This window comes from Pseudomonas sp. TE9122 (assembly GCF_056278925.1).
Window position 1 is genome coordinate 1,258,266 of the sequence record NZ_JBWBQI010000001.1, and the last position, 56,350, is coordinate 1,314,615.

Below are 56,350 nucleotides of genomic sequence, written 5' to 3' on the forward strand. Positions count from 1 at the left end.
GAGCGCGATCGCGCCACGCAGGCAGCGCTCGATACCCTGGTGCTGCGCCTGACCGGCGACCCGAAAGCCGCGCAGAACCCGGGGCTGGCGCCGATCCGCAAGGACCCGCAGCGGATCATCAGCCAGTTCGGTTTCGATGCCGGGCCACCGGAAGTGCTGAAAGTCGATTTCGATCCGGCAACCACCGAGCAGGCCTTGCGCCGGGCCGGGTTGCCGGTGTGGGGCACCAGTCGGCCGTCGATCCTCGGCTGGTGGCTGAACGATTCAACTGAAGGTGCGAGCCTGGTCGGTGACGGTCAGGCCGCAGCCTCAGCGTTGCGCACGGCCGCACAACATCGCGGTTTGCCACTGCGCTTGCCGCTGGCTGATCTCAGCGAGCAACTGGTCGCCACCGCACCTGCGCTGGAAAGCGCTGACCCCGCGCCCTTGCGCAGTGCTTCGGAGCGCTACAACGCCGACGCCTTGCTGGCGGTGCATGCCCGCGAAGAGGGCGGACAGTGGCAGGCAAAATGGCGCTTGTGGCTCGGTGATCAGAAAGAGGCCGGCAGCGTGCAGGGCGCCGATCAGGCAGCTGTCGCCGATGCGGTGATGCTGGCGGTGGCCGAGCGTCTGGCGCCGCGATTTGTCGCCAAGCCCGGCGCGTCGGGTCAGCAGACGCTGGAAGTGCAGGGCATGAATCTGGAACATTACGCGGCGCTGCTGCGGTTACTCGAACCGTTCGGCGTGCGTCTGCAAAGCGTGCAGGGCGATCGGATCGTCTATCGGGTCAATGGCAGCGCCGATCAGTTGCGCGCGCAATTGTCGCTGGCGAAGTTGCAGGAGCTGCCGGCCGAAGCGCCGGCCCCGGTGGCGCCTGCCCAGCCAGCGGCGGATGGTACGCCTGCGGTTGCAGCGCCACCCCCGGTAGCGGCGGCGCCGTCGTTGCGGTTTCGCTGGTAAGTCTTTCCTTATATAGAAGCATCAGGAGTGGTAAATGGCCGATACGCGGCGTTGGTTCTGGCTCGGTGGGGTAGTCCTGCTTTGCGCGTTTGTATGGTTGCTGCATCCGATCCTCACGCCGTTTCTGGTCGCGTTGTTGCTGGCTTATCTGTTCGATCCGCTGGTGGATCGTCTGGAGCGGCTCGGGCTGTCGCGAACTTGGGGCGTGATCGCCGTGTTTGCCTTGTTCACGCTGATCGTCACTGCGTTGCTGCTGGTGCTGGTACCAATGCTCGCCAAGCAGTTGCTGCGTCTGTACGAGCTGGCGCCGCAGATGCTCGACTGGTTGCAGCACACCGCTGTGCCGTGGGCGCAAGCGAAACTGGGGCTGTCGGACGGCTTCTGGAAGTTCGATAAAGTCAAAGCCGCGATCAGCGAGCACATGGGCCAGACCACCGACATCGTGGGCGTGGTGCTGAGTCAGGCGACGGCGTCGAGCCTGGCGCTGATCGGCTGGTTGGCGAATCTGGTGCTGATTCCGGTGGTGAGCTTCTATCTGTTGCGCGACTGGGACGTGATGATGGGCAAGATCCGCAGCCTGTTGCCCCGTGATCGCGAAGAGCGCGTGGTTGCGCTGGCGGGCGAGTGCCACGAAGTGCTCGGCGCGTTCGTGCGCGGGCAGTTGCTGGTGATGGTTGCGTTGGGGGTGATCTACGCCGCCGGCCTGATGATCGTCGGTCTGGAGCTGGGGCTGTTGATCGGCCTGATTGCCGGTCTCGCGGCGATCGTGCCGTACATGGGTTTTGTCATCGGCATCGGTGCGGCATTGATCGCCGGATTGTTCCAGTTCGGGGGCGATCTGTACCCGATGGTCGGGATCGTTGCAGTGTTCATGGTCGGTCAGGCACTGGAAGGCATGGTGCTGACGCCGCTGCTGGTCGGGGACCGCATCGGCTTGCATCCGGTGGCGGTGATCTTCGCGATCCTCGCTGGCGGCGAGCTGTTCGGTTTCACCGGCGTGCTGCTGGCGTTGCCGGTGGCGGCGGTGATCATGGTGCTGGTGCGTCATGTCCACGACTTGTATAAGGATTCCGGGATCTACAGCGGCGTTGACGAACCTGAGCTGTGATGGCGCGGGCCGCCCGGCGCTTGGCCGGGCTGGCCGGTTTCGTTCGAGCGAGGGCGCCAGAGAATCTGTCATCAAACCGCTGCGTCAACGCAAACCTTTGATTTTGCTTGGGGTCTGTCGCATTGTGCGCTCAGCCTCACGGGTATAAACTTCGCCAACTTTACACAGAGGCCACTAACGGTTCCTTTGAGAACTGTTCAGTCAGCATGAAACCGATTCAGCTGCCCCTAGGTGTGCGTCTGCGTGACGACGCCACCTTCATCAACTACTACCCAGGCGCCAATGCCGCTGCACTCGGCTATGTCGAGCGTCTCTGCGAAGCCGACGCCGGGTGGACGGAGAGCCTGATCTACCTGTGGGGCAAGCACGGCGTCGGGCGCACGCATCTGTTGCAGGCCGCGTGCCTGCGCTTCGAGCAGATGGGCGAACCGGCGGTGTATCTGCCGCTGGCCGAGTTGATGGACCGCGGCGTGGAAATCCTCGACAACCTTGAGCAGTACGAACTGGTCTGTCTGGATGACTTGCAGGTGATTGCCGGCAAGGCGGACTGGGAGGAGGCGATGTTTCATCTGTTCAACCGTCTGCGTGACAGCGGCCGGCGCCTGCTGATCGCCGCGTCCACTTCGCCGCGCGAATTGCCAGTGAAGCTGGCCGACCTGAAATCGCGCCTGACCCTGGCGCTGATCTTCCAGATGCGCCCACTCTCCGATGAAGACAAATTGCGTGCGCTGCAATTGCGCGCATCCCGTCGCGGTCTGCACCTGACCGATGAAGTCGGGCACTTCATTCTCACTCGCGGCACGCGCAGCATGAGCGCGCTGTTCGATCTTCTCGAGCAGCTTGATCAGGCGTCCCTGCAAGCGCAACGCAAGCTGACCATTCCCTTCCTCAAGGAAACTCTTGGCTGGTAGTAGTGGGCTTTTGCCAGCTTTCAGGCGCCACAAAACCCGCGTCCCTGCGCCGATTCACCGGCCAGACGAGTTACGCGCTTAGATGTAAACGCGAAACCGGGAAGTCACATAAAGTTCGATTGAATTTGCAAATGAGGACGATAGCGGGCATAGTCTCGGCTTCTTTACAACTATCAGCCACGGTCGTGCCCATGCTAAAGCGCTTCGCACCCCTCGTGCCTCTCGCACTCGTTACCCTGTTATTCGGTTGTGCTGCTCATTCTCCGGTTCAAGAGCCGCCGCAACAGGTCAAGAATTCTGCTACCGCCCAGTCCTCCGTTATTTATCAGGAAGAGCTGGACACCGAAAAAGAACTCAACCAGTTCAACGGCAGCAAGCCTTATCAGCTTCCTGTACTGGCTGACAGCATCCTCGAACGCGGCATGTCCCTGATCGGTACTCGTTACCGTTTCGGCGGTACCTCTGAAGCCGGTTTCGATTGCAGCGGTTTCATCGGTTACCTGTTCCGCGAAGAGGCGGGCATGAACCTGCCGCGCTCCACTCGCGAAATGATCAACGTTGATGCGCCGCTGGTTTCGCGCAGCAACCTTGAGCCGGGTGATCTGCTGTTCTTCGCCACCAATGGTCGTCGCGGTCGTGTCAGTCACGCCGGCATCTACCTGGGTGACAACCAGTTCATTCACTCCAGCAGTCGTCGCAGCGGCGGTGTTCGCATCGACAGCCTGGGTGACAGCTACTGGAGCAAGACCTTCATCGAAGCCAAGCGTGCACTCGCCATGGCGCCGACCGTGGTCACCGCTCGCAAGTAACCTGCATGTCGCTGCGTTCGCGGCGACAAAACGGCACGGCAACGGAGTAGACCTAAACTTTACAAGGTGAAGTTAAAGTCTTACTTGAAGTTTGCCGCGTAGCCGCTAGAATCCTGAATCTATATTGATGGCAAACCGCCTGCGTGATGACGCAGGCGGTTTTGTTTCTGTCCATTCGGCAGAGAAAGCCGCAGCCAGATCAGGATGTTCTGCTTATGACGATGTCGGCCCGCCTCACCTTGATCCTTTGCGCCGCGCTGCTCAGCGCCTGCGCCAGCCGCACACCGCCGCCAGCCCCCGTGGTTCGCGCGCCGATCGTGTTCGCTCCCTCCCAGGCTTTTTCCCCCGTTGCTGAAGACGTGTTGTTCCGTGCCCTCGGCCTGGTCGGTACGCCGTATCGCTGGGGCGGCAACACCCCGGATTCCGGTTTCGATTGCAGTGGTCTGATCGGTTTCGTATACCGCGACGCGGCGGGCATTTCGCTGCCACGCTCGACCCGCGAAATGATCGTCATGCAGGCGCCGAATGTCGGCAAGGAAGGCTTGCAAACCGGCGACCTGATTTTCTTCGCCACCAATGGCGGCTCGCAGGTCAGTCATGCGGGGATTTACGTCGGCGAGGGTCGCTTCGTGCATGCACCGGCCACTGGCGGCACGGTCAAGCTCGACAGTCTGTCGAAAGCGTATTGGCAGAAGGCGTATCTGAGCGCCAAGCGGGTGTTGCAGCCGGGGCAGCTGGCGCATAACCCCTAGTGCGTATGCATAACTAAATGTGGGAGCGAGCCTGCTCGCGAAGGCGGAGTGTCAGTCGACAATGATCTGACTGATAAACCGCTTTCGCGAGCAGGCTCGCTCCCACATTTTTTGCGTCGCGCTTAACTTACTTGCTGGCAGAAACGCGCCACACCTTGTTGCCCACATCATCCGCCACCAGCAAGCTACCTTGCTGATCGATCACCACGCCTACCGGGCGGCCCAGCGCATTCTCGTCCTTGTCGAGGAAACCGGTCAGCACATCCACCGGCTGCCCGGTCGGCTTGCCGCCAGTAAACGGCACGAAAATCACCTTGTAGCCACTGTGCGGTTTGCGGTTCCACGAGCCGTGCTGGCCAATGAATGCGCCTTCCTTGAATTGCGCCGGCAAGCGGTTGCCATCGGCGAAGGTCAGGCCCAGCGAAGCGGTGTGCGGACCGACCGCGTAATCCGGAGCGATGGCCTTGGCCACCAGATCCGGATTCTGCGGTTTGACCCGCACATCGACGTGCTGGCCGTAGTAGCTGAACGGCCAGCCATAGAAGCCGCCGTCCTTGACCGAGGTGATGTAGTCCGGCACCAGATCGCTGCCGATTTCGTCACGCTCGTTGACCGCTGTCCACAAGGCGCCGCTGGTGGGTTCCCAAGCCAGGCCGTTGGGGTTGCGGATACCCGAGGCGAAGATCCGGTGATTGCCGGTCGCACGATCGACTTCCCAGATCGCCGCGCGGCCTTCTTCCTGATCCAGACCGTTTTCGCCAACGTTACTGTTCGAGCCGACGGTGACGTAGAGCTTGTTGCCGTCCTTGCTGGCGATGACGTTTTTGGTCCAGTGGTGATTCAGCGTGCCGCCGGGCAAGTCGACGACTTTGATCGGTTGGGTCTTGATCTCGGTGGCGCCCGGCTCGTAGTTGAAGCGCAGCAGGCGGTCGGTGTCGGCTACGTACAAATCGTTGCCAACCAGCGTCATGCCAAATGGCGAGTTGAGGTTCTGCAGGAACACCGTGCGGGTTTCCGCGACGCCATCGTGGTCGGCATCACGCAGCAGGGTGATGCGGTTCGGGCTGGGCACGCCGGCGCCGGCCTTGCCCATGACTTTCTTCATCACCCAGCCACGAATGCCTTTGCTGTCATCGGGCTTGGGCGGCGCATTGGTTTCCGCCACCAGCACATCGCCGTTGGGCAGCACGTAGAGCCAGCGCGGGTGATCGAGGCCTTCGGCAAACGCGGCGACCTGGGTGCCGGCCGCTGCGGTCGGTTTCGCGCCGTCCGGCCAGCCCACCGCCGGGGCGATGTTGACTGTCGGGATCAGCGTCTTGTTCGGTTCGGGCAGTTTCGGTGACGGGCCGGTGCCGTCGGAGACTTGCAGGCTGGAGGTTTCACCGCAGGCGGCGAGCCCGCCAGCGACGGCGATGATAAGAGCGAGTTGGGCCTTGCGCATTGCTGATCTTCCCTATGAATGCATTCCTAAACATAGAGGAGGGCGCAGGCCCGATGGTTCAACTGCTCAACCGCGGGCTTCCTTGAACAGCACGGCGATGCCCGGATGATAGTTGCCCGCGTCGCTGTGCAATTTGCGATAGGCGTAGGGGAAATACCAGGCCACGGCGCAGGTGTGTTCCTTTTGCAGGTCGTCGACCATGTCCTGCAATTCTTCGGGGCTGGCGCTGTGCTGAGGTTTTTGCGGAGCAACAAAGAGGCAGCCGAGCTTGAGATCGCTGGCGTAGCTGATGCGCTTGGCATCAACGGTGATGTCGAGCAGGGCCTGGGTCAGGTTGAGATTGTTGACCCGTGGCCAACGTTGCGTGGCCTGAATGAACGCGCGGTCTTCGGCGCCGGCAATCAGCAGGTCGGCGCGAGCATTGCGTTCGCCTTCTTCGTTCTGTTTGCGCGTGGCCGTGTCGTTCAGCGTGACCATTTCAGCCATCCACGCCGCTGCCGCGAGCAGGCCGAGATTGGCTTTCTCGTCGTGCCAGTACGGCGTGTCGTTGTCGCCGCGTACAGTGTTGTAGCGATCGATACAGTCAAACCAGCGTTCCAGCACCGGGCGCAGAAATTCCAGGCGCGGGTTGCTGATGATCATGCCTTGCATCGTCGTCATCCTTATTGTTGTAATGGGCTTTTCGGGAAAAGCATGGCTCTTTGATATCACTTGTCGCAGTCTGGCACAAGATTGCCGCTGCACAATGGATCAGCGGCAGTTATTCGCGCGCAAAGCGCCTCTTCAATTGACGCTCCACCCCCAACCCTCTAACCTTCGCCGCTTGTTTCAGGTGCTCTGTGGCCCAGCGTCGACAGAGTGAAACAGGGAAGCCGGTGAGGGTGGTCTTCGAGCGAAGCCACGACGATCCCGGCGCTGCCCCCGCAACGGTAAATGAGTGAAAACTGCGCCTTGAGCCACTGCCTCGAAAGAAGCGGGAAGGCGCGCAGTCCGGCGAAACGCCGCTCATGAGCCCGGAGACCGGCCTGATCCATCTCAGCGGCATCACGGTGGGCGATGCCAGGCTTTTTGCCGTCTATTCTTTTGCCTGCCCGCCGTTATCCAGCCTCAACGGAGAGCTCCCCCATGACTGATTCCCCCGAGCGTGACGAACGCCATCTGGCGCGCATGCAGCGCAAGAAGGCCGTGATCGACGAACGCATTGCCAACTCGCCCGACGAATGTGGCCTGGTGCTGGTGCTGACCGGCAACGGCAAAGGCAAGAGCAGCTCGGCATTCGGCATGCTCGCCCGCGCGATGGGCCACGGCATGCAGTGCGGCGTGGTGCAGTTCATCAAGGGCCGCAACAGCACTGGCGAAGAATTGTTTTTCCGCCGCTTCCCCGAGCAGGTGCGTTTCCACGTCATGGGCGAAGGCTTCACCTGGGAAACCCAGGATCGTCAGCGCGACATCGCCGCTGCGACCGCCGCTTGGGAAGTCTCGCGCGAATTGTTGCGCGACCCTTCGATCGGTCTGGTGGTGCTCGATGAATTGAACATCGCCCTCAAGCACGGCTACCTCGATCTCGATCAGGTGCTCAGCGATCTGCAAGCGCGCCCGCCGATGCAGCACGTGGTTGTCACCGGGCGCGGCGCCAAGCCGGAAATGATCGAGATGGGCGACACGGTCACCGAGATGGGCATGCTCAAGCACGCCTTTCAGGCCGGGATCAAAGCGCAGAAAGGCGTCGAACTTTGAAGCAACCACGTCACTGCCCGGCGGTGTTGATCGCCGCGCCGGCCTCCGGTCAGGGCAAGACCACCGTCACCGCCGCACTCGCCCGTTTGCATCGCAACCAAGGGCGCAAGGTGCGCGTGTTCAAATGCGGTCCGGACTTTCTCGACCCGATGATCCTCGAGCGCGCGAGCGGTGCGCCGGTGTATCAACTGGACATGTGGATGGTCGGCGAGCAGGAAAGTCGCCGGCTGTTGTGGGAAGCCGCCGCCGAGGCTGACCTGATTCTGATCGAGGGCGTGATGGGCCTTTTCGACGGCACGCCATCCAGCGCTGATCTGGCGCGCCACTTCGGTGTGCCGGTGCTCGGCGTGATCGATGGCACCGCCATGGCGCAGACCTTTGGCGCCTTGGCGCTGGGCCTGGCCAAGTATCAGCCGGACTTGCCGTTCGCTGGCGTGCTGGCCAACCGCGTCGGCACCTTGCGCCATGCGCAATTACTCGAAGGCAGCCTCACCGAAGGTCTGCGCTGGTACGGTGCGCTGTCCCGCGAAACCGGTATCGAATTGCCGAGCCGCCACCTCGGCCTGGTTCAGGCCAGCGAATTGAATGATCTGGATCTGCGCCTCGACGCGGCCGCCGATGCGCTGGCCAGCAGTTGCGAGGTCGCGCTGCCACCGGCCGTTGAATTCGCCGGGCCTGACGTCATCGCCGCCGAGCCTCTATTAAAAGGTGTGCGCATCGCCGTTGCCCGCGATGAAGCCTTTGCCTTCACCTATGGCGCCAGTCTCGATCTGCTGCGGGCGATGGGCGCCGAATTGCGCTTCTTCTCGCCGATTCGCGACACCCGATTGCCCGAGGCGGACAGCCTGTATCTGCCGGGCGGCTATCCAGAGCTGCATCACGTCGCGCTGGCGCAAAACGCCTCAATGCTGGCGGCGATCCGCGCGCACCATGCGGCGGGCAAGCCGTTGCTCGCCGAGTGTGGCGGCATGCTTTATCTGCTTGATTCGCTGACCGACGTGGAAGGCACCCGTGCTGAGCTGGTCGGTTTGCTCAAGGGCGAGGCGGTGATGCAGAAGCGTCTGGCGGCGCTGGCGTTGCAGGCGGTTGAGCTGCCGGAAGGTTCCTTGCGTGGGCATACCTATCATCATTCCCTGACCACCACAGAGCTGACGCCGATTGCCCGGGGGGTGAGTCCTAATGGCGGGCGTGGGGCCGAGGCGGTTTATCGCGAGGGGCGGATGACGGCTTCTTATGTGCATTTTTATTTCCCGTCGAATCCGACTGCGATTGCCGCATTGTTTGCGCCAGATCGTGAGGCCGGCTTCGCGAGCAAGCTCGCTCCCACAGTGAATGGTGAGCTTCCTGAAGAAATGCGATCTCCTGTGGGAGCTGGCTTGCCAGCGATGGGGCCATGACCGACAACACCTTCTCCGAAGCCGAGCGCGCAGCGGTCTACAAGGCAATCGCCGAGCGCCGCGACATGCGCCACTTCACCGGCGGCAGCGTCGAGCCGCAGTTGCTGCGTCGTCTGCTTGAAGCCGCTCATCAAGCGCCGAGCGTCGGTCTGATGCAGCCCTGGCGCTTCATCCGCATCAGCGATCGTGCTCTGCGCGGGCAGATCCGCGATCTGGTGGAAGAAGAGCGCATCCGCACTGCCGAAGCCCTTGGCGAGCGCAGCGATGAGTTCATGCAGCTCAAGGTCGAAGGCATCAACGATTGCGCCGAAGTGCTGGTCGCAGCGCTGATGGACGATCGCGAAAAACACATCTTCGGTCGGCGCACGTTGCCGGAAATGGACATGGCCTCGCTGTCCTGCGCGATCCAGAATCTGTGGCTGGCCTCCCGCGCCGAAGGCCTGGGCATGGGCTGGGTTTCGTTGTTCGAACCGCAAGCCTTGGCGGATTTGCTCAAATTGCCGGCCGGTGCGAAACCGCTGGCGGTGTTGTGTCTCGGCCCGGTCAGGGAGTTCTATTCGGCGCCGATGTTGGTGCTCGAAGGCTGGGCGCAGGCGCGGCCGCTCAACGAGTTGCTGTACGAAAATTATTGGGGAGTGAATCAATGAGTGTGGCGTTGCTGAGTGTCGCTGCGGTAGCGCTGGATGCGCTGCTCGGTGAACCGAAACGCTGGCATCCGCTGGTGGCGTTCGGCAATTTTGCCGGGCGCATCGAGCAACGCTTCAACGCCGGCGGTCGTGGCTGGCGCAGCCATGGCGTGACCGCGTGGGTGCTCGCGGTGCTGCCGCTGACTCTGCTCGCCACCGCATTTTCCTGGGCGCCCTATGTCGGCTGGATTGTCGAGATTCTCGCGCTGTATTGCGCACTCGGCATGCGCAGCCTCGGCGAACATGTCGCGCCGGTCGCGGCTGCGTTGCGCGCCGATGATCTGGACGAGGCGCGCAAGCGTGTCGGTTATCTGGTCAGCCGCCAGACCGATGAACTCGACAGCACTGCCGTGGCCCGTGCCGCGACTGAGTCGGTGCTGGAGAACGGCAGCGATGCGGTGTTCGCTGCGCTGTTCTGGTTTGTCGTCGCCGGCGCCCCGGGCGTGGTTCTGTATCGCTTGAGCAATACCCTCGATGCGATGTGGGGTTATCGCAACGAACGCTTCGAACGTTTCGGCTGGGCGGCGGCGAAAATCGACGACGTGTTGAACTACATTCCTGCGCGTCTGGTGGCATTGACCTACGCGCTGCTCGGCAAGACCCGCCTCGCGCTGAAGTGCTGGCGCACCCAAGCGCCGCAGTGGGACAGCCCTAACGCCGGCCCGGTGATGGCGGCCGGTGCCGGTGCGCTGGGCGTCGAGTTGGGTGGCCCGGCGATCTATCACGGCGAACTGCATGAGCGCCCACAACTGGGCGAAGGTGCGCCGGCGGATGCCGATTCCATTGACCGTGGCTGGCAATTGGTCCAGCGCGGCGTATGGTTATGGCTGCTGATGCTTTGCCTGGGGGCGGAATTTTATGCTTGAGCACGGTGGCCGGTTGCGCAAGGCTGCACTCGATTACGGGATTGCCGAAGCCGACTGGCTCGACCTGTCCAGCGGCCTCGCGCCGTGGCAGTTCCCGATCCCGGAGATCCCGCTGCGCGCCTGGGCGCGCTTGCCGGAAACCGACGACGGTCTGGAACAGGCCGCCTGCGATTACTACGGCGCCGCGCAGGTGTTGCCGGTGGCCGGCTCGCAAATGGCCATCCAGTTGCTGCCGCGTCTGCGCCGGGCCGGCAAGGTCGGCGTGTTGTCGCCGTGCTATGCCGAGCATGCCGAAGCCTGGCGGCGCAGCGGTTACATCGTCCGTGAAGTGCTCGAGCAGGAAGTCGAGTTCTTTCTCGACAGCCTCGATGTATTGGTGGTGGTCAATCCGAACAATCCGACCGGCCTCAGCCTGACCCCGGCACGCCTGCTCGACTGGCATGCGCGGCTGGCGCAACGCGGTGGCTGGCTGGTGGTCGACGAGGCGTTTATGGACAACACGCCGCAGCTGAGCCTGGCGCCCTATGCGCATCAGGTCGGGCTGGTGGTGTTGCGTTCGTTCGGCAAGTTTTTCGGTCTGGCCGGGGTGCGCCTCGGTTTCGTTCTGGCCGAGCGCAAGTTGCTCAAACTGCTCGCCGAACAGGTCGGGCCGTGGGCGGTGAGCGGGCCGACGCGGGTACTCGGTACGGCGTGCCTGCAAGACACCGAGGGCCATACCCGTCAGCGGATTCGCAGCGATGAAGCGAGCGAACGGCTGGCGGCGTTGCTGACGCGTTGCGGTTTTGCACCGCAGGGCGGCTGCGCGCTGTTTCAGTGGTTGATCACCGAGCACGCCGAAGCGCTGCACGAATTCCTCGCCCGGCGCGGCATCCTCCTGCGCCTGTTCAGCCACAACAGCAGTGTGCGTTTCGGCCTGCCAGCGGATGCCGCGCAAGCGCTGCGTCTCGAACAGGCTTTGCAAGCATTCGCCAAGGACCACCCATGACCACTCTGATGGTGCAAGGCACCACGTCTGATGCCGGCAAAAGCACTTTGGTAACGGCGTTGTGCCGCTGGGCCACCCGCCAGGGCGTGGCGGTGGTGCCGTTCAAGCCGCAGAACATGGCGCTCAACAGCGCAGTGACCGCTGACGGCGGCGAGATCGGCCGCGCGCAGGCAGTGCAGGCGCAAGCGGCCGGTCTTGAACCGCATACCGATATGAATCCGGTATTGCTCAAGCCCAACAGCGACACCGGCGCGCAAGTGATCATTCATGGCCGCGCGGTGACGACGATGAACGCCGTCGCCTATCACGATTACAAGGCCATCGCGATGCAAGCGGTGCTCGCTTCCCATGCGCGGCTCAGCGCGGCGTATCCGTTGGTGATGGTCGAAGGCGCCGGTTCGCCGGCGGAGATCAATCTGCGCGCCGGCGACATTGCCAACATGGGCTTTGCCGAGGCGGTGGATTGCCCGGTTTTGCTGATCGCCGACATCAATCGCGGCGGCGTGTTTGCGCATTTGGTCGGCACGCTGGAATTGCTTTCACCGAGCGAGCAGGCGCGGGTCAAAGGCTTCATCATCAACCGCTTTCGCGGCGATATCGCCTTGTTGCAACCGGGCCTCGACTGGCTGGAGCAGCGCACCGGCAAACCGGTGGTCGGCGTGTTGCCCTACGTGATGGACCTGCACCTTGAGGCCGAGGACGGCATCGACCAACGCCAGGCCGACAAGGCCGAGCAGGTATTGAAAGTGGTGGTGCCGGTGCTGCCGCGCATCAGCAATCACACCGACTTCGACCCGCTGCGTCTGCATCCGCAGGTGGATCTGCAATTTGTCGGCCCGGGGCAGGCGATTCCCGCAGCCGATCTGATCATCCTGCCGGGCTCGAAAAGCGTGCGCAGTGATCTGGCTTATCTGCGCGCCAATGGTTGGGACGCGGTGATCAATCGGCATCTGCGCTACGGCGGCAAGGTGCTGGGGATTTGCGGCGGTCTGCAGATGCTCGGTGAGCAAGTACACGATCCGCTTGGGCTGGAAGGCGCTGCCGGCTCCAGCGCCGGTCTGGGGCTGCTGGCGTTCGAAACGCAACTCGAAGCCGAGAAGCAATTGCGCAACGTGCGCGGGCGGCTGGCGTTGGAAAGCGCCGCAGTCAGCGGTTACGAAATACATGCTGGCGTAACCAGCGGGCCGGCGCTGGAGAATCCGGCGGTACATTTGGACGACGGTCGTTGCGATGGTGCGCAAAGTGCCGATGGTCAGGTGTTCGGCACCTATCTGCATGGCTTGTTCGAATCCCCCGAGGCGAGCGCGGCGTTGCTGCGCTGGGCCGGGCTGAGTGATGTACAAGAGGTCGATTACCACGGCTTGCGCGAACGCGATATCGAACGGCTGGCGGATCTGGTGGAGAAGCATCTGGATACCGGGCTGTTGCGGCAGCTCTGCGGGATTTGAGTTGTCTGGACTGGCCTCTTCGCGAGCAGGCTCGCTCCCACAGGGAGACGCGATCAACGGTGGGAGCGAGCCTGCTCGCGAAGGGGCCGGTTGTCTCACCACACATTTTTGGATGAACCCATGCTCCAACTGATCCTCGGCGGCGCCCGCTCCGGCAAGAGTCGTCTGGCGGAAAAACTCGCCAGCGACAGCCATCTGGCGGTCACCTACATCGCCACCAGCCAACCGCTCGACGGCGAAATGAACCAGCGCGTCGCCCATCACCGCGCGCGCCGCCCGGTCGAATGGGCGTTGATCGAAGAGCCACTGGAACTGGCCCGCGTGCTGCGCGAATCCGCTGGCGCCGAGCGCTGCCTGCTGGTCGATTGCCTGACCCTGTGGCTGACCAATCTGCTCATGCTCGACGACGCCAAACGTCTCGCCGCCGAGCGTGAAGCGCTGCTCGACTGCCTGGCGTCGTTGCCGGGTGAAATCATTTTTGTCAGCAACGAGACCGGAATGGGTGTCGTGCCGCTGGGCGAATTGACTCGCCGCTATGTCGATGAAGCCGGTTGGCTGCATCAAGCTCTGGCCGAGCGTTGTCAGCGAGTTGTCCTGACCGTCGCCGGCCTGCCCCTGACCTTGAAAGGATCTGCGTTATGAGCCCGACCTGGTGGCTGAACCCGTGCAAAACCGTGAACTCGGACATCATCGCGCAAGCGACCGAGCGCCAGCAGCAACTGACCAAACCGGCCGGTTCGCTGGGGCGCCTTGAATCGGTGGCCGTGCAACTGGCCGGTCTGCAAGGTCAGCTCAAGCCAACGCTGGATCAAGTCTGGATCGCGATTTTCGCTGGCGACCATGGCGTGGTAGCCGAAGGCGTATCGGCTTATCCGCAGGAAGTCACCGGGCAGATGCTGCTCAACTTCGTCAGCGGCGGCGCGGCGATCAGCGTGCTGGCACGTCAGCTCGGCGCGCAATTGGAAGTGGTCGATCTGGGCACGGTGAATCCGACGCTGAATCTGCCCGGCGTGCGCCATCTGAACATTGGCGCGGGAACGGCGAATTTCGTCCAGGGCGCAGCAATGACTCAGGCGCAGGGCGAATCGGCCTTGCAGGCCGGTCGCGACAGCGTCTTGCGCGCGAAAGCCGCCGGCACCCAGTTGTTCATCGGCGGCGAGATGGGCATCGGCAATACCACGGCGGCCAGTGCGCTGGCCTGTGCCTTGCTCGATTGCCCGGTAGCGCACCTGACCGGCCCCGGTACCGGGCTGAATGCCGCTGGCGTCAGCCACAAGGCGCAAGTCATCGAACGCGTGCTGGCGCTGCATGCCGCACAGCGTGGCGATGCCTTGCAGACGTTGTTCAATCTTGGCGGTTTCGAGATTGCCGCGTTGGTCGGCGCCTATCTGGCCTGCGCGCAGGAAGGCATTGCGGTGCTGGTCGACGGCTTCATCTGCACTGTCGCCGCGCTGGTCGCGGTGCGCTTGAATCCGGCCTGTCGCGAGTGGCTGTTGTTCGGCCATCGCGGTGCCGAGCCGGGCCATCGTCATGTGCTGGAAACCTTGAGCGCCGAACCGTTGCTGGAACTCGACCTGCGCCTTGGCGAGGGCAGTGGCGCGGCGTTGGCGGTGCCGTTGTTGCGCCTGGCCTGTGACCTGCACGGGCAAATGGCGACGTTCGCCGAAGCGGCTGTCGCGGATCGCCCGGCATGAGTCTGCGTCTGGATCTGCTGCGCCACGGCGAAACGGAACTCGGCGGCGGCTTGCGCGGCAGCCTCGACGATGCGCTGACCGCAAACGGCTGGACGCAGATGCGTGCAGCGGTGGTCGACGGCGGGCCGTGGGATCGAATTGTCAGTTCGCCATTGCAGCGTTGCGCGCGCTTCGCCGCCGAACTCGGTGAGCAATTGAACCTGTCCGTGCATCTGGACAAGGATCTGCAAGAGCTGCATTTCGGCGCGTGGGAAGGGCAAAGCGCGGCGGCGTTGATGGAAACGGATGCCGAAGCGCTGGGGCTGTTCTGGGCTGATCCCTATGGCTTCACGCCACCGCAGGGGGAGCCGGTCAGCGCGTTTTCCGCGCGGGTGTTGGCGGCGGTCACGCGGTTGCAGGCGGCTTACGCCGGCGAACGGATTCTGCTGGTCAGCCACGGCGGCGTGATGCGCTTGTTGCTCGCGCAGGCACGTGGTCTGCCGCGCGAACAGTTGCTCAATGTCGAAGTCGGCCACGGCGCGCTGTTTGCGCTGACTATCGAGGCTGATGGCGCGCTCAAGGAAGGTCACTGAGATGTTGCCGCTGTGGATCGCCTTGCAATTTCTCAGCAGCCTGCCGATTGGCCTGCCGGGCATGCCCGAGCCGCAACAGCTCGGCCGTTCGCTGCTGTTTTATCCGCTGGTGGGATTGCTGTTCGGGTTGATCCTCTATGCGTTGAATCTGTTGTTGGCCGGCGCGCCGATGTTGCTGCATGCGGCGCTGTTGCTGACCGTGTGGGTATTGCTCAGCGGCGCGCTGCATCTCGATGGCTTGGCGGACAGCGCCGATGCCTGGCTCGGCGGTTTTGGTGATCGTGAACGTACGCTGACGATCATGAAAGATCCGCGCAGCGGGCCGATCGCGGTGGTCACGCTGGTGCTGGTGTTGTTGCTGAAATTCGCCGCGCTGCTGGCGCTGATCGAGCAAGGGCATACCCTGGCGCTGATCATCGTCCCGGTACTCGGGCGAGCGGCGCTGTTGGGGTTGTTTCTGACTACGCCGTATGTGCGTGCGGGTGGCTTGGGTCAGGCGCTGGCCGATCATCTGCCGCGCAAAGCGGGGTGGTGGGTGCTGGGGTTGAGTGCGCTGGGCTGCGTGTTGATCGCGGGTATCGGCGCGGTGCTGATTTCGCTGGTCGGGTTTGTCTGGCTGCGGCGTTTGATGATGCGGCGGTTGGGTGGGACTACCGGGGACACGGCGGGGGCGTTGCTGGAATTGCTGGAGATGGGGGTGTTGGTGGGGCTCGCTTTGGTCTGAAAGATTTGCGTAGATGATGCCGGCTCCTTCGCGAGCAGGCTCGCTCCCACTTTCGAAATGCAATTCCCTGTGGGAGCGAGCCTGCTCGCGAAGGGGCCTCACCGGCAACAATGATGTTCAGAGTAAACTCATCTGTAACTTGATTTAACACACTCGCGGGTATATACACGCATCATGCTTCCTTCTCAGTGTTTGTGCACCAACCTGCGTCGCGCCGCGCGTGGCGTCAGCAGGCATTACGACGGCGCTCTCGATGGCTTCGGGATCAACGTTGCCCAGTATTCTCTGCTGTGCAATCTGCAGCGGCTGGAGCAACCGAGCATTTCCGAACTGGCTGAGGCCATGGGCCTGGATCGCAGCACGCTCGGACGCAATCTACGTGTGCTGGAGGGCGAAGGTCTGGTGGCGCTGGCCGAAGGCGAGGACATGCGCAACCGCATCGTGCGCCTCACTGAAACCGGCGTGCAGCGCCTGGCAGCGGCATTGCCGGCGTGGGAAGCGGCGCAACAGCGGCTGATCGACCGTCTCGGTGCCGAGAAGCGCGAAACCTTGCTCAAACTGCTCGACGAACTGGCCTGACGGCGGTTTTTTCGCGCTCAAGCGGGTATATACCCGCGACTGGAGAATAACAATGACATCGATGTGGCGTACGTGCGGTTGGGTGTTGCTGGGGAGTGCGCTGATCCTGGCGTTGTCATTGGGCGTGCGCCACGGTTTCGGTCTGTTCCTGTCGCCGATGAGCGCGCAGTTCGGCTGGGGTCGCGAAGTGTTTGCCTTCGCCATCGCCCTGCAAAACCTGATCTGGGGCCTGGCGCAGCCGTTCACCGGCGCGCTGGCCGACCGCTTCGGTGCGGCGAAAGTGGTGCTGGTCGGTGGGATCCTCTACGCGGCGGGCCTGGTGTGCATGGGCCTGTCTGATTCGGCAGTGACTCTGTCACTCAGTGCCGGTCTGCTGATCGGTATCGGTCTTTCGGGCACTTCGTTTTCGGTCATTCTTGGTGTTGTGGGTCGCGCTGTGCCGCCAGAGAAACGCAGCATGGGCATGGGTATCGCCAGCGCCGCCGGTTCGTTCGGCCAGTTCGCGATGTTGCCGGGCACGCTGGGCCTGATCGGCTGGCTCGGCTGGTCGGCCGCGCTGTTGGTGCTGGGCCTGCTGGTGGCGATGATCGTGCCGCTGGTGAGCATGTTAAAAGACAAGCCACTGCCGGTTCTCGGCCACGAACAAACCCTCTCCGAAGCGCTGCGTGAGGCCTGCTCGCATTCGGGATTCTGGCTGCTGGCGTTCGGCTTTTTTGTCTGCGGGTTTCAAGTGGTGTTCATTGGCGTGCACTTGCCGGCGTATCTGGTCGATCAGCATCTGCCAGCGAGCGTCGGCACCACGGTGCTGGCATTGATCGGGCTGTTCAATATCTTCGGCACTTACACCGCTGGTTGGCTTGGCGGACGCATGTCCAAACCGCGTCTGTTGACTGCGCTGTATCTGTTGCGCGCGGTGGTGATCGTGCTGTTCCTGTGGTTGCCGGTGACCACCACCACAGCGTATCTGTTCGGCATGGCCATGGGCTTCCTGTGGCTGTCGACAGTGCCGTTGACCAACGGTACGGTGGCGACCTTGTTCGGCGTGCGCAATTTGTCCATGCTCGGTGGCATCGTCTTTCTGTTCCATCAGCTCGGCTCATTCCTTGGTGGCTGGCTGGGCGGGGTGGTGTACGACCGAACCGGGAGTTATGACTTGATCTGGCAAGTGGCGGTTCTCTTGAGTCTGCTGGCGGCGGCGCTGAACTGGCCGGTGCGCGAGCGTCCGGTGGCGCGCCTGCAAGCTGCGGCGAGCGCAGCATGAGCCGGATCTGCACGCGATTCGCGCTGACCGCACTGGCTGCAGCGCTGTTGGCGCTGGTGTGGTGGGGCTGGCAACGCGGCGGTCTGGCGCTGATGCAGTTGGGCATGAGCATTTGCTAGATCGCAGCGTGGCGAGTAACGTCGAAGCCTGATGACTGCCCAAGGAAATTCGACATGTTGATGCGCTGGTGTGCTGTTCCCGCGTTGCTGATGGCGTTGACTGGCCTGGCCCAGGCCGCCGACTGTCCTGAGCTGCTGCAAGGCTCGCTGCCCAAGCTGCGCGCCAAGGAATCCATCGATCTGTGCAAGCAGTACGCCGACAAGCCGCTGGTGGTGGTCAATACCGCCAGCTTCTGCGGTTTCGCCCCGCAGTTCGAAGGCCTCGAGGCGCTGAACAAGCGCTATAAGGATCAGGGGCTGGAAATGCTTGGCGTGCCGTCGAATGACTTCAAGCAGGAGTCCAAGGACAGCGCGGAAACCGCCAAGGTCTGCTACGCCAACTATGGCGTGACCTTCAACATGACCGAGCCGCAGAAGGTCCGCGGCGATGACGCCACGCATCTGTTCCAGGTGCTGGCCGCGCAGAGCAATGCGCCGAAGTGGAACTTCTACAAGTATGTGGTCGACCGGCAGGGCAAGGTCGTGGCGAGTTTTTCCAGCTTGACCAAACCGGATGACCCCGAGTTTATCGCCGCGATCGAAAAGGCCATTGCCTCCAAACCGCTGAAGCCTTGATGGTCCTGTAGGAGCTGACGAGTGCAACGAGGCTGCGATCTTTTGTTCTTGAAATTCCAGGATCAAAAGATCGCAGCCTCGTTGCACTCGTCAGCTCCTACCGGTTTGTTCGATGCCCAGGCATGAAAAAGCCCCGCCTCTGTAAAGAGAGCGGGGCTTTTTCGTGGGCGAGGGTTTAGCCTCGCCACGGTGCATCAGAAGCGGTATGTCGCGCCGACACCGAAGCCGTTTGCCGAGTTTTCATACTTGGCATCGTAGGTCTGGCCACGCGCGTTTTCGTTGCGGATGTTGACCGACTCTTCTTTGAGGTACGAGTACGCGACGTCGATGGTCAGGTCGTCGGTCGGGCTCCAGCCGGCACCGATACTGAAGATGGTGCGGTCGCCAGTCGGGATACGTGGCGAGCGATCTTCGTTATTGGTTGGCGACTGGTCGAAGGTCAGACCGGTACGCAGGACCCATTCCTTGTTCAACTGGTACGAGGTACCCACGGCGTACGCCCAGGAGTCATGCCAGTTCTGGTCTTCGTTGATCGAACCGAACTGACCGGCCAGCAGAGGCTGCACGCCGGAGTTCTTCACGGTGATCTTGTCCAGCTGGCTCCAGCGAGTCCAGGTGGTGCCGGCGTAGACGTTCCAGCGATCGTTGATCGCCTGGGTGACCGACAGGTCCACGGATTCCGGCGTGGTGATCTTCAACGAAGCGTCGTACTTCTGGTTGGCGCCAACGCCCACCAGCGCCAGAGCGTTGTAGTTGACCTTGGTGTCGCCTTCGAGCTTGTAGTCGACCTTGGAGTGGTAGGTCAGGCCGACACGGGTGGTGTCGGTGGCCTGGACCAGCAAGCCGACGTTGTAGCCCAGCGCGGTGTCGTCACCTTTGATCTTGACCTTGCCGTCCGGCAGTGCCTGGGTGATCGACAGGTTGGATTCCAGCGAGCCGTCGATGCGGTTGATGGTCGGGCCGAAACCGATCGACACCTTATCGTTGAAGGCGTAGCTGACGGTTGGCTGGAAAGTGATGACTTGCACTTCGGACTTGCTGCCGAAGTAACGACCGGCGAAGCCGTTTTCGTAATCCGTGATCAGACCGAACGGCACGTACACACCGAGGCCGAATGCCCAGTGATCATCGATCGGTTTTACATAGAAGCCCATCGGTACGGCAGTGAGGGGCACCATGTCGCCTTTGTTGCTGCCGCCGTTCGGGCTGGAGCTGGTATCGCTGATATCGGTATGCGCGTCGACCAGGGCGACGCCGCCGGTGACTTGTTCGCGCTTGATGCGCGCCATGCCGGCCGGGTTGCCATAAACAGTGCTTGCGTCGTCGGCAGAAGAAGATCGCCCGGCAAAACCAGTCCCCATCCCACTGATGCTTTGTTCGTTGAGGGCAAAACCTGCCGCGAAGATTTGTGTGGAGGCAAGGGTAACGGCGAGGCTAAGGGTGGTTTTGAGCATGACTTTTTTCATTATTAGAACTCCTGGTGATCACCGGGGCGAAAATTACCAACATTTTCGTCCCAGCGCTATAGCCTGTAAGCCTTGAGTTAGAGCGGTTTTGTAGGACAATCCGACCAAAATGGCGACTTGTTGCGAGAACTTGTGAAACCGCCCGGTCAGCAAGCGACCTGATTCAACGGTGAAACACAGGTTTGCCAGGCATAGGTGAAGTCGCGCAAACGGCCTTGCGGTTGAAAGGTCTGGCGCCAGATGCGCGCCATGCCGAGCAGGTCGGTCGGAGCGGGGAGGATGGGGTTCTGTTCTTCTACCAGCAGCCAGGCGATGGCCGTGGCGTAACGCAGGTTGACGGTCAGTTCCAGATGCGGGCCGCTGAGGAATGCATGCTGACTGGCGAGGCCGCGCACCAGGCTGGCGCGCTCCGGGTCGAGCGCCAGATAATCGTCCCAGAGCGCCTGATGGCGATGCTCGGCAATCCGGTAGAGGCCGTGGCCGCGGCGGTCGTGCAGGGCAGAGCCGAGGGCGGATTGGCTGGCAGCGATACCCAGCAGCAGGGATTCGGCGGTTGCGCAGTGGCGTCCCAGATAGATCAATGTGGGACGGATCACATAGCGGCACAGTTCGCTGGCAGCGATACCCATAACACCCTCGGTTCTTGTTGTTGAGGGCGAGTCCTGAAGGGGCTTTGGCAGCAGTGGATCGACTCAGGCTCGCCGCAAGCGGGTCAAGCCGCTTGAGTTGAAGTGTAGTGTCATATTCAGCCTGTAAAGGCCTGTTTTTAAAATATTTCCGCCATCGCATCCCGGGCGTTAGATCGGAACATGCTTAGAAGCGTTGCGTTAAAAGTGAAATATCAGGCAATAAAAAGCCCCGCTTTTCAGCAGGGCTTTTGCTTTTGCAGCCTGTCCGGCTTTCAGGCAACCAGTGCCTGACGGGTACGCTCGATCACGGCCTGCAGCGGTTCGGCGCTGGAGTATTGATCGGGGTACAGACGCTCGCTGTGACGAGCGATACCGTGTTCATTGACTACGGTGAAGCTGAAGCAGCCTTTGCGAGCGGCCATGATCAGGCAGTTCATTGGAGCAAAAGCGTTGGTTAGGGTGCGAATGGCATCCTGAGTCTGGATTTGAGTAGACATAGTTATTAGGTGTTCCTACAAATGACACGGATAAGAACCGTGCAACGTTAAAACGTTCCAGTAACGTTGATCACCATTGATCGAACGAAGAACCCGACTGGAACAAAGCAGCCAGTTTGAAGCGCTGATAAGTGAGCGCGCTTGGGCTGGCAGGTAGGTACTTAGGAGGACAGGCATCACAGCGAGGGCTAAGGTTCTGGGCCCGGGGTGAAGATCCTGATCAATTTGCAGGTTGGTTCGGTCAGAGTAAGTGTTCTTGGCAACGCCCTTTGTTTTCGTTCAAAGGCAGCGTCGTCGCAAGAGTTACCTGGAAACCATCGAGGGGTCGTTCCCGCTTTTTTCGGCAGTGTCTTCCTGTTGGAAGTTGACCGTGGGGAGATGTTCGACCGGAATTGACTTTCAGCTTGGTACTAACGCCGCGGATAGTAACGGATCCGTTCGGGCGAAGCAAACCCCATGTCAAAAAAAGCTTCACAGGGTATGGTCGTGTCGCACCGTCCGTCGGCGTGCACGCTTTTCGCAGAGCCTTTCGGTCGTTCGCAGCTGCGCAAAATGACCCCAAAAAGCGCACGCATATAACCGGCGCACAGGTACTTGTGCACATTAGTTGCGCAGAGCGTAACGCAACTGTCACATCGATCCTGACTCCAGTCGCTGCCTGTATCAAAAGTTTAAGTCAATGAAAAATATCGTCTTTTTTTGTTGGTGAAAAAATCGTCAGTTTGACTGCGAGCCCCATTCCATAAGGCTTTGCGAGGATCACAGAGCGGTTGTCCACTGACTTATCCACAGCTTCTGTGGATTGTCCCTAGCGCTTGCTCTAGCACGGGCGTGCCGGGTTTTTTTCGACTTTACCTGTAAGAAAAAGAGAGTAAAGTGGCGCGCCTTCCGATCTGTCCCGCAGTGCTTTATGAAGTTTCGCTCAGTATCAGACCCTGTTACCTCCAATCCGACCTCTGTTACCGCTCCCAAGCGTTTTTCCGTACGTGTGGCTGAGTGGCTGCTCGATGCGCCGCGCCTGAGCGACAGCCCCAGCGCCAAACACCTCGCGGGCCGCCTGCTCAAGCAACCGGCCCGTGAAGGTGTAGTCGCTGCGCAAAGCCGTCTCGGCCAATTGATCTGCCGTGAGTGCGGCAATGCCCGTGATCGGCGTATCGGCCAGGAGCTGCTGCGTCAGGCCGCCCGCGCCGGCGACCGTCGCGCGCAGCAGGAACTCGGTCTGATCGAAGACTGAGCTGTCCAAGCCCAGACACCTTGGTTAACCTTCAGGCTTTATCCGATTGGCAGGAGTCGCTATGGCTATGGACTTGACCAGCATATTGCTTGGTCTTGCGGCAGCAGGGGTGCCGCTGCTGGCGCTGGCCTGGCAACTGCAACGCCGGGCCAGCAATGCACAGGCCGATCTGGCCTTGCTCGAAGAGCGCCTGGCCATGGCGCAACTGGCCCAGGATGGCCTCACCGCGCAGCTTGAAGCGAGCCGCGACGAGATCGCCGACCTCGGCCAGGCCAACGCTGCCAAACAGGCAGACCTCGCCGCGCTGCGCCGCGAGGTCGAATTGCTGCAGATCGAGCGCGATGACGCCCGCGATGCCTCCCACGCCTGGAACCTCGAACGCGCCAACAAGGACGCTGAGTTGCGCCGCCTAGACGCCCACGCTGCCTCGCTGAGTGCCGAACTGCGAGAGCAACAGGAAAGCCATCAACAACGTCTCAACGACCTGCAAGGCTCGCGTGATGAGCTGCGTGCGCAATTCGCCGAGCTGGCCGGCAAGATCTTCGATGAGCGTGAGCAGCGCTTTGCCGAAACCAGCCAGCAGCGGCTCGGGCAGTTGCTCGATCCGTTGAAAGAACGCATCCAGTCCTTTGAAAAACGCGTGGAAGAAAGCTATCAGGCCGAAGCCCGCGAGCGCTTCTCGCTGGCCAAGGAGCTGGAGCGTTTGCAGGCATTGAACCTGCGCCTGAGCGACGAAGCGACCAACCTGACTCGCGCGCTCAAGGGCCAGAAAACCCAAGGCAATTGGGGCGAACTGATCCTCGAGCGCGTTCTTGAGCATGCAGGTCTGGAGAAGGGCCGCGAATACCAGACCCAGGTCAATCTCAAAGGCCCGGACGGCGAGCGCTTCCAGCCCGATGTGATCATTTACCTGCCCGGCGACAAGCAGGTGGTGGTCGATTCGAAAGTCAGCCTCACGGCCTATCAACAATATGTTGCGGCCGATGACGACACCCTCGGGCAGATCGCGATCAAGCAGCATGTATTGTCGCTGCGCAATCATGTCAAAGGTCTGGCCGGCAAGGATTACAAGCGCTTGGAAGGCCTGCACAGCCTCGATTTCGTCTTGCTGTTCGTGCCGATCGAAGCGGCATTTTCCGCTGCGTTGCAGGCTGAGCCTTCGCTGTTTCAGGATGCTTTCGACCGCAATATCGTGATCGTCAGTCCGACTACGCTGTTGGCCACGCTGCGGGTGATCGACAGTCTGTGGAAGCAGGAACGGCAGAGCCAGAATGCCCGGGAAATCGCTGAGCGCGCGGGTTGGCTGTACGACAAGTTCGTGTTGTTTATTCAGGATCTGGACGAAGTGGGCAATCGTCTGCAGCAACTGGACAAGGCTTACAGCTCAGCGCGTAACAAGCTGACAGAGGGGCGCGGTAATCTGGTCAGCCGCAGTGAGCAGTTGAAGTTGCTCGGTGCGCGGGCGAGCAAGAGCTTGCCGGCGGATTTGCTGGAGCGGGCGATGACGGATGTTGATGGGTTGGTTGAGTTGCCTGAGTAGGCGTCGTTTTTTGGGCTGATTGGGGGCATATCCGTTGCTGCGGGCGTGGCGGCTGGCGGTTTCGCCCTTACGGCGAGTCACCTTTTTCAAACGCCAAAAAGGTAACCCAAAAGGCTTGCTCCTACGTTCGGCCCTCGCAGGCTCGGGTCCCTTCGCTCCGGGATCGATCCGGGCGCAGCGGCTACGGTTTGCTTCGCTGCACCTCCTTCCGCTGTGTCTGGCTGCGCCAGACGGTCGCTGCGCTCCCACGCCCGGATCAATCCCTCCACTCAGCCTTCCGACGTCGCCGGTGGATCAAGATCAAAAGCACTCGAGCTTGCGCTCATTGTTGAGTGGGGCGGCTTCGCCGCGGGCAGCTGCGCTGCCTTGCTTTTGCTTTTGTGGGAGCGAGCCTGCTCGCGAAGGCAATCTGCCGACCAACCATTTCACTCAGATATCGACGGTCCAACTGTAGGAGCTGCCGAAGGCTGCGATCTTTTGCTCTTGCTCTTGCTCTTGCTCTTGCTCTTGCTCTTGCTTTTGCTGTTCTGTGGGAGCGAGCCTGCTCGCGAAGGCTTCTGCAAGGTCACCTTCTACAACGGCAAATACCGACTCAACAGTGCCCGCAACGCTGCCGGCTTCACCGGTTTGGCCAGGTAATCCAGGCCCGCAGCATGCACTTGCGCTACGGTCTCCGGGCGTCCATCCGCGCTGATTACCACGCCGGGTACCGGCTCGCCCAGGCGCGTGCGCAACCACGCCATCAGCTCTGTGCCGGTATCGCCGTGGTCGAGGTGATAGTCGACCAGCGCCAGTTGCGGCCGCACGCCTTCATTCAATATCGCTGCGCATTCTTCGCGATTGCGCGCCGTCCACACTTGGCAGCCCCAGCGGCTCAGCAGGCTGTTCATGCCGATCAGGATGCTGTCTTCGTTATCGATGCACAGCACCTGCGCGCCGCTGAGCATTTTGCTGTTTGGCTCGACCGTGGCGCTCGCCGCAGGCGTTTGCGTGCGCGCCAGCGGTACCGTCACGCTGAATACACTGCCGCGCCCCGGCCAGGAGCGAACGCGCAGGGTGTGCCCGAGCACGCGGCACAAGCCGTCGGCGATCGCCAGACCCAGGCCCAGACCTTTTTCGGCGCGGGTCTGGTGGCTGTCGAGGCGTTTGAATTCTTCGAAAATCACTTGTTGTTTGTCTTCCGGAATCCCCGGGCCGCGATCCCAGACTTCCAGACATAACTCGCCACTGCGCCGACGCACGCCCAGCAGCACCGGGCCTTTGGCATAGCGGAAAGCGTTGGTGAGGAAGTTTTGCAGGATTCGCCGCAACAGTTTGATGTCGCTGTCGATGCGCAATTGACTGCCGCGCACCCGGAACGTGAGCTTTTGCTCTTGGGCCAGCGCCTTGAACTCCGCGCCTAGGGTGTCGAACAGTTCATTGACGACGAACGCTTTGCGGTCCGGGTTGATCTTGCCGTTTTCCAGGCGCGATATGTCCAGTAGATCGCTGATCAGGTCTTCCGCCGAACGCAACGAGCTGTCGAGGTGTTGCACCAGCTGCTGCGCCTCTGCGCTCAAGCCTTCGTTCTGGTGGGAGAGGGCGGCGGAGAACAGTCGCGCGGCGTTCAGCGGTTGCATCAAGTCGTGGCTGACGGCGGCGAGGAAGCGGGTTTTCGACTGGTTGGCCGCCTCGGCATTGCCCTTGGCTTCGGTGAGCGCGACGTTGAGTTGCGACAGTTCCTGGGTGCGCTCGCTGACCCGTTGTTCCAGCCCTTCGTTGGCCTCGGTCAGCGCCTGTTCGGCTTCGCGGAACGCGGTAATGTCGGTGAAGCTCATGACAAATCCGCCGCCGGGCATCGGGTTGCCGATCAGCTCGATCACCCGGCCATTGGGGAACAGCCGTTCGGAAGTGTGTGCGCGGCCCTGACGCATCCAGTGCAAGCGTCGCGCGACGTGCACTTCCGCTTCGCCAGGGCCGCACAAACCGCGTTCGGCGTTGTAGCGAATGATGTCGGCAATCGGCCGGCCGACGCTGATCAGGCCGTCGGGGTAGTTGAACAGTTCCAGATAACGCCGGTTCCACGCCACCAGTTTCAGCGACTGGTCGACCACGCTGATGCCCTGGGTGATGTTCTCGATCGCGCCTTGCAGCAGGGCGCGGTTGAACTGCAGCACTTCCGAGGCTTCGTCAGCGATTCGGACTACGTCCTCCAACTGCATTTCCCGACCTTCGATGGCGGCCTTTACTACGGCGCGCGTCGAAGAGGCGCCGAGGACACCGGCCAGCAAACGTTCGGTATGGGCGATCCATTCACTGTCGGCGTTCTGGTTGGGGTTGAAACCCTTGCCCTGACGGTAGGCGAAGCGAATGAAGCTCTGCCGCGCGCGTTCTTCGCCGACGAAACGCGCCGCCAGTTGCAGCAGATCGTCGATCTGCACCGCCAGCATTGAACGAGCATTAGGCCGCGCGCTGATTTCCTGACCGATAAAACGCCCGGCCTGCCAGTGTTCCGAAACCCGCGTGCGCGAGAGCACCGAGACCCAGGCGAACAGGGTGAAATTACCCGCCAGCGACAACACCACGCCTTGGGTCAGCGGCGTAATCGGCAGGTTCAGCGGATTACTATGCAGCCACGCCAACCCCGGAAAACTCGCCAGCGACCAGCCGAGACTGTGCGCGGCAATCGGCAATACCAATGTGTAGAACCAGAGGAAGGTGCCGGTGGCGAGGCCGGCGAACACGCCCCGGCGGTTGGCCTGTTTCCAGTACAGCGCACCAAGCATCGCCGGCGCCAGTTGCGTTACCGCGGCGAAGGCGATCTGGCCGATGGTCGCCAGGCTCGCGGTCGAGCCAAGCAAGCGATAACTGACGTAGGCCAGCAGGAGAATCACCACGATGCTCACTCGGCGCACCGAGAGCATCCACTGGCGGAACACCTCGAACGGGCGCTCGGCGTTGTTGCGGCGCAACAGCCACGGCAGCAGCATGTCGTTGGAGACCATGGTCGACAGTGCGACGCTGGCGACAATCACCATGCCGGTCGCTGCCGATGCACCACCGATAAACGCCAGCATCGCCAGCGCCGGATGGGCCTGGGCCAGCGGCAGGCTGATCACGAACGAGTCGGGCAGCACATCGCTGGGCAGCATCATCTGACCGGCAAGGGCGATCGGGACTACAAACAGTGCGGCCAAAGCCAGATAGGCGGGGAAAACCCATTTCGCCAGTCGCAGATCCTGCGGGTCGATGTTCTCCACCACGGTGACGTGAAACTGCCGGGGCAGGCAGATGATCGCCATCATCGCCACGCCGGTCTGCACCACCATCGATGGCCAGTTGATGGTTTCCTTCCAGTACGCCTCAAGGCGCGGGGCGAGCATCGCCTGATTGAACAGGTCGTCGAAACCGTCATACAGGCCGTACGTGACGAAGGCGCCGACGGCGAGAAAGGCGAACAGCTTGACCAGCGATTCGAAGGCAATCGCCAGCACCATGCCACGGTGATGTTCGGTGGCGTCGAGGTTGCGCGTACCGAAAACGATGGTGAACAGGGCTAGCACCAGCGACACGATCAGCGCCGTGTCCTGGGCGCGGGTGCCCATGGCATCGGCGCCGGCGCCGATCAACAGGTTCACGCCAAGGACAATGCCTTTGAGTTGCAGGGCGATGTAGGGCAAGACGCCGACGAGACAAATCAGCGCCACCACCACCGCCAACGATTGCGACTTACCGTAGCGCGCGGCGATGAAGTCGGCGATGGAGGTGATGTTCTCCTGTTTGCTGATCATCACCATTTTCTGCAGGACCCACGGCGCGCCGACCAGCAGCAGGATCGGCCCGAGGTAGATCGGCAGGAATGACCACAGTTGTTCCGCCGCCTGACCGACCGCGCCGAAGAACGTCCAACTGGTGCAGTAAACCGCCAGCGACAGGCTGTACACCCAGGCGCGCACCCGTGGCGGCAACGGCGTGCTGCGACGGTCGCCGTAGAAGGCGATGGCGAACATGATGGCCATGTAGGCCAGGGCAACGACGGCGATCAGCCCGGTGGACAACGACATGCAGCACTCCCGACAAAAGACTCCCCGGCACTCCTCCCCGGGCGGACAGTCTCGCACGCGCGCGACGGTTAGTCAGTGTCGACCAAGGTCGTGGCGTGGCGGGGTGTCGCAGGCGGGGTACCGAGTAGTTTTTGTGGTGACCGGGCGGGCCTCTTCGCGAGCAGGCTCGCTCCCACGTTCTGGAATGCATTCCCTTGTGGGAGCGAGCCTGCTCGCGAAGGCGTCAGTCCTGCCGCAATGCAATATCGATCAACCGATGCAACTCATCCACCTCCAGCGCCGTGGCCGAAAACAGAATCCGGAACACCACCGGCGCCACCACCAGATTGATCAAGCGATCGACACTCGGCGCCTTCTCATGCGGATAGCGATCGACGATGGTCTGCAACTGCGCACCAATGATCGCCACGCAATAGCCCGGCGTAGCGCTGGCCTGCACGTCGCGCATCATGTTGCGCCCGACCTCCGAGCTCATCTCGTCGAGATATTGCTCGGCCCAGGCGCGGATATCGCCGCGCAGGCTGCCAGTGTTCGCCGGCTCGCTGTCCGGGCGCATGCGGGCGAGGGCGACGTCCGCCAGCAACGCCGCCAGATCACCCCAGCGGCGGTAGATCGTCGACGGCGTAACCCCCGCGCGGGCGGCAATCTGCGGGACGGTCACGGTGGAACGTTCCTGCTCTTGCAGCAGCGCGTTGACAGCCGAATGAATCGACTCTTGTACCCGGGCACTGCGGCCCCCGGGGCGTAAACCTTCTTTAATAGCCATGCGGCAGACCTTAACACAAAGAATTTGCTTTAAGCGCGGGGCGGTAGCACACTGCACAAAAGCAAAAAATTAGCTTTTGCGGAGTATGCCCATGACCAGCCCCTTGAATAGTGTCGCTTCCCACCAGTCGAGCTTGTGGTTTCTGGCGATCACCTTACTCAGTTTTCTCGCCGCTTCCACCGCGCCGACGCCGTTGTATCACTTGTATCAGGATCAGCTGCATTTCTCGGCAGCGATGTTGACGCTGATCTTCGCCGTTTACGCTTTCAGTCTGTTGGCGGCGTTGCTGACGGTTGGTTCGCTTTCCGACCATCTCGGACGCAAACCGGTGATCTTCAGTGCCGTGCTGCTCAATGCGCTGGCGATGCTGCTGTTCATTTATGCCGACAGTGTCGCTTGGTTGATCGGCGCGAGGGTACTGCAGGGTTTCGCCACCGGCATGGCCACCGCCGTTTTGAGCGCAACATTGCTCGATACCGACCGCCAGCAGGGGCCGCTGATCAACAGTGTCGCGCCGTTACTCGGGATGGCTTTGGGCGGTTTGGGCTGTGGCTTGCTGGCAGAATTCGCACCGGCGCCGTTGCAGCTGACCTATTGGTTGCTGTTGGCGTTGTTCGTGTTGCAGGGCGTTTATGTCTGGCGCCTGCCGGAAAGTGTCTCGCGGCAAGGTGGGGCGCTGGCGTCTTTGCGACCGACTTTGCACGTGCCGGTGCAAGCGCGTTCAACGTTGTGGCGAGTGCTGCCGCTGAACACCGCAACCTGGGCGCTCGGAGGTTTTTATGCCTCGCTGGCGCCGTCGTTGGTGCGCACGGCCACTGGCTCTACCTCCAATCTGATCGGTGGCGCTACGGTCGCGGCGCTCACCGTGACCGGTGCGTTGATGATTTTCATGATGCGCAATCGTCCAGCCGCTCAGGCGCTGCGGCTGGGTGCGAGCTTGCTGCCGATCGGGCTGGTCCTGATCCTCCTCGGCGTGCATGGCACCAGTCTGTGGTTGTTTTTCTTCGGCACCCTGGTCGCCGGTTGCGGCTTCGGTTCGGGTTTCCTCGGTACGGTGCGCAGTCTGGTGTCGCTGGCCTCGCCACACGAGCGAGCCGGGTTGATGTCGGCGTATTACGTGCTCAGTTATCTGGCGTTCTGTTTGCCGGCGTTGCTGGCCGGGCAACTCGCTCGCAGTTTCGGGTTGCTGGCGACCACTGATGGTTACGGCGTTGTATTGATCGTGCTGGCCGTGGCTGCGCTGCTGCTCAGTCTGCGTCCGCAGACAGGCAGAGTTTGCAGCGCTCCTTAAGCGCGTGTAGATGCTTATCTGCAAAACAGATAACAGTTAGAGATATTACCCGTTATATCGATATTCGATTCGGATCTACCATGGACTCAACCTCACCAGAGGACAGGAGTTCATGATGATTTGCCCTAACAGTGTCACCCCCGGCTACAAACCTTTCAGCCAGCTTCAGCATCCGCGTGAAGTGATCCGCCAGTTCACGCCGAACTGGTTCGCCGCGACCATGGGCACCGGTGTGTTGGCATTGGCGCTGGCCCAGTTGCCGCTGGCCATTCCCGGATTACGCGTCGTGGCCGAGGGGCTGTGGCTGTTCAACATTCTGTTGTTCAGCTTGTTTACTGCTGCCTACGCCGCGCGCTGGATTTTGTTCTTTGACGAGGCGCGGCGGATTTTCGGCCATTCGACTGTATCGATGTTCTTCGGCACCATTCCCATGGGCCTGGCGACGATCATCAACGGCTTTCTGTTGTTCGGGCTGCCGCGCTGGGGCGACGGTGTCATTCAGCTCGTTGAAGTGTTGTGGTGGATCGATGTAGCGATGTCGCTGGCCTGCGGTGTGTTGATTCCGTACATGATGTTTACCCGTCAGGAACACAGCATCGATCAGATGACCGCGGTCTGGTTGCTGCCGGTGGTGGCGGCGGAAGTAGCCGCGGCCAGCGGCGGCTTGCTCGCCCCGCATCTGACCGACGCCCATGGGCAACTCGTCGTACTGACCACCAGCTATGTGCTCTGGGCTTTCTCCCTGCCGGTGGCGTTCAGCATTCTGACCATCCTGTTGTTGCGTATGGCCTTGCACAAACTGCCCCACGAAAACATGGCCGCGTCGAGCTGGCTCGCCCTCGGTCCGATCGGCACCGGTGCCCTGGGCATGTTGCTGTTGGGCGGTGAGGCACCAGCGATTTTTGCCGCGAATGGTCTGCCCGGCGTCGGTGAAATCGCCTCAGGATTAGGGCTGGTGGCAGGGATCACGCTGTGGGGTTTTGGTCTGTGGTGGATGTTGATGGCACTGTTGATCACCGTACGTTATCTACGCGACGGCATTCCGTTCAACCTCGGCTGGTGGGGCTTCACCTTCCCGTTGGGCGTGTATTCGCTGGCAACGCTGAAACTGGCAAGCGTCCTCGGCCTCATGTTTTTCAGTGTGTTCGGTACGGCGCTGGTGATTTTGTTGGCGGTAATGTGGCTGATCGTCGGCAAGCGCACCGTGCAGGGCGCGTGGCGTGGCGAGCTGTTTGTCTCGCCGTGTATTGCAGGTTTGAAGAAATAATCCGAAAAGTTTAGGTAAGGTGTGGCCTGGATCGTGGTGCGGGATTCCAATAACAAGCACCCAGGCCTCACTATCTAACATCAGGAAACACGGAAGATGAGTCACCCCTCACAGTTCAACCTGTTGCGCACCCGGCGCTTTTTGCCCTTCTTTATTACCCAGTCGCTCGGCGCGTTCAACGACAACGTGTTCAAGCAGTCGTTGATCCTCGCCATCCTCTATCGGTTGACCATCGAGGGCGATCGCTCGATCTGGGTCAACCTCTGCGCGCTGCTGTTTATCCTGCCGTTTTTCCTGTTCTCGGCGCTGGCCGGGCAGTTCGGGGAAAAATTCGCCAAGGACGCGTTGATCCGTCTGATCAAGCTCGCGGAAATCGCCATCATGGCCGTAGGATCGATCGGCTTTCTCTTCGATCATCTGTCGTTGATGCTGGTGGCGCTGTTCGCCATGGGCACGCATTCGGCGCTGTTCGGCCCGGTGAAGTATTCGATCCTGCCGCAGGCCTTGCGCGACGATGAACTGGTCGGCGGCAACGGTCTGGTGGAAATGGGCACGTTTCTGGCAATTCTCGCCGGCACCATCGGCGCCGGGATCATGATGTCGACCGAGCACTACGCGCCAGTAGTCTCCGCCGCGATCGTCGGCATTGCCGTGCTGGGTTATCTGGCCAGCCGCAGTATTCCGCGCGCGGCGGCCTCGTCGCCGGAAATGCGCCTGAACTGGAATATCTTCAGTCAGTCCTGGGCGACGTTGAAACTCGGTCTGGGCCAGACGCCTGCGGTGTCGCGCTCGATTGTCGGCAACTCGTGGTTCTGGTTCGTCGGGGCAATCTATCTGACGCAGATCCCGGCCTACGCCAAGGAATGGATGCACGGTGACGAAACCGTGGTCACGCTGATCCTGACCGTGTTCTCGGTGGGCATCGCGCTGGGTTCGATGCTCTGCGAGAAGCTCTCCGGGCGCAAAGTCGAGATCGGACTGGTGCCGTTTGGCTCGTTTGGCCTGACCGTGTTCGGCCTGTTGCTGTGGTGGCATTCCGGTGGGATCCCGGACAGCGTCACCGGCCATAGCTGGATTGCCGTGCTGGGCTTCGTGCACACCTGGGCGGTGTTGATCGACATCCTTGGCCTCGGCATTTTCGGTGGCTTCTATATTGTCCCGCTGTACGCGCTGATCCAGTCGCGTACGGCTGAAAACGAACGCGCGCGGGTGATTGCCGCCAACAACATTCTCAACGCGTTGTTTATGGTGGTGTCGGCGATTGTTTCGATCGTTTTGCTGAGCGTCGCCAAGCTGTCGATCCCGCAACTGTTCCTGGTGGTGTCGCTGCTGAACATCGGCGTCAACGCCTACATCTTCAAGATCGTTCCGGAATTCAGCATGCGCTTCATGATCTGGCTGCTCAGCCATTCCATGTACCGCGTCGAGCACCGCAACCTTGAAGCGATCCCGGACGAGGGCGCGGCGCTGCTGGTGTGCAACCACGTGTCGTTCGTCGACGCCTTGCTGATCGGCGGGGCGGTGCGTAGGCCGATTCGCTTTGTCATGTACTACAAGATCTACAACTTGCCGGTGCTGAACTTTATCTTCCGCACGGCGGGCGCTATTCCGATTGCCGGACGCCAGGAAGATATCCAGATCTACGAAAAAGCCTTCACACGCATCGCTCAGTATCTGAAGGACGGTGAGCTGGTGTGCATCTTCCCGGAAGGCAAATTGACCGCCGATGGCGAGATCAACGAGTTTCGCGGCGGCGTGACGCGCATTCTGGAGGAGACGCCAGTGCCGGTGATTCCGCTGGCGTTGCAAGGATTGTGGGGGAGTTTCTTCAGTCGCGATCCGAGCAAGGGCTTGTTCCATCGCTTGTGGTCGCGGGTGACGCTGGTGGCGGGGCCGGCAATTACCGAAGGGACCGAGCCGGCGAAGTTGCAGGTGTTGGTGGGGGAATTGCGCGGATCTGTCAGATAGTTGTTGACTGGACGGCCCTCATCGCTGGCAAGCCAGCTCCCACAGGTTCGATGGTGTACACCAATCTTGTGGGAGCTGGCTTGCCAGCGATGGGGCCGGTGGCTTAAGCGCTGACCTTGAGCCCGATCAAACCGGTGACGATCAACGCCACACTGGCCAGCCGAATCAATGCCATCGACTCACCGAACAGAATGATCCCGGCGATCACCGTACCCACCGCACCGACACCGGTCCAGATCGCATAGGCCGTACCCAACGGTAATTCCTTCATCGCCAGGCCCAGCAAACCAAGGCTGATGGCCATGGCGGCAACGGTGAGGGCGGTGGGAAGCGGGCGGGTGAAGCCGTCGGTGTATTTCAGGCCGACGGCCCAGCCGACTTCGAACAGGCCGGCGCAAAACAGAATGATCCAGGACATGCAGGACCTCCATCGATTGACGGGGTCGTCCCCAGATTAATGACTCGAGCGAGCCGCAGGGTCGTCCCCGCGTTGCGCAATATACTGACGAGCATTAACCCGGGGATCAAGTTTTCAGCCTCAATCGGCAGCCCGTTGTGCGAGGTTGTCGCGATCTTCTTTTTCGCTCATGCGCCGGAAGTACGTCGACAGCAGCGCCCCGGAGATATTGTGCCAGACGCTGAACAGCGCGCTCGGCACCGCCGCCAGTGGCGAGAAGTGCGCACTGGCCAATGCCGCGCCCAGTCCCGAATTCTGCATGCCGACCTCCAGTGCCAGCGACTTGCGCTGAGCCAGCGGCAGGCCGAACAGGCGTCCGGTGAAGTAGCCGAGCAGATAACCGAAGCTGTTGTGCAGCATCACCACGGCCATGATCAACAGGCCGGACTCGGCGATTTTCGCCTGACTCGCCGCCACCACGGCGGTGACGATAATCACGATGCTGACCACCGATACCAGCGGCAACACATCCACCGCATGCCGCACCTTGTCGCCGAGCAGCCGCTGCGCGACCACGCCGAGAACGATCGGCAACAGCACCACTTGCAGGATCGACCAGAACAGCTCCATGAACGATACCGGCAGCCACGCCGAGGCCAGCAGCCAGATCAGCGCCGGGGTCAACAGTGGGGCGAGCAGGGTAGTGACCGCGGCAATCGCCACTGAAAGCGCCAGATCACCGCGTGCCAGCCAGGTCATCACGTTCGAAGAGGTGCCGCTCGGGCAGCAGCCGACCAGAATCACCCCGACGGCGATTTCCGGCGGCAGGTGAAACACCTGGCAAAGCAACCAAGCCACACCGGGCATGATCACGAAATGCGCAACCACGCCCAGCGCCACCCGCCACGGATGGCGAGCGACGGCAGCGAAGTCGTCGAGCTTGAGGGTCAGGCCCATGCCGAACATCACCAGACCCAGCAGCGGTACGATCGCGCTTTTCAGGCCAATGAACCACGCCGGTTGCAGGAAGGCCACGACGGCGAATATCAGAACCCAGTAAGCGAAGGTATTGCCGACAAAGCGGCTGAGTGCAGCCAGTGCGCGCATGGCTCGATCCTTATTTTTGGTTACACCACAAAACATTGTGGGAGCGAGCCTGCTCGCGAAAGCGGTGAGCCAGATACATTAATGTTGCTGGCGCACCGCATTCGCGAGCAGGCTCGCTCCCACAGGTTAGATGCTCGTCAGGGTCAGATCCCCTGCGGCATCTCTTCCCCACCCAACGCTTCAACCAGCGCCGGCAGGAAGTCGCCGAAGGTCAGCATCATCAGGGTGAAGCTGGCATCCAGTTGGCCCAGGGCTTCATCACCACCGTCCTGTTCCGCCTGATCCTGCAACAGATCCTCGAATTTCAGGCGTTTGACGGTCATCTTGTCGTCGAGCATGAACGACAGTTTGTCCTGCCAGGCCAGCGACAGCTGAGTGACGACTTTGCCGGTGCTCAGGTGCAGCTGGATTTCCTCGCTGGTCAGGTCCTGACGCTTGCAACGGACGATGCCGCCGTCTTCGTGGGTATCGCGCAGTTCGCACTCGTCCAGTACATAAAAATCGTCGGCGGCTTTCTGCGTGGTGACCCACTCGGTCATCACCGCAGTCGGTGCCATTTTCACGGTCAATGGACGCACGGGCAGGGTGCCGATCACTTCGCGCAGCGTCGACAGCAGGTCTTCGGCGCGTTTCGGGCTGGCCGAGTTGACCAGGATCAAGCCCTGTTTCGGCGCGATCGCGGCGAAGGTCGACGAACGACGGATGAACGCGCGCGGCAGAAACGCCTGGATAATTTCATCCTTGATCTGGTCGCGTTCCTTCTTATAGACCTTGCGCATCTGCTCGGCTTCGATCTCTTCGACCTTTTCCTTGACCGCGTCACGCACGACGCTGCCCGGCAGAATGCGTTCTTCCTTGCGCGCAGAGATCAGCAGGAAATCGCCGCTGACATGCACCAGCGGCGCATCTTCGCCCTTGCCGAATGGTGCGACGAAACCGTAAGTGGTCAGCTCCTGGCTTGCACACGGCCGCGCCAGTTTGGTCGCCAGTGCAGTTTCCAGCGCCTCGGCATCGACAGGCAGGTCTTGGGTCAGGCGATAGATCAGCAGGTTCTTGAACCACATGGGGCGAGTCACTCCTTTATACAAAGGGGGGCATTATTGTCTTCGCCGGGGCGTAGGCCAACCCTTCTCTAAGCCTTTGGAAGGCCTCGGAAAATTATTTAAAAAAGTGCTTGCCAGAGGTTGGGGTGCTCCGTAGAATGCGCGCCACACCGAAGCGAAGGGTGATTAGCTCAGCTGGGAGAGCGTCTGCCTTACAAGCAGAATGTCGGCGGTTCGATCCCGTCATCACCCACCATTCGTTTCAAGTGTTTAGCGCAGCGGTAGTTCAGTCGGTTAGAATACCGGCCTGTCACGCCGGGGGTCGCGGGTTCGAGTCCCGTCCGCTGCGCCATATTCGGTAACCTGGACCACTGAACGCCAGGTAACCACGGAAAAACCCGCTGATGCGGGTTTTTTTCTGTCTCAAGGTTGTACCCGCGGGATGTATCGTTTCACCGGTTTTCAGATTTTTTTGAAAAATATTCAATTAAATCAACACTTTACGAAAACTTGTGGCATAATGCGCCCCGTAACGAAGCGAAGGGTGATTAGCTCAGCTGGGAGAGCGTCTGCCTTACAAGCAGAATGTCGGCGGTTCGATCCCGTCATCACCCACCATTCGTTTCAAGCGTTTCGCGCAGCGGTAGTTCAGTCGGTTAGAATACCGGCCTGTCACGCCGGGGGTCGCGGGTTCGAGTCCCGTCCGCTGCGCCATATTCGGTATCTGGAACTGAACGCCAGACACCACAAAAAGCCCGCCTTGTGCGGGCTTTTTGCTGTCTGCGATTTATGAAATCGCCGCGCTACTGCGCCGCATTGCGGGCATGCCGATAGTCGCTCACCGCCTCGTACACTGCCTTGCGCAAGCGATTGATCCCGCCCACCGGCCGATGCGCCTCGATGCCGAACCACGGGTTGAACGACAGGTTGTCGCATTGCAGATTCAGCGCCGGCGTATCGAAGTCCTGCGCGGGCAGGGTGATCCGCGCCACCGTTGCAAAAGGCGCATCCTGCTCACGCCACTCAATGCTGGTGTTTTCGATCGGCATGTACTTGTTCGCGTCCTGGCGCTGGATCTGCAGGGCAAAACACGCCGGCACCCGATCCGTGGATAACTGTTGATTCAGTGCACTGCGCAGAAAATTCGGCAAGTCGTGATTCTGTTTGGGCAAGGTATACGCCGGGCAACGCTCCGGATCCGGCACGACGCGGAATTTCGCATTGGCCTCACCGAACTTGTAGGGCGATACCGAGAAATATGTAGTCTCGGTCGGACTGTCCGGCGGCGCTGACAGCGTAGCCAGCGCGATAGACAGATGACGGACTTGCCAGGTGCGCGGATCCCATGTCGGAAAAAACGCCATTACCTTCTTGCCGTCAGCCTGCGCCGCCACATTCTGACGATACTCGGCGACATCGCTGACAAAGAAATTCGGATGGCTGAACATCACGAAATCCTGTTCATGCTGGTCTTGGCGATTGCCGAGCAGTTGCTTGCCAGAAACCTCGAACAGCTTGATTGCCATCCCGCGCGCGTCGCGAATGCTGTCGAATTGTGGGTAGGCATTGCCGTTGGACAACCGGATCAGCGCCTGCCAGGTCTTGCCCGGCTCGCTGAACACACCCTGTCGCAGCGATTGCGCCAGTTCCGGTAAAACCTGCACTTGCGCCTTCACGCAGCCATGCGCCTTGGCGTGGGCATCGCGCAGATAACGCGTGCTTTCGCGATGCTGGTCGACGATGCGCACAGCGGTTTGAATGATGTCCTGGGTCATCGCCGCTTCGCCTGGTGGAATCTGTTCCTGCGCCGACACCGGCCCACGATGCTGCCAAGCGAACCACGCGGCGGCGATGGCCCAGCCGAGCAGGCCGATGATCAGCAGGATCAGCAGCGTCTTGCCAAGCAAACGCCCCAACCAGAGCCAGAAGCGAGCCAGTGGCGGCAGTTCTTTTTTGAATGTCGGCATGATCATGGCAACTGCGCCTCCAGTGGTCCGCCCAGCACTTTCAGGTATTCGAGCAGCGCCCAGCGCTCCTCTGGTTGCAGGAGGCGGCCGATCACCCCGTTGCCGCGAGCGCCGGCGCGGAATTCGTGGCCGCTGTTATGGTTGCCGCTGATGCGCGTGTCGAACAGAAAACCGTTGGTGAAAGATTCGGTGCGATAGCCGAGGTGGTGCGGGTCGTATTCGAGCGTGCCTTTATAGAAGGTGGTGGCGCGCTCATCCTGCGGTGACAGCAACTGATAGATGCTTGGCACCGAACCGTTGTGCAGAAACGGCGCAGTCGCCCACACGCCAGCCAGCGGTCGAGCCTTGTAAGCGACCTTCTCGCGCACGCCGATCGGCAGGCCGAAACCGTCCATGCGCGGTTTTTCTTCCGGCGTGATCTGCGCGTCGCGATAGGCACGGTTTTCCACGAACGCGGTGACGTAAGCCAGGCCCTTGGCCACCGACAATTGGCTCAGATCAAGCGGCGCTTTAGGTTCGGGGTGCAGTCTGACGTCCATTTTTTCCAACTCTTTGACATCCCATTGCAGCGCGCTCAGGTCGAAACGATGGCTGGCAACGTTGTTGGCCGCATTGGGATCGGTACCGATCACGTCTACCGGCAGCATGTGCAAGTGCTGCACCCAGCGTTCGCCTTCCTGCGATTGGCGCGGGACATGGCAGCCGACGCAGTTTTCCGCGAACAGCGCGCGGCCTTTGGCGGCCAGCGGCTTGTCGATCGCACCGAACAGATCTTCCGGCCAGGTCGGCGACTTCAACTGCTGCAAGGTTTCTTCGATAGCGTGCAGATCGCGCACGCGCACGCTGGAGGGATAGCGCTCAGCGCCTTGCAGCGGCTGGCCGTTGCCGTCGAAGAAATTCAGCGTGGCACCGACGCCGAGCGCCTCGCCGATATTGCGCGCCATTGGCTGTTGAGCCGAGCCGTTCCACTGCACCCAGTCGAACGTCCACATGTCCCACAGCTGCGGGTAATCCACCGGGGCATCGGCTACGCGGTAGTTGGCAGGGGAAATCGCATCGCCAAACGTCGCGTTGGCAATCCGGCCGAACGCATCGGTGCGCCCCGGGCCTTCCTCGGTCGGGTACAGGCCGCGATGGGTGTCGTTCCACGCCACTTTGACGAAGGTGTTCAGCGAGGTCTTGAACTCCTTGCGCAATTGTTCGCGGCGCGCTTCGTAATCATCCCCGAGCACCTGACGGGCGAAGCGCTCGAACTTCCACGGGTTGTAGTAAGTCGAGGCGAGACTGGCGACCAGGGCCTGTCCGAAACTGCCACCGCGCAACGTAGGAACGCTGGAAGGCAGCACGTGCTGTGCGCTGCCGCCATCGATACGTACGGCCTGGCCTTTGATGCGCAACTCGCCGGTGTGGCAAGCGGCGCAGGTGATGTCCAGATAATGCTCCGAGGCGTTGCCGGGATTCTGGTGCCGGGCAAAACCGACGGGAAGGTTGCCGGGGTTGTTCGCGCTCGCTTTCTGCTGCGGGTCGACCAGGAAGCCGAAACGGGCGAGATATTCAGGGGAGGCGAAGCGCTGCTCGGAGAACGGCAATTCCAATGCCTGGAACCACTCGTAACGCAGGCCTTTGACTTGCGTACCTTGGGGCGTGAAGTAGTAGGTCCGCCGTTGCTCTTCGCTCCATTGATCCAGGTAACGTACCTGTTGCGGCGGGGTGTAGGAGGGCAATTTCGGATTGGCGACGTAATAGACGGTCACCGCGAGGGCGATTATCGCCAGCACGATCACCAGAGTGAGAACGCGGAATAGAAGGCGCAAGTTAAACATCCTTGTCGAATTGTTGCGCTGTTATGCCTGAGCCATGACTGCTGGGCAAGTGGCCATTACGCCAGACGCTGAGGCAAGCTCCGATGACGCTTGTCGTCCGTGGATGACAGAAGCTTCATCCAGCCGTTGCCCAAATGCGTTTTAATCCCTGAACTTATCGGAAGATTCCTGCTCTCATGCCGGTAGCCATTGGTCGTGGCGGCCTGATAAGCTCGCGGCTTTACTCGATTGCCCATTCGGCGCATGAACAAGGAAATAGCATGAAACAGCATCGGTTGGCGGCGGCGGTAGCCCTGGTTAGCCTGGTACTCGCGGGTTGTGACTCGCAGACCAGCGTAGAGCTGAAAACCCCGGCGCAAAAAGCTTCCTACGGCATCGGCCTGAACATGGGCAAAAGCCTTGCCCAGGAAGGCATGGATGATCTGGACTCCAAAGCGGTAGCCCAGGGCATCGAAGATGCCGTTGGCAAGAAAGAACAGAAGCTGAAAGATGAAGAACTGGTCGAAGCCTTCGCCTCGCTGCAAAAGCGTGCTGAAGAGCGTATGGCCAAGATGAGCGAAGAGTCGGCAGCCGCCGGCAAGAAATTCCTCGAAGAGAACGGCAAGAAAGCCGGTGTGACCACCACCGCTTCCGGCCTGCAGTACGAAGTAGTGAAGAAAGCCGACGGCCCACAGCCTAAGCCGACCGACGTCGTAACTGTTCACTACACCGGCAAGCTGACCAACGGCACCGTGTTCGACAGCTCCGTAGAGCGCGGCAGCCCGATCGATCTGCCAGTCAGTGGCGTGATCCCGGGTTGGGTTGAAGGTCTGCAACTGATGCACGTTGGCGAGAAGTACAAACTGTACATCCCTAGCGATCTGGCTTACGGCGCTCAGTCGCCAAGCCCGGCAATCCCGGCCAACTCGGTTCTGGTTTTCGACCTGGAACTGCTGGCCATCAAGGATCCAGCCAAAGAAGACGCCGCTGCCAAGTAACACGCAACGGCTTGAAAACAACGCCTCGCACATGCGGGGCGTTGTTGCATCTGCAGGTCAGGGAAGGTAAACAGAGCGAACTGACAGCGATCAGCACAGTCATAGCTTTGAGGCTGCCCGCGCTAGACGCCCTGAGCTGCCAAGTCAATGAAATATTGGGCTTTTTTATGTGAGTAAAAAACGCCCGATCTGAGCGCAGCCCTTATGAAACGGGGCTCTCAGCGCTGAAATGCAGCTCTGTTCACAAGGTTATCCACAATTTGTGTGGATAACATTTCAACGGGAAGAATAGATGAAAGCTCCGTGGAATTTCGCTCGATTCCTGCCGTTGGCCGGTCGCCTGCTGGCCCGTGGACGCCTGCCGACCCTGTTGTTTGCCGTGGCCAGCAAAGGCGCCGCGCAAGGCAATCGCCTGGGCAAACTCAAGGATGATCTGCGCTTGCTGCAGTCGCTGTGCCTGGCCTACTGGCGTGGCGAGTATCGCGCGATCAGTGCCAAGTCGCTGATTTCGGTGGTGGCGGGCCTGATGTATTTCCTCAGCCCGGTGGATGCCATTCCGGATTTCATTCCCGTGTTCGGCATGCTCGATGACATCGCTGTCCTCGCCTGGCTGATGAAAACCCTCGATGATGAGCTCAACGCCTTTCGTCTGTGGCGCAAGCGCCAGCAACCGGAGAAGCTGGCGGTGGTTGAACGCCTCCCTGATACCCCTGAACAATTGCAGCTGCAAGGCCCGAAAAAGCCCTGACTGACGAAGACTGCCTACAGATAGATACCACTCGCGACCTTGGCCGCTGTTAGGATTACACTTCTAGGGAAAAGTGCCGACTCGCTAAGTGGTGTTGTCCTACGGGGTAGTCATGGATATTCAGATAATTGCACGCGATGGCGAACCCGAATACGCGGTTCTGCCGTGGGCTCAATATCAGGCTTTACTGAAAGCAGCAGGGATCAACGCAACACCGGTGCAGCAGCCAGCAGCGCCGCTCGCCGCCTCGCCGGAGCCGATTCTTCCGGGTCTGGATCAATTACGCAGTTTGCGCGAAGGGAAGGGCATCGCCATCGAGGCGCTGGCCCGCACGGTAGGCATCAGCCCGTCATATCTGGCCATGATCGAAAGTGGTGAGCGTCAGCCCGACGCCGCGATTCGCCGCAGCCTGGCCTGGGAACTGACGGTGCCGGGTTGGAGGGATGAATCGTGAGCGTACGCATCAGTCGTCAACATTGGGACGGATTGCTGGGGGAACTGGACCAGGCGCGTCGTCAGCGCCATCTTCTGACCTATCGAGCCTTGCTTGAGCGTTTGCAGCTACCGACGCCGGCGATGCAGACACTGACGGCTGCGCTGGAGCATCTGGCCGCACTGGACGCCAAAGCCGAGCAGCCGTTGCGCAGTTCGCTGGTCATCAGTCAGGGCGCCAGTCGTTTGCCGCGTACCGGTTTTTTTGAATGTGTCGAGCGTCTGGGGCGCTTTTCCGGGCCGTCGGATGGCGTTGCAGCGGCGTCCTGGCATGCGTCGGAAGTGGTGCGCGTCTTCGAATACGAATACCCGGAATCGGCGGAGGCCTGAGTGTTTCTGCGCCTCAAGGCGCGGGCCGGTTATTGGCTGGCCCGCCGGCTGTTTCGTTGGTCGTGGTTCGTTCGCCAGCCGCGTGGCTGGCGCTGGCTCGAAGGCCAGTTTGCGCGCATGGCCAACCTCGGCGATGTCGGTGCGCAAAGCTTTTATGGGCACATTCTGACTTTTCGCGGCGTCGGGTTGGGCGCGCGTGAAGAAGGCGTGCGTTTACTGCGTCTGGCGGCGTTGGCTGGTGATGGTAAAGCGGCGTATCAAGTCGGCGTGATCAGCCTCGCCGGTACCCCGAGCAAAGCACCGGATCCCGCTGAAGCCGCTCGTTGGTGGACCATGGCTGCCAAAGCCGGCCACCCGTTGGCCGAGCTTAAGCTGCAACAGCTGATGGCTGGTGATTCAACGCAGTAATTCCATGTATGTCTTTTAAATAAACGCGGCGTGAGGTTTTCCTCACGCCGCGTTTACGTTTTTGCCTGCACGTTTTTCGCTGGATGTTGGATTGCAGATTAGTCCTACATCCTTTGCCTACTCGCCTGACTTCTTTCCTCTTTGATCCCCCGCACAGTTCCCGCGACTAATTTCTTGCGCGAGGGACCGCTCATGCTTCAGCCCGTTTTTCAGTCCACCTTGTTTGCTCGCGTGTGTTGATGGAAGCCATCGCGCGCATCGAGCAGGAACTCGACAGCTTTCCGCAAACGCTCAGCCTCTACCGCAAACAGCTCGATCACTGGCTCAGTCGCAGGGTGGACCAGATCAGTGAGGCAGCAGACCTGCCATCGCTGGTGGGTATGGAGCGGATCATTCGCTTCGGCGATCGCAGCACGGCGGTCAGTAGCAGCGACGAGGAGTTTTCTTCCAGCGTCGTCCAGTGCCCGCAGGGCGGGCTCATGCAGATCGAGAGCAAGTTCGAATCGGTCTACGACATCCCGCTGGGCAACATTTCCGTCGATGTGGTCGACGTGGATAGCGGCAAGACCGCGCCGGTCACCCTTGATCAGCAGGGCAAGGGCGAATTCAGAGGTGAAGAGGGCAAGTTCTACCGCGTTCTTGTGCACAGCGCTGTCACCTCCAATCAAGTCGCGAAGCTGTTCGAATCCTATGACGGTTTGACCGGCGAGCTGGACGGCTGGCTGCGTAGCGAGTGGCAAGGTTTCAAGCCGCAGTGGTCACAGTCGGTAGCGGCCGCAGCCAGCAACGGCATGCTCGCCGGCAGTTGGGCGGCCATCGAGGGGGTATGGGACAGCCTCGGACTGCTCTCGGAAATTCTTCAGGAACCCGGCAAGTTCGCCGAGCGTTTGGGCAGTGGCGCGGCTGATCTGATCGAGCTGGCACAGACCGCTCCGGATCTCATGGAAAAGCTGCAGTTGCTGGTCAGTGACGAAGCGGCGATGTGCTTGCTGCTGCGGTCGGCAAGCCTGTGGCTGGACATGCTGCCGCCCAGCGAGATTGCCGGCAAGTCTGCTGAAGTGGCGTCGATGATGATCGTGCAACTGATCATCGATGTGTTGATCAGCGTGGTGCTGACGTTTGTCGGAGCGGGGGCGGGGATCGCTTATCTGACGCTGCGTCTGGCTGACCGCGCAGCGCAGCTGTTCAACGTCGCCAAGCGTCTGGTCAAGGCGCTGTTCAGCATCGTCAACGCCTTTATTGAATACGTCGACCGCTACAAAGCCGTTGCCGCGCGGGGCATCGCCGCCGGGGTGAAAAAGGGCCGGATGCAATTGCGCTGGGATGCCAAGCGCAACGCCATGTTGAAGAAAGACGAGCCCCACGACGACGCCCCCGACCAGGCGAAAAACCCCAACGGCGACGCCGCCGACTGCGTCCCCAATACCTGCAAAAACGGCTGCCCGGTGTCGATGGTCACCGGCGAGGAACTGCTGACCCTGACCGACGCGGTGCTCGATGGCGTGCTGCCCTTCGAGTTCACCCGCTTGTACCGCAGCAGCGCGGTCGAGATCGATATGGGCCTGGGTTTCGGCTGGAGCCACACGCTGGCCCATCGCCTGGCCTTCGACGGCGATGGCGTGATCTGGATCGACCACGAAAACCGCCGCACCCGCTTTCCCCTGCCCAACGTCGCGCGCCCAGCGATTCACAACAGCCTGTCGCGGGCGGCGATCTTTCTCGGCGATGAGCCGGAAGAACTGATCCTCGCCCTGGCCGGGGAAAACGCGCGGTTCTACCACTTTCGCGCCGGCCGGCTGACGGCGATCAGCGATGTCTACGGCAATCGTCTGACCCTGCAACGCGATCGCTCCGACCGCATTCAGCGTCTGGACAATGGCGCCGGCCGCTCATTGCTGTTGCGTTATGACCGCGCGCAGCTGGTGGCGATTGATTATCAGGTGTTCGTCCAGGGCGAGTGGACCACCGAGCAAACCCTCGCCACCTACAGCTTCGATGCCCGGCAACGCCTGCTGACCGCGACCAACGCGGTCGGCGACAGCGAACGCTACGACTACGACGACCATCACGTCATCCTCCAGCGCCAGCTGACCGGCGGCGCGAGCTTCTTCTGGGAGTGGCAGCGCGAGGGCAAAGCGGCGCGCTGCGTGAGGCACTGGGCTTCGTTCTCGCAGATGAACACCCGTTACGTCTGGAACGATGACGACGCCAGCGTGACCGTGCATTACGTCGACGGCACCGAAGAAGTCTACGTCCACGACGAGCGCGCGCGACTGGTGCGCCAGGTTGCGGCCGATGGCGGCGAGCAGCTCAAGGCTTATGACCAGCAGGGGCGATTGATCGCCGAGCAGGATGCTTTGGGCGCGGTTACCGAATACCGCTATGACGAAATCGGACGGCTGATCGCGCTGGTTCCGCCGGACGATGCACCAACGTCCTACGAGTACCGCAACGGCTTTCTCTACAAGCGTTGCCGTGGTGATGCGGTGTGGATCTATCGGCGCAACGCTGAAGGCGCCGTTACCGAAGCGGTCGATCCCGACGGCCAGGTCACCCATTACTACTACAACCTGCGCGGGCAATTGCTGTCGCTGCGTTACCCGGACAGCAGCCGCCACCGCTGGGTGTGGAACGAGCTCGGCCAGCTCATCGAAGAAACCCTGCCCGATGGTGGCGTGCGGCGCTTTTCCTACGATGCGCTGGGACGGCGGATTACCACCCAGGACGAATTTGGTGTCGTCAGTCGTCAGCAGTGGGACGCGGCCGGCCGACTGATCCTGACGACTTCTCCTACGGGAAGCACGCGCGCCTACAGCTACGGCGCCTACGGCCAGATCACCGCTGAGCGCGACGAGCTCGGGCGCATCACCCGCTACGAATATGACGACGACCTGCATCTGGTCTCGCGGCGGATCAACCCTGACGGCACCCGCGTGCAGTACCGCTACGACCATGCGCGGCTGTTGCTGACCGAAATTGAAAACGAATCGGGCGAAAAATACCGACTGGATTACACGCCGACCGGATTGATCCGACAGGAAACCGGGTTTGATGGGCGGCGCACGGCTTACGTCTACGACCTCAATGGTCATTTGCTGGAGAAGACCGAGTTTGGTGATTTCGGCCCCAGTCTGGTCACCCACTATGAGCGCGACAAGGCCGGGCGTTTGCTGGTCAAAACCCTGCCCGATGGGCTCAAAGTCCGCTACGACTATGATCGCCTCGGGCGCTTGGTTGCCGTTGATGACGGGCAAAACCATCCGCTGGCCTTCGAGTATGACCGTCAGGACCGGCTGATCACCGAGCATCAGGGCTGGGGCACCTTGCGCTACGCCTATGACGCCTGCGGTCAGCTCAAACGCCTGCGTCTGCCGGACAACAGCAAGCTCGATTATCACTACGCCAAGGGCGGTGCGCTGTCAGCCATCGACCTCAACGGCACGCCGCTGACCCGGCATGTGTATCAGTCCGGTCGCGAACAGCAACGCCAGCAAGGTCTGCTGCTCAGCGAATACTCCTACGACGATCAGGGCCGCTTGCTTGCCCACGCTGTAGGTCATCGCCACGCTTCGCTGTACCGCCGCGATTATGCCTACAGCGCCAACGGCAATCTCGAGCACATCGCCGACAGCCGCCACGGCCAGCGCACCTACGGCTACGACGCCCTCGACCGGTTGATCCGCGTACGTCACTCGCGCGACGAACTGCCCGAATCCTTCGCCCACGACCCGGCGGGCAACCTGCTGATGCAGGACCGCCCCGGTCCCGCGCAGATCAAGGGCAACCGCCTGCTGATGCAAGGCGACCGCCATTACGACTACGACGCCTTCGGCAACCTGATCCGCGAACGCCGAGGCCACGGCCAGACCCTGGTCACCGAATACCGCTACGACTGCCAGCACCGCCTGATCGGCCTGACCCGCCCCGACGGCCAGACCGCCACTTATCAATACGACGCCTTCGGCCGCCGTATCCGCAAAACCGTCGACGGCGCCATCACCGAGTTCTTCTGGCAAGGCGAACACCTCGTCGCCGAAAGCAGCGCCACGCAATACCGCAGCTTCCTCTACGAACCCGGCACCTTCCGCCCGTTGGCGATGCTCGACGGCAAAGGCCCGAAAAAAGCCTGCCCGTTCTACTACCAACTCGACCACCTCGGCACCCCGCAGGAACTCACCGACTACAGCGGCGAAATCGTCTGGTCCGCGCAATACGACGCCTACGGCAAAGTCGCCGCCGTCACCCTCGCCGGCGAAGACTACCTCGACCAACCGCTGCGTTTTCAGGGGCAGTACTTCGATGTTGAAAGTGGGCTGCATTACAACCGGCATCGGTATTACGACCCGAGATTGGGGCGGTATTTGACGCCGGACCCGGTGAAGCTCGCGGGTGGGTTGAATCAGTACCAGTACGTGCCGAATCCGACGGGGTGGGTGGATCCGTTGGGGTTGACGTCCAATTGCCCACCGCCGAAGAAGCCTGGGTGTGAGGTTCCGGGTGGGATTGGTGGGGCTAAAGTGGATGATGGTGAACCTGCGCTGCCGAAGATGACGGCTCAGGAACGTCGGGCGAGGATTGATGAATTAGCTGAAGAAAACGCATACCGACGTTTGCATGAAATGGAGAATCCACAAAATGGAGAGCATTTTCTGGAAAAGCACGGCGCCCAAACAACACTACGGTCGCAATTTGAAAGGATCATGACAGGAAAAAATCCAACGACTGGCGTTATAGAGACCTACACCGGTGGATCACACCATGGAGAACCTAAAATTCCAAGCGCGGCTACTCATTTTTTCAGCCATAGAGATCAGCTGAACGCTATCTATAGAGCAAAACTTATATTCCGTCAGACTAATCTTCAAACATCTAGAAGGCCTATGGACATGGGAAAGATAATTGGGGAAGGTTATACCAGAGACGGCATTTATGGGCAGCAGAGGAAAGCCGTGGTTATTCTGAGAGCTAATGGCGATACCGTGACTTCATATGCGGATTTTGAATGATGAAAAAAACGTATGAAATTGTAGATATAAAAAACTTATTGTTTGTTTTTGATATAGAAAATACTACTGATGTCGAGAGGGAGCGATTAATAGTTGAAAAAAATGTAAACGATTCGCGTCAGTTAAAAGAGCTTTTCGATACTGTGTTAAGGCCTGAATTTTGTGAATACACAGATGCAGAACAAGAATCGCTAATAAATACTGTCGAACATTTTTTGGAGAGAAACGACAATTTCGACCGTGTATTTAACCGAATGACAACTTATTTTGACGAAGAAATTACCGATAGGTCTAGTTTTATGAGACTTCTATTGGAGTGCTTAACAAGGTATCGGGATGAAACGGGCTGTGGCTAAAAATCTGCATTCTGGAGTGGCGCCTGGCAAGTAAGCACGCACTCTACTACGTCGAGTTTAACCGACTAACTGTGATGCCTTTGGAGACGCAGTAGGATCGAGCAAATACACACTAAACCCCACAACCCCCTTCGCATGATGCTTAGCCTGCGAAGCCATCTCCGCAAGCTGGCTGGCATCAAGCGCTGCACAAGCCTCAGGTCGCAGATGCACCACCCCAATCGATAACGACAACAACGCAAACTCCTGCCGCACACCCTGTCGGTTTGGCGCTACAAAACAACCGGCTTCCAGATGCTCGGGCCGATAGAACCGGCGGCATTGGCTTTGGAAATCGTCGAGCAGTTGGTTGAGGCGTTTGCGCCAGTCTTCGGGGCCGAGGACGAGGAGGAAGTCGTCGCCGCCTATGTGACCGACAAAGTCGCGGGTGGGGTCGATGCGTTCGTTGAGGCATTGGGCCAGGCAGAGCAGGACTTCGTCGCCACGGCCGTAGCCGTAGATGTCGTTGAAGGGTTTGAAGCTGTCGATGTCGACGTAGCAGATAATGGACTCGCGGGCCTGTTGCAGCAGGCGGGTGAGGCACTGCTGGATCGGTACGTTGCCCGGGAGCAGGGTGAGGGGATTGGCGTAGCGTGCCTGCTGGATTTTCAGTTCGGTGATCAGTTTCAGCACGTCGATCACTCGGCCGAGGCCTAGATAACCGCCGTTGAGGGTGATGATGAAGTCTTCTTCGATGCGCTGGCGGGCGCGGCTGGTGATCAGGCGGCTGACTTGCTGCAGCGACTGGCTGATTTCCACGGCGAGGAAATCATCGTTCATCAGGCGGCTGATCGGTTTGCGCGCGAACAGATCGGTGGCAAACGGTTTGAGCAGTGCGTCCGACAGCGAGTGGCGATGGACGATGCCGCAGGGCTGGCCTTGTTCGTCGAGCACCGCGAGCGAATTGAGGTTGGCCTGGCGGCGAAAGGCTTCCAGTACCGTCGCGGTGGGCGTATCGCGTTGCACGGCGGGCTGGTCGTTGAGCAGGGCGCTGAGGTCGCTGCCTTCGTCATTCAGCGCGACGGCGCTGCTGTCGTGTTTGGGCATCATCGCGCGAGCGTCGCGGGACGGATGTTCCTGAGGGCGGCCGAGCAGGTAGCCCTGCACCAGGTCGACGCCCATTTCAGTCAGCACCGCGAGTTCTTCCGGTAGCTCGATGCCCTCGGCGATGACTTGCGCGCGCGAGGCTTTGGCAATTTGCAGAATCGAACCGACAAACTCTCTTTTCAACGCATCCTGATGAATGCCATCAATGAAGTGCCGGTCGATCTTCACGTAATCCGGACGCAATTCCGACCACAGGCGCAGGCTCGAATACCCTGCGCCCAAGTCGTCCAGCGCAATGGAAAAACCCATCGCCCGGTAGTGATGCAGGGCGGTTTGCAGCAACTGGAAGTCATCGATTGGCGTCTGCTCGGTGAGCTCGATGACCACTTGGCTCGGCGCAATGCCCAAGTCCTGCAGCAGTTGCAACGTACGCCCGGGTTGGTGCGCGGCTTCGAGCAAGGATTCTGGAGACACGTTAAGGAACAGCTTGCCCGGCAGTTGCTGCTCATTGAACCGTCGGCAGGCGCTTTGTCGGCAGGCGATTTCCAGTTCGCTCAATCGGCCAGCCTGTCGCGCCACGGCGAACAGGGCGATCGGCGAGTGAAGAGGGCTGTTGGACGGGCCACGGGTCAGGGCTTCGTAACCGAGAATGCGGCGTTCGGAAAGACAGATGATCGGCTGGAACAAGCTGTGTAAACCGCTTTGAGTCAGGATCGAGCTCAAGGCGCTCAGCTGTTCGGTCGTGGTCATGGCAGTCTCTGGCGATAAAAAAAGGACCGGGAGCGCTTGCTCCCGGTCCTTTATTGCACGACAGAATGATGACTGTTTGATGACGATCCGGGGATCGCCAGCACTAAATTGCCATCACTTACTTCTTGGCCACCTGATTGCTCAGTTTCAGGTAATCCAGCAGCACGCGCCCGGTTTCGCTCAGGTAGGCATCGTCTTCCGGTTTGACCTTGTCCGGCTCGGCAGCGGCCAGTGCGTCTTCGTCTTCTTTCTTCAGCTCTTTGAGCGGTTCTTCGCCTTTGGCCTTGCGACGGATGTTCTCCATCGCCAGTTGCTTGGCGTCGATGTCGGCGTGCTGGGCGCGACGATCAGCTTCGTTGAGACTGACGGTTTTTTCTTCCATCAGTTTCTTCGCCAGGGCCAGCTTGTCGCGGATGAACACGAACTCGGCATCCTTGTTGGTGCGCGCGTCATGTTCGGACTTCAGCTGGGCGAGGAACGGCTTGAACGGATCGGCCGCTGGTTTGATCGCCGCGCGGATGGTGTCCCACGGCATGGCTTCCGGCAGGGCGCTTTCGCCGATTTCCTTGGTGTCGATCAGCGACGGGTAGTCGATGTCCGGCAGCACGCCCTGATGCTGGGTGCTCTGCCCGGAGACACGGTAGAACTTGGCCAGGGTCAGTTTCAGTTCGCCATGGTTCAGCGGCTGAATGGTTTGCACGGTGCCCTTGCCGAAGGTCTGGCCACCGATGATCAGCGCACGGTGGTAGTCCTGCATGGCGCCGGCGAAGATCTCCGAAGCCGAAGCGGACAGACGGTTGACCAGCAGCGCCATCGGGCCTTTGTAGAACGCGCCCGGGTTTTCGTCCTCGAGGACGTCGACACGGCCATCGGCATTACGCACCAGCACGGTCGGACCTTTGTCGATAAACAGGCTGGTCAGTTCGGTGGCTTCCTGCAGGGAGCCGCCGCCGTTGTTGCGCAGGTCGATGACCACGCCGTCGACTTTGTCCTTCTGCAGCTCGGTCAGCAGCTTCTTGACGTCGCGAGTGGTGCTCTTGTAGTCCGGATCGCCGGCACGGAATGCCTTGAAGTCGAGGTAGAAGGCCGGGATCTCGATCACGCCAAGTTTGTAGTCCTTGCCGTCCTGTTTCAGGCTGAGAATCGACTTCTTCACGGCCTGATCTTCGAGCTTCACCGCTTCACGGGTGATCGGCACGATCTTGGTGGTCTGGTCGTTCGGCGCATTGCTCGCCGGAATGACTTCCAGACGCACCACGGTGCCTTTAGGACCGCGAATCAATTTGACCACTTCGTCCAGACGCCAGCCGACCACGTCGACCATTTCCTTGTTGCCCTGAGCAACGCCGATGATCTTGTCGGCCGGAGCGACCTGCTTGGTCTTGTCCGCCGGGCCTGCCGGCACCAGACGCACGACCTTCACTTGATCGTTGTCGCTCTGCAATACGGCACCGATGCCCTCGAGGGACAGGCTCATGTTGATGTCGAAGTTTTCCGCGTTATCCGGCGACAGATAGTTGGTATGCGGATCGTAGGACATGGCGAAGGTGTTGATGTACGCCTGGAAGATGTCCTCGGCGCGGGTCTGGTCGAGACGCGCCAGCTGATTCTTGTAGCGCTTGGTCAGGGTTTCCTGGATCTGCTTCGGCTCTTTGCCGGCGATCTTCTGGCGCAGCACTTCGTCCTTGACGCGTTTGCGCCACAGGTCGTCGAGTTCCGCGGTGGACTTGAGCCAAGGCGCGTCCTTGCGATCGATCAGCAAGGTCTCCTTGGTGTTGAAGTCCATCTTGTCGACGCCTTTGTTCAGCTCGGCAAGTGCGAAGTCCAGACGCGATTTGACGCGGTCTAGGTAGCGCTTGTAGATGGTGAACCCGGCGTTGAGGTCGCCGCTTTTGAGGAAGTCGTCGAACTGGGTCTTCCACTTGTCGAATTCGGCGATGTCGCTGGCCATGAAATAGCTGCGCGACGGGTCGAGCAGCTTGATGTAGCTGTCGTAGATGATCACCGAGCGCGCATCGTCGAGCGGCGGCTTGCTGTAGTGGTGACGCTTGAGCAACTCGACGACGTTCAGGCTGGCGATGACTTCATCGCGATCAGGCTGCAACTTGTCCCAGCTGTTGGCTGCGAATGTGGTGCCCGACACCGGCAACAGGCCGATACCGATGAAAAGAGCGAGGGCGGTGCTGGGGAGCAGATGCTTCATGCTGATTCGACGCGGGGACAATTGATAACGCATATTAGGCCGTCTTTGAAGTCGCCGGTTCTTTGAGAGCCGGTCGCATAATGCAAAAAGCCCGGCGCTACAGCTTCGGGCTCAGTCCAGACTCACTATGGAGGCAGTGTGAAGGCATTGCAAGGCGTTGAAGGTCAAGTGGCATGGGTTGAAGAGCCGAGTCCGACGTGCGATGTAGGACAAGTCCGCATCCGGGTGGCGGCAGCCGGCCTCAATCGCGCCGATTTATTACAGAAAGCAGGGCTTTATCCGCCACCACCCGGGGCCAGCCAAGTGCTTGGTCTTGAGTGCTCCGGGGTGATCAGCGAGGTCGGCGCGGGCTCGTCCTGGCAGGTTGGCGACCGGGTTTGCGCCTTGTTGGCCGGGGGCGGCATGGCTGAAGAGGTGGTCGTCGACGGACGGCATGTACTGCCCGTGCCCGAAGGTGTTTCGCTGATCGAGGCGGCGGCATTGCCCGAGGTGTACGCCACCGTCTGGCTGAATGTGTTTCAACTTGCAGCGCTGAAACCCGGTGAGAAAATTCTCCTGCACGCCGGCGCAAGTGGAATCGGTTCAGCCGCCATTCAGCTGTGCAAAGCCTTCGGCAACCCGTGCTGGGTCAGCGTCGGTTCCGCCGAACGCTTGGCTTACTGCGAAGCGTTGGGTGCGCAGGGCGGCGTGGTGCGCACCGATGAAATTGAAAGCCTGCGCGACTTCGGGCCGTTCGATGTGATTCTCGACCCGGTGGGCGGCAATTATGCGGCGCTGAACCTCAAGCTGATGGCGCTGGACGGACGTTGGGTGCTGATCGGTTTGATGGGCGGGCGCGAGGCGAAACTGGATCTGGCGCAGGTGTTGGCCAAGCGTGTGCAACTGCTCGGTTCGACGTTGCGCAGCCGTAGCGATCAATTCAAGGCCGATCTGCTCAGTGATCTGGGCCAGCATGTGTGGCCGCTGTTTGCCGAGGGCCGCTTGCGTCCGCAATTGGCCAGAGCCTTTGCGGTGAAGGATGCCGAAGCAGCGTTTGCCGAACTGGCGAGCAATACGGTGGCGGGCAAGTTGGTGTTGGTGATCAATGAGAGTTTGAGCTGACAGCAAAGCAAGGTCAAAAGATCGCAGCCTTCGGCAGCTCCTACAGAGGCACGTATTCCAAAAGTAGGAGCTGCCGAAGGCTGCGATCTTTTGCTTTTATTTCCAGAGATGGATCGGCCAGCCGGCCTTTTCTGCGTGCTCAAGCAGCACCGGATCCGGATTGACCACGTGTGGAAAATCCACTTTCAACAGCAGCGGCAAGTCATTGCGCGAATCGGAATAAAAACTCGCGCCCTCGAGGTTTTCTTCTTCGGCGTCCAGCCATTCCAGCAAGCGGGTGATCTTGCCTTCGCGGTAGGTCAACGTGCCCACGGTATGGCCGCTGTAAACGCCGTGCGCGACTTCCAGTTCAATCCCTAGAATCTCGTCGATGCCGAGTCGATCGGCAATCGGTCTGACCAGGTGCGTGCCCGACGCCGAGATCACCAGAATCCGGTCGCCGGCCTTGCGGTGCGCGGCGATGGTTTTGGTCGCGTCGCTGAAGATGATCGGTTCGATAAAGTCTTCAACCCACGGCCCGACCAGGTGCTCGACTTCTTCTGGCGTACGGCCGATCAGCGGTTCGAGGCTGAACGCCATGTAATCTTCCATGCGTAATTTGCCATGGCTGTAGGCGTCCATCAGTTCGTTGTTCTTGCGCATGAACGACTCGGGATCGACCCAGCCCAGGCGCCCCATCTGCTCGCTCCAGAGGGTGGCGCAGTCGCCGTGGATCAACGTTTCGTCCAGATCAAAAATTGCCAGGGCCATCAGTGCAGTTCTCTCTTCAACGTCAGCAAAGTCATCAGGCTACCTCACACAGGGCCGTCGGATCGATGGAAAGTGCCAGGCGTTGTCCGTCGGGATGCAGATCGGCGGCGGAGCGGTTGAGTACGTCGACCACCAGTTCCACCCCGCGCGCTTCGACGCGATAGCGAATGACGTTGCCGAGCAGGCTGTGGCTGCGGATCTGCGCGTCGAGTTCGCCGTCAAGGCTCAGTTCGATGGCTTCCGGGCGGATGGCGATGCGATGGTTGACCGGCCGTTGCAACAGCTTCGAGGCGGCATCTGCGTCGAGCAGGTTGTAGTTGCCGATGAAGCCGGCGGCGAATACATCGACCGGAGCGGTGTAGAGGGTTTCGGCGTCGCCGCTCTGGACGATCTTTCCCTGGTTCATCAGGAAAATCCGGTCCGACATGGTCAGCGCTTCTTCCTGATCGTGGGTGACGAAGATCGTGGTCAGGCCGAGTTCGCGCTGGATCTGACGGATCTGCTCGCGCAGGTGTTTGCGAATCCGTGCGTCGAGTGCCGACAGCGGCTCATCCAGCAGCAACAAGCGCGGGCGGGTCACCAGCGACCGGGCGAGGGCGACACGCTGGCACTGCCCACCTGACAGTTGATGCGGATAGCGGCTGGCGAAGTCGTGCAGTTCAACCAGTTTCAACACTTCAGAGACGCGCTTGTGGCTGTCATCGGCGTTGACCTTTTGCATGCGCAGGCCGAAGGCGACGTTCTGTTCGACGGTCATGTTGGGGAACAGCGCGTAGCTCTGAAAGACCATGCCGATACCGCGTTTCTGCGGACTCAACGGCACGATGTCGACGCCATCGAGCAAAATCTTGCCGCCATCCACCGGGGTCAGGCCGGCGATGCAACGCAGCAAAGTCGACTTGCCGCACCCGGACGGGCCGAGCAGGGTGACGAACTCACCTTTGTTGATCTCGCAATCGATGTCGCTGAATACCGTGGTGCCGGCATAACTTTTCTGCAGGTGTTGGACGCTGACGTAGCTCATTCGCTTTTGTCCTTGTTCAAGATGTTGGCGATCCAGGTCAGGACCAGCACGAAAAAGAAATACGAAATGACCAGCGCACTGGTGAAGTGGCCGCTGCTGTTGCGCATGTTGTTCAGGTACACCTGCAGGGTTTCGTAGCGGGTGCCGACGAGAATGTTGGCGAACACGAACTCACCGAAGAGGAACGAGAAAGACAGTAGCAGCGCCACCATCAGGCCTTTGCGCAAGTTCGGCAGCACCACCAGAAACGCCGCTTGAAAGGTGCTGGCGCCGAGCAGTTGCGCGGCGTCCATCAGGTCGCGCAGGTTGATCGCTTGCAGGTTGTTGGTGATCGCGCGGTACATGAACGGCAGCGCTACGGTGAAGTAGCAGCCGATCAGAATCCACGGTGTGCCGACCATCGCCATCGGCCCGGAACCGTAGAGCTGCAGCAGCCCCACCGAGGACACCACCGGCGGCACCGCGAAGGGCAGCAGGATGAGGATGTTCATCAGCGCATCGAGTTTCGGAAAGTAGTAATGCACGACAAACAGCAGCGGCAGGATCAGCACCACCGATAACACCAGCGCGCCGACACAGACGATCAGCGACTGCCCGAATGCGTGGAGAAAGCGCGGATCGCTCCACAGCTGGATGTACCACTTGAAGGTGAAGCCGCTCGGCAGAATGGTCGCCGACCAACTGCTGGCGATCGAATAGACCAGCGTGCCCAGCAGCGGCAACAACAGGATGGCGAACAGCAGATAGACCACGACGCGGTGGTAGAGGCCGGCCGGGCCGGATTCAGCGCGAGACATGGTAGCTCCTCTTCAACAGCAATTGATGCACGACGGTGACAATGGTCATCAGCGCCACGAGCACCACCGCCAGCGCGCTGGCCAGGTTCGGGTCAAGGGAAATGTCGCCGGAGACCATCGCCGCAATACGGATCGGCAGAACGTTGAAGTTGCCGGTGGTCAGCGCATAAACCGTGGCGTAGGCGCCGAGGGCGTTGGCCAACAGGATCACGAACGTGCCGAGCAACGCCGGGGTCAACACCGGCAGGCCGATGTGCCGCCAGAACTGCCAGCCGTTGGCGCCGAGCAGTGCGGCGGACTCGCGCCAGTCTTCACGCAGAGCGTCGAAAGCCGGATAGAGCAGCAGCACGCCGAGGGGAATCTGGAAATAGGTGTAGAGGATGATCAGGCCGGTTTTCGAATACAGGTTGAAGTCCTGAATGATCCCCGACTGCTTGAGCATGATGGTGATGCTGCCGTTGAAACCGAGCAGGATGATGAACGCGAACGCCAGCGGCACGCCGGCAAAATTGCTGGTCATGTTGGCGAAGGCATTCACGAAGTTGCGCAGCTTCGAATCGACGCGGCGCAGCGAATACGCACCAAGCACGGCGATGATGATGCCGAATACGCTCGACCAGAAACTGATCTCCAGGCTGTAC

At 60.7% G+C, this 56,350-nt stretch carries 50 protein-coding genes, 4 tRNA genes and 1 riboswitch (2 of these 55 only partly in view); of the genes, 36 read left to right on the top strand and 18 right to left on the bottom strand.

The window, feature by feature from the left end; genetic code table 11:
- The 5 genes from ACZ9BE_RS05580 to ACZ9BE_RS05600 all read left to right on the top strand — a co-directional run.
- Window positions 1-939, top strand: the 3' portion of a protein-coding gene (locus ACZ9BE_RS05580; protein ID WP_476249002.1) for a DUF2066 domain-containing protein. It extends 120 nt beyond the left edge of the window; 939 of the gene's 1,059 nt are visible here — the last part of the coding sequence; its start codon lies beyond the left edge, outside the window; its stop codon occupies window positions 937-939.
- A 34-nt stretch (window positions 940-973) separates the two neighbouring features.
- On the top strand, window positions 974-2,047 hold the full coding sequence (locus ACZ9BE_RS05585; RefSeq protein WP_016773697.1) for an AI-2E family transporter: 1,074 nt from the start codon (window positions 974-976) through the stop codon (window positions 2,045-2,047).
- Between the two features lie 206 nt (window positions 2,048-2,253).
- Window positions 2,254-2,958, top strand: a complete 705-nt coding sequence (gene hda / locus ACZ9BE_RS05590; RefSeq protein WP_007919828.1) for a DnaA regulatory inactivator Hda — start codon at window positions 2,254-2,256, stop codon at window positions 2,956-2,958.
- Window positions 2,959-3,149: 191 nt separating this feature from the next.
- Window positions 3,150-3,767, top strand: a complete 618-nt coding sequence (locus ACZ9BE_RS05595; protein WP_016773699.1) for a C40 family peptidase — start codon at window positions 3,150-3,152, stop codon at window positions 3,765-3,767.
- A 215-nt stretch (window positions 3,768-3,982) separates the two neighbouring features.
- A complete protein-coding gene (locus ACZ9BE_RS05600) occupies window positions 3,983-4,519 on the top strand; it encodes a C40 family peptidase (protein ID WP_041479547.1) in 537 nt (178 codons plus the stop codon).
- A 127-nt stretch (window positions 4,520-4,646) separates the two neighbouring features.
- On the opposite strand, the gene ACZ9BE_RS05605 is transcribed toward ACZ9BE_RS05600, so the two are convergent.
- Together ACZ9BE_RS05605 and ACZ9BE_RS05610 are read right to left on the bottom strand one after the other, a co-directional pair.
- Window positions 4,647-5,960, bottom strand: coding sequence for a PQQ-dependent sugar dehydrogenase (locus ACZ9BE_RS05605; protein ID WP_476249003.1), 1,314 nt, complete (start codon window positions 5,958-5,960; stop codon window positions 4,647-4,649).
- A 66-nt stretch (window positions 5,961-6,026) separates the two neighbouring features.
- Complete coding sequence (locus ACZ9BE_RS05610) at window positions 6,027-6,611, bottom strand: hypothetical protein (RefSeq protein ID WP_073472682.1); 585 nt, start codon at window positions 6,609-6,611, stop codon at window positions 6,027-6,029.
- Between the two features lie 162 nt (window positions 6,612-6,773).
- Window positions 6,774-7,003: riboswitch (cobalamin riboswitch) on the top strand.
- 82 nt (window positions 7,004-7,085) lie between these two features.
- Between ACZ9BE_RS05610 and cobO the strand changes: the two genes are divergently transcribed.
- The 14 genes from cobO (at window position 7,086) to ACZ9BE_RS05680 (ending at window position 18,643) form a co-directional block, all read left to right on the top strand.
- Window positions 7,086-7,697 (top strand): cob(I)yrinic acid a,c-diamide adenosyltransferase, encoded by a 612-nt coding sequence (cobO, locus tag ACZ9BE_RS05615; protein WP_016773703.1) that lies wholly within the window; start codon window positions 7,086-7,088, stop codon window positions 7,695-7,697.
- Entirely contained in the window at window positions 7,694-9,094 is a 1,401-nt protein-coding gene (locus tag ACZ9BE_RS05620) for a cobyrinate a,c-diamide synthase (protein ID WP_476249004.1), read from the top strand. The genes cobO and ACZ9BE_RS05620 overlap by 4 nt, the downstream gene beginning before the upstream one ends.
- Complete coding sequence (gene bluB, locus ACZ9BE_RS05625; RefSeq protein WP_476249005.1) at window positions 9,091-9,741, top strand: 5,6-dimethylbenzimidazole synthase; 651 nt, start codon at window positions 9,091-9,093, stop codon at window positions 9,739-9,741. The genes ACZ9BE_RS05620 and bluB overlap by 4 nt, the downstream gene beginning before the upstream one ends.
- Window positions 9,738-10,646, top strand: coding sequence for an adenosylcobinamide-phosphate synthase CbiB (gene cbiB, locus ACZ9BE_RS05630; RefSeq protein ID WP_041479543.1), 909 nt, complete (start codon window positions 9,738-9,740; stop codon window positions 10,644-10,646). The genes bluB and cbiB overlap by 4 nt, the downstream gene beginning before the upstream one ends.
- A complete protein-coding gene (cobD, locus tag ACZ9BE_RS05635; protein ID WP_476249006.1) occupies window positions 10,639-11,631 on the top strand; it encodes a threonine-phosphate decarboxylase CobD in 993 nt (330 codons plus the stop codon). Before cbiB ends, cobD begins: the two co-directional genes overlap by 8 nt.
- On the top strand, window positions 11,628-13,079 hold the full coding sequence (locus ACZ9BE_RS05640) for a cobyric acid synthase (protein WP_476249007.1): 1,452 nt from the start codon (window positions 11,628-11,630) through the stop codon (window positions 13,077-13,079). Before cobD ends, ACZ9BE_RS05640 begins: the two co-directional genes overlap by 4 nt.
- A gap of 120 nt (window positions 13,080-13,199) precedes the next feature.
- On the top strand, window positions 13,200-13,721 hold the full coding sequence (cobU, locus tag ACZ9BE_RS05645; RefSeq protein WP_476249008.1) for a bifunctional adenosylcobinamide kinase/adenosylcobinamide-phosphate guanylyltransferase: 522 nt from the start codon (window positions 13,200-13,202) through the stop codon (window positions 13,719-13,721).
- Window positions 13,718-14,773 (top strand): nicotinate-nucleotide--dimethylbenzimidazole phosphoribosyltransferase, encoded by a 1,056-nt coding sequence (gene cobT / locus ACZ9BE_RS05650; protein WP_476249009.1) that lies wholly within the window; start codon window positions 13,718-13,720, stop codon window positions 14,771-14,773. The genes cobU and cobT overlap by 4 nt, the downstream gene beginning before the upstream one ends.
- Window positions 14,770-15,345 carry an alpha-ribazole phosphatase family protein gene (gene cobC, locus ACZ9BE_RS05655; RefSeq protein WP_476249010.1) on the top strand — a complete coding sequence of 192 codons (576 nt, stop codon included), beginning with the start codon at window positions 14,770-14,772 and terminating at the stop codon, window positions 15,343-15,345. The genes cobT and cobC overlap by 4 nt, the downstream gene beginning before the upstream one ends.
- A gap of 1 nt (window position 15,346) precedes the next feature.
- Window positions 15,347-16,069 carry an adenosylcobinamide-GDP ribazoletransferase gene (locus tag ACZ9BE_RS05660; protein WP_476249011.1) on the top strand — a complete coding sequence of 241 codons (723 nt, stop codon included), beginning with the start codon at window positions 15,347-15,349 and terminating at the stop codon, window positions 16,067-16,069.
- A gap of 174 nt (window positions 16,070-16,243) precedes the next feature.
- The gene (locus ACZ9BE_RS05665) at window positions 16,244-16,648 is read left to right on the top strand and encodes a MarR family winged helix-turn-helix transcriptional regulator (RefSeq protein ID WP_016773714.1); all 405 of its coding nucleotides are present in this window, start codon (window positions 16,244-16,246) and stop codon (window positions 16,646-16,648) included.
- 52 nt (window positions 16,649-16,700) lie between these two features.
- Window positions 16,701-17,909: an MFS transporter gene (locus ACZ9BE_RS05670; protein ID WP_056783951.1), complete on the top strand. Its 1,209-nt coding sequence runs from the start codon at window positions 16,701-16,703 to the stop codon at window positions 17,907-17,909.
- A complete protein-coding gene (locus tag ACZ9BE_RS05675; protein ID WP_269084999.1) occupies window positions 17,906-18,028 on the top strand; it encodes a hypothetical protein in 123 nt (40 codons plus the stop codon). The genes ACZ9BE_RS05670 and ACZ9BE_RS05675 overlap by 4 nt, the downstream gene beginning before the upstream one ends.
- 54 nt (window positions 18,029-18,082) lie before the next feature.
- Window positions 18,083-18,643, top strand: coding sequence for a glutathione peroxidase (locus tag ACZ9BE_RS05680; RefSeq protein ID WP_041479535.1), 561 nt, complete (start codon window positions 18,083-18,085; stop codon window positions 18,641-18,643).
- 194 nt (window positions 18,644-18,837) lie between these two features.
- On the opposite strand, the gene ACZ9BE_RS05685 is transcribed toward ACZ9BE_RS05680, so the two are convergent.
- The 3 genes from ACZ9BE_RS05685 to ACZ9BE_RS05695 form a co-directional block, all read right to left on the bottom strand.
- The gene (locus tag ACZ9BE_RS05685) at window positions 18,838-20,109 is read right to left on the bottom strand and encodes an OmpP1/FadL family transporter (RefSeq protein WP_056783953.1); all 1,272 of its coding nucleotides are present in this window, start codon (window positions 20,107-20,109) and stop codon (window positions 18,838-18,840) included.
- Between the two features lie 146 nt (window positions 20,110-20,255).
- Complete coding sequence (locus ACZ9BE_RS05690) at window positions 20,256-20,738, bottom strand: hypothetical protein (RefSeq protein ID WP_073472662.1); 483 nt, start codon at window positions 20,736-20,738, stop codon at window positions 20,256-20,258.
- Between the two features lie 272 nt (window positions 20,739-21,010).
- Complete coding sequence (locus ACZ9BE_RS05695; protein ID WP_016773719.1) at window positions 21,011-21,235, bottom strand: hypothetical protein; 225 nt, start codon at window positions 21,233-21,235, stop codon at window positions 21,011-21,013.
- A 910-nt stretch (window positions 21,236-22,145) separates the two neighbouring features.
- On the opposite strand from ACZ9BE_RS05695, the gene ACZ9BE_RS05700 reads away from it, so the two are divergent.
- A complete protein-coding gene (locus ACZ9BE_RS05700) occupies window positions 22,146-22,469 on the top strand; it encodes an SEL1-like repeat protein (protein WP_423664657.1) in 324 nt (107 codons plus the stop codon).
- A 175-nt stretch (window positions 22,470-22,644) separates the two neighbouring features.
- The gene (locus tag ACZ9BE_RS05705; RefSeq protein ID WP_163012219.1) at window positions 22,645-24,009 is read left to right on the top strand and encodes a DNA recombination protein RmuC; all 1,365 of its coding nucleotides are present in this window, start codon (window positions 22,645-22,647) and stop codon (window positions 24,007-24,009) included.
- A gap of 572 nt (window positions 24,010-24,581) precedes the next feature.
- Here the strand turns inward: ACZ9BE_RS05705 and ACZ9BE_RS05710 are convergent.
- Together ACZ9BE_RS05710 and ACZ9BE_RS05715 are read right to left on the bottom strand one after the other, a co-directional pair.
- Complete coding sequence (locus ACZ9BE_RS05710) at window positions 24,582-28,052, bottom strand: hybrid sensor histidine kinase/response regulator (RefSeq protein WP_460093951.1); 3,471 nt, start codon at window positions 28,050-28,052, stop codon at window positions 24,582-24,584.
- A gap of 223 nt (window positions 28,053-28,275) precedes the next feature.
- A complete protein-coding gene (locus tag ACZ9BE_RS05715) occupies window positions 28,276-28,818 on the bottom strand; it encodes a TetR/AcrR family transcriptional regulator (protein ID WP_056783960.1) in 543 nt (180 codons plus the stop codon).
- 103 nt (window positions 28,819-28,921) lie between these two features.
- Here ACZ9BE_RS05715 and ACZ9BE_RS05720 point away from each other — a divergent pair, with 103 nt between their 5' ends.
- From ACZ9BE_RS05720 to ACZ9BE_RS05730, 3 genes are all read left to right on the top strand, one after another.
- Entirely contained in the window at window positions 28,922-30,109 is a 1,188-nt protein-coding gene (locus ACZ9BE_RS05720; RefSeq protein WP_476250124.1) for an MFS transporter, read from the top strand.
- 115 nt (window positions 30,110-30,224) lie between these two features.
- Entirely contained in the window at window positions 30,225-31,376 is a 1,152-nt protein-coding gene (locus ACZ9BE_RS05725) for a TDT family transporter (protein ID WP_476249012.1), read from the top strand.
- Between the two features lie 96 nt (window positions 31,377-31,472).
- Complete coding sequence (locus ACZ9BE_RS05730) at window positions 31,473-33,344, top strand: MFS transporter (protein ID WP_476249013.1); 1,872 nt, start codon at window positions 31,473-31,475, stop codon at window positions 33,342-33,344.
- A gap of 103 nt (window positions 33,345-33,447) precedes the next feature.
- Here the strand turns inward: ACZ9BE_RS05730 and sugE are convergent, their stop codons facing one another.
- The 3 genes from sugE to rdgC all read right to left on the bottom strand — a co-directional run bounded on the left by sugE (window position 33,448) and on the right by rdgC (window position 35,912).
- A complete protein-coding gene (gene sugE, locus ACZ9BE_RS05735; protein ID WP_041479526.1) occupies window positions 33,448-33,762 on the bottom strand; it encodes a quaternary ammonium compound efflux SMR transporter SugE in 315 nt (104 codons plus the stop codon).
- A gap of 120 nt (window positions 33,763-33,882) precedes the next feature.
- The gene (locus ACZ9BE_RS05740) at window positions 33,883-34,848 is read right to left on the bottom strand and encodes a bile acid:sodium symporter family protein (RefSeq protein WP_041479525.1); all 966 of its coding nucleotides are present in this window, start codon (window positions 34,846-34,848) and stop codon (window positions 33,883-33,885) included.
- 143 nt (window positions 34,849-34,991) lie between these two features.
- On the bottom strand, window positions 34,992-35,912 hold the full coding sequence (gene rdgC / locus ACZ9BE_RS05745; RefSeq protein WP_024012190.1) for a recombination-associated protein RdgC: 921 nt from the start codon (window positions 35,910-35,912) through the stop codon (window positions 34,992-34,994).
- 159 nt (window positions 35,913-36,071) lie between these two features.
- On the opposite strand from rdgC, the gene ACZ9BE_RS05750 reads away from it, so the two are divergent.
- The 4 genes from ACZ9BE_RS05750 to ACZ9BE_RS05765 all read left to right on the top strand — a co-directional run bounded on the left by ACZ9BE_RS05750 (window position 36,072) and on the right by ACZ9BE_RS05765 (window position 36,605).
- Window positions 36,072-36,147, top strand: a tRNA-Val gene (locus tag ACZ9BE_RS05750).
- A gap of 19 nt (window positions 36,148-36,166) precedes the next feature.
- A tRNA-Asp gene (locus ACZ9BE_RS05755) sits at window positions 36,167-36,243 on the top strand.
- Window positions 36,244-36,433: 190 nt separating this feature from the next.
- A tRNA-Val gene (locus ACZ9BE_RS05760) sits at window positions 36,434-36,509 on the top strand.
- A gap of 19 nt (window positions 36,510-36,528) precedes the next feature.
- A tRNA-Asp gene (locus tag ACZ9BE_RS05765) sits at window positions 36,529-36,605 on the top strand.
- Between the two features lie 89 nt (window positions 36,606-36,694).
- Here the strand turns inward: ACZ9BE_RS05765 and ACZ9BE_RS05770 are convergent.
- Both ACZ9BE_RS05770 and ACZ9BE_RS05775 read right to left on the bottom strand, forming a co-directional pair.
- Window positions 36,695-37,864, bottom strand: a complete 1,170-nt coding sequence (locus tag ACZ9BE_RS05770; protein ID WP_476249014.1) for a catalase family protein — start codon at window positions 37,862-37,864, stop codon at window positions 36,695-36,697.
- Window positions 37,861-39,672 (bottom strand): di-heme-cytochrome C peroxidase, encoded by a 1,812-nt coding sequence (locus tag ACZ9BE_RS05775; RefSeq protein ID WP_476249015.1) that lies wholly within the window; start codon window positions 39,670-39,672, stop codon window positions 37,861-37,863. Before ACZ9BE_RS05775 ends, ACZ9BE_RS05770 begins: the two co-directional genes overlap by 4 nt.
- Window positions 39,673-39,941: 269 nt before the next feature.
- On the opposite strand from ACZ9BE_RS05775, the gene ACZ9BE_RS05780 reads away from it, so the two are divergent.
- The 7 genes from ACZ9BE_RS05780 to ACZ9BE_RS05810 all read left to right on the top strand — a co-directional run bounded on the left by ACZ9BE_RS05780 (window position 39,942) and on the right by ACZ9BE_RS05810 (window position 47,998).
- Complete coding sequence (locus ACZ9BE_RS05780) at window positions 39,942-40,658, top strand: FKBP-type peptidyl-prolyl cis-trans isomerase (RefSeq protein WP_016773732.1); 717 nt, start codon at window positions 39,942-39,944, stop codon at window positions 40,656-40,658.
- 292 nt (window positions 40,659-40,950) lie between these two features.
- Window positions 40,951-41,406, top strand: a complete 456-nt coding sequence (locus tag ACZ9BE_RS05785; protein ID WP_476249016.1) for a YkvA family protein — start codon at window positions 40,951-40,953, stop codon at window positions 41,404-41,406.
- 112 nt (window positions 41,407-41,518) lie between these two features.
- Window positions 41,519-41,860 (top strand): helix-turn-helix domain-containing protein, encoded by a 342-nt coding sequence (locus ACZ9BE_RS05790; RefSeq protein ID WP_056783977.1) that lies wholly within the window; start codon window positions 41,519-41,521, stop codon window positions 41,858-41,860.
- The gene (locus ACZ9BE_RS05795) at window positions 41,857-42,228 is read left to right on the top strand and encodes a hypothetical protein (protein WP_003223109.1); all 372 of its coding nucleotides are present in this window, start codon (window positions 41,857-41,859) and stop codon (window positions 42,226-42,228) included. Before ACZ9BE_RS05790 ends, ACZ9BE_RS05795 begins: the two co-directional genes overlap by 4 nt.
- On the top strand, window positions 42,229-42,636 hold the full coding sequence (locus ACZ9BE_RS05800) for an SEL1-like repeat protein (RefSeq protein ID WP_315435279.1): 408 nt from the start codon (window positions 42,229-42,231) through the stop codon (window positions 42,634-42,636). It begins immediately after the preceding gene.
- Window positions 42,637-42,875: 239 nt separating this feature from the next.
- Window positions 42,876-47,642 carry an RHS repeat-associated core domain-containing protein gene (locus tag ACZ9BE_RS05805; RefSeq protein WP_476249017.1) on the top strand — a complete coding sequence of 1,589 codons (4,767 nt, stop codon included), beginning with the start codon at window positions 42,876-42,878 and terminating at the stop codon, window positions 47,640-47,642.
- Window positions 47,642-47,998 (top strand): hypothetical protein, encoded by a 357-nt coding sequence (locus ACZ9BE_RS05810; RefSeq protein WP_252887537.1) that lies wholly within the window; start codon window positions 47,642-47,644, stop codon window positions 47,996-47,998. The genes ACZ9BE_RS05805 and ACZ9BE_RS05810 overlap by 1 nt, the downstream gene beginning before the upstream one ends.
- Window positions 47,999-48,055: 57 nt before the next feature.
- On the opposite strand, the gene ACZ9BE_RS05815 is transcribed toward ACZ9BE_RS05810, so the two are convergent.
- Both ACZ9BE_RS05815 and ACZ9BE_RS05820 read right to left on the bottom strand, forming a co-directional pair.
- Window positions 48,056-49,834: a bifunctional diguanylate cyclase/phosphodiesterase gene (locus tag ACZ9BE_RS05815; protein WP_150638747.1), complete on the bottom strand. Its 1,779-nt coding sequence runs from the start codon at window positions 49,832-49,834 to the stop codon at window positions 48,056-48,058.
- A 118-nt stretch (window positions 49,835-49,952) separates the two neighbouring features.
- The gene (locus ACZ9BE_RS05820; protein ID WP_476249018.1) at window positions 49,953-52,037 is read right to left on the bottom strand and encodes a carboxy terminal-processing peptidase; all 2,085 of its coding nucleotides are present in this window, start codon (window positions 52,035-52,037) and stop codon (window positions 49,953-49,955) included.
- A 138-nt stretch (window positions 52,038-52,175) separates the two neighbouring features.
- Between ACZ9BE_RS05820 and ACZ9BE_RS05825 the strand changes: the two genes are divergently transcribed.
- Window positions 52,176-53,138 (top strand): zinc-binding dehydrogenase, encoded by a 963-nt coding sequence (locus tag ACZ9BE_RS05825; protein WP_476249019.1) that lies wholly within the window; start codon window positions 52,176-52,178, stop codon window positions 53,136-53,138.
- A gap of 96 nt (window positions 53,139-53,234) precedes the next feature.
- Here the strand turns inward: ACZ9BE_RS05825 and ACZ9BE_RS05830 are convergent, their stop codons facing one another.
- The 4 genes in view from ACZ9BE_RS05830 to ACZ9BE_RS05845 are tightly spaced (at most 34 nt apart) and all read right to left on the bottom strand, a layout consistent with a single transcriptional unit that may run on beyond the window.
- Window positions 53,235-53,888, bottom strand: coding sequence for an HAD family hydrolase (locus tag ACZ9BE_RS05830; RefSeq protein WP_073472633.1), 654 nt, complete (start codon window positions 53,886-53,888; stop codon window positions 53,235-53,237).
- A 34-nt stretch (window positions 53,889-53,922) separates the two neighbouring features.
- On the bottom strand, window positions 53,923-54,912 hold the full coding sequence (locus ACZ9BE_RS05835) for an ABC transporter ATP-binding protein (RefSeq protein ID WP_095180778.1): 990 nt from the start codon (window positions 54,910-54,912) through the stop codon (window positions 53,923-53,925).
- Window positions 54,909-55,709 carry an ABC transporter permease gene (locus ACZ9BE_RS05840; RefSeq protein WP_016773742.1) on the bottom strand — a complete coding sequence of 267 codons (801 nt, stop codon included), beginning with the start codon at window positions 55,707-55,709 and terminating at the stop codon, window positions 54,909-54,911. The genes ACZ9BE_RS05835 and ACZ9BE_RS05840 overlap by 4 nt, the downstream gene beginning before the upstream one ends.
- Window positions 55,696-56,350: the 3' portion of an ABC transporter permease gene (locus ACZ9BE_RS05845; RefSeq protein ID WP_162245414.1), read on the bottom strand. It continues 182 nt past the right edge of the window; the window shows 655 of its 837 coding nt (coding positions 183-837); its start codon lies beyond the right edge, outside the window; it ends in the stop codon at window positions 55,696-55,698. The genes ACZ9BE_RS05840 and ACZ9BE_RS05845 overlap by 14 nt, the downstream gene beginning before the upstream one ends.

Bases quoted from the DNA above. Each gene is read 5' to 3' on its own strand.
- ACZ9BE_RS05585 (WP_016773697.1), top strand. From the start codon at position 974: ATGGCCGATACGCGGCGTTGGTTCTGGCTCGGTGGGGTAGTCCTGCTT.
- hda (WP_007919828.1), top strand. From the start codon at position 2,254: ATGAAACCGATTCAGCTGCCCCTAGGTGTGCGTCTGCGTGACGACGCC.
- ACZ9BE_RS05595 (WP_016773699.1), top strand. From the start codon at position 3,150: ATGCTAAAGCGCTTCGCACCCCTCGTGCCTCTCGCACTCGTTACCCTG.
- ACZ9BE_RS05600 (WP_041479547.1), top strand. From the start codon at position 3,983: ATGACGATGTCGGCCCGCCTCACCTTGATCCTTTGCGCCGCGCTGCTC.
- ACZ9BE_RS05605 (WP_476249003.1), bottom strand. From the start codon at position 5,960: ATGCGCAAGGCCCAACTCGCTCTTATCATCGCCGTCGCTGGCGGGCTC.
- ACZ9BE_RS05610 (WP_073472682.1), bottom strand. From the start codon at position 6,611: ATGCAAGGCATGATCATCAGCAACCCGCGCCTGGAATTTCTGCGCCCG.
- cobO (WP_016773703.1), top strand. From the start codon at position 7,086: ATGACTGATTCCCCCGAGCGTGACGAACGCCATCTGGCGCGCATGCAG.
- bluB (WP_476249005.1), top strand. From the start codon at position 9,091: ATGACCGACAACACCTTCTCCGAAGCCGAGCGCGCAGCGGTCTACAAG.
- cbiB (WP_041479543.1), top strand. From the start codon at position 9,738: ATGAGTGTGGCGTTGCTGAGTGTCGCTGCGGTAGCGCTGGATGCGCTG.
- cobD (WP_476249006.1), top strand. From the start codon at position 10,639: ATGCTTGAGCACGGTGGCCGGTTGCGCAAGGCTGCACTCGATTACGGG.
- ACZ9BE_RS05640 (WP_476249007.1), top strand. From the start codon at position 11,628: ATGACCACTCTGATGGTGCAAGGCACCACGTCTGATGCCGGCAAAAGC.
- cobU (WP_476249008.1), top strand. From the start codon at position 13,200: ATGCTCCAACTGATCCTCGGCGGCGCCCGCTCCGGCAAGAGTCGTCTG.
- cobT (WP_476249009.1), top strand. From the start codon at position 13,718: ATGAGCCCGACCTGGTGGCTGAACCCGTGCAAAACCGTGAACTCGGAC.
- cobC (WP_476249010.1), top strand. From the start codon at position 14,770: ATGAGTCTGCGTCTGGATCTGCTGCGCCACGGCGAAACGGAACTCGGC.
- ACZ9BE_RS05660 (WP_476249011.1), top strand. From the start codon at position 15,347: ATGTTGCCGCTGTGGATCGCCTTGCAATTTCTCAGCAGCCTGCCGATT.
- ACZ9BE_RS05665 (WP_016773714.1), top strand. From the start codon at position 16,244: ATGCTTCCTTCTCAGTGTTTGTGCACCAACCTGCGTCGCGCCGCGCGT.
- ACZ9BE_RS05670 (WP_056783951.1), top strand. From the start codon at position 16,701: ATGACATCGATGTGGCGTACGTGCGGTTGGGTGTTGCTGGGGAGTGCG.
- ACZ9BE_RS05675 (WP_269084999.1), top strand. From the start codon at position 17,906: ATGAGCCGGATCTGCACGCGATTCGCGCTGACCGCACTGGCTGCAGCG.
- ACZ9BE_RS05680 (WP_041479535.1), top strand. From the start codon at position 18,083: ATGTTGATGCGCTGGTGTGCTGTTCCCGCGTTGCTGATGGCGTTGACT.
- ACZ9BE_RS05685 (WP_056783953.1), bottom strand. From the start codon at position 20,109: ATGAAAAAAGTCATGCTCAAAACCACCCTTAGCCTCGCCGTTACCCTT.
- ACZ9BE_RS05690 (WP_073472662.1), bottom strand. From the start codon at position 20,738: ATGGGTATCGCTGCCAGCGAACTGTGCCGCTATGTGATCCGTCCCACA.
- ACZ9BE_RS05695 (WP_016773719.1), bottom strand. From the start codon at position 21,235: ATGTCTACTCAAATCCAGACTCAGGATGCCATTCGCACCCTAACCAAC.
- ACZ9BE_RS05700 (WP_423664657.1), top strand. From the start codon at position 22,146: ATGAAGTTTCGCTCAGTATCAGACCCTGTTACCTCCAATCCGACCTCT.
- ACZ9BE_RS05710 (WP_460093951.1), bottom strand. From the start codon at position 28,052: ATGTCGTTGTCCACCGGGCTGATCGCCGTCGTTGCCCTGGCCTACATG.
- ACZ9BE_RS05715 (WP_056783960.1), bottom strand. From the start codon at position 28,818: ATGGCTATTAAAGAAGGTTTACGCCCCGGGGGCCGCAGTGCCCGGGTA.
- ACZ9BE_RS05725 (WP_476249012.1), top strand. From the start codon at position 30,225: ATGATTTGCCCTAACAGTGTCACCCCCGGCTACAAACCTTTCAGCCAG.
- ACZ9BE_RS05730 (WP_476249013.1), top strand. From the start codon at position 31,473: ATGAGTCACCCCTCACAGTTCAACCTGTTGCGCACCCGGCGCTTTTTG.
- sugE (WP_041479526.1), bottom strand. From the start codon at position 33,762: ATGTCCTGGATCATTCTGTTTTGCGCCGGCCTGTTCGAAGTCGGCTGG.
- ACZ9BE_RS05740 (WP_041479525.1), bottom strand. From the start codon at position 34,848: ATGCGCGCACTGGCTGCACTCAGCCGCTTTGTCGGCAATACCTTCGCT.
- rdgC (WP_024012190.1), bottom strand. From the start codon at position 35,912: ATGTGGTTCAAGAACCTGCTGATCTATCGCCTGACCCAAGACCTGCCT.
- ACZ9BE_RS05770 (WP_476249014.1), bottom strand. From the start codon at position 37,864: ATGATCATGCCGACATTCAAAAAAGAACTGCCGCCACTGGCTCGCTTC.
- ACZ9BE_RS05780 (WP_016773732.1), top strand. From the start codon at position 39,942: ATGAAACAGCATCGGTTGGCGGCGGCGGTAGCCCTGGTTAGCCTGGTA.
- ACZ9BE_RS05785 (WP_476249016.1), top strand. From the start codon at position 40,951: ATGAAAGCTCCGTGGAATTTCGCTCGATTCCTGCCGTTGGCCGGTCGC.
- ACZ9BE_RS05790 (WP_056783977.1), top strand. From the start codon at position 41,519: ATGGATATTCAGATAATTGCACGCGATGGCGAACCCGAATACGCGGTT.
- ACZ9BE_RS05805 (WP_476249017.1), top strand. From the start codon at position 42,876: ATGGAAGCCATCGCGCGCATCGAGCAGGAACTCGACAGCTTTCCGCAA.
- ACZ9BE_RS05810 (WP_252887537.1), top strand. From the start codon at position 47,642: ATGAAAAAAACGTATGAAATTGTAGATATAAAAAACTTATTGTTTGTT.
- ACZ9BE_RS05815 (WP_150638747.1), bottom strand. From the start codon at position 49,834: ATGACCACGACCGAACAGCTGAGCGCCTTGAGCTCGATCCTGACTCAA.
- ACZ9BE_RS05820 (WP_476249018.1), bottom strand. From the start codon at position 52,037: ATGAAGCATCTGCTCCCCAGCACCGCCCTCGCTCTTTTCATCGGTATC.
- ACZ9BE_RS05830 (WP_073472633.1), bottom strand. From the start codon at position 53,888: ATGGCCCTGGCAATTTTTGATCTGGACGAAACGTTGATCCACGGCGAC.
- ACZ9BE_RS05835 (WP_095180778.1), bottom strand. From the start codon at position 54,912: ATGAGCTACGTCAGCGTCCAACACCTGCAGAAAAGTTATGCCGGCACC.
- ACZ9BE_RS05840 (WP_016773742.1), bottom strand. From the start codon at position 55,709: ATGTCTCGCGCTGAATCCGGCCCGGCCGGCCTCTACCACCGCGTCGTG.